This is a genomic window from Pseudonocardia sp. 73-21, assembly GCF_001899645.1.
GTDB lineage: Bacteria > Actinomycetota > Actinomycetes > Mycobacteriales > Pseudonocardiaceae > Pseudonocardia.
Genome location: NZ_MKVV01000090.1, coordinates 1 through 42265, shown reverse-complemented (window position 1 = coordinate 42265; position 42265 = coordinate 1). Strand labels below are relative to the sequence as shown.

General features: G+C 73.3%; 44 protein-coding genes and 2 pseudogenes. 22 read left to right on the top strand and 24 right to left on the bottom strand.

Annotated elements, in window-relative coordinates:
- A pseudogene (locus BGP03_RS27795) lies at positions 1–286 on the top strand (hypothetical protein); the annotation flags it as partial.
- 4 nt (positions 287–290) lie between these two features.
- Here the strand turns inward: BGP03_RS27795 and BGP03_RS27790 are convergent.
- From BGP03_RS27790 to BGP03_RS27775, 4 genes are read right to left on the bottom strand one after another with little or no spacing between them, the layout of a single operon-like run.
- A complete protein-coding gene (locus tag BGP03_RS27790; protein WP_298799153.1) occupies positions 291–1517 on the bottom strand; it encodes a formate hydrogenase in 1227 nt (408 codons plus the stop codon).
- Entirely contained in the window at positions 1514–1999 is a 486-nt protein-coding gene (nuoB, locus tag BGP03_RS27785) for an NADH-quinone oxidoreductase subunit NuoB (protein ID WP_298799152.1), read from the bottom strand. The genes BGP03_RS27790 and nuoB overlap by 4 nt, the downstream gene beginning before the upstream one ends.
- A complete protein-coding gene (locus tag BGP03_RS27780; RefSeq protein WP_298799151.1) occupies positions 1996–2493 on the bottom strand; it encodes a flavodoxin domain-containing protein in 498 nt (165 codons plus the stop codon). Before BGP03_RS27780 ends, nuoB begins: the two co-directional genes overlap by 4 nt.
- Positions 2490–3377: a universal stress protein gene (locus tag BGP03_RS27775; protein ID WP_296377406.1), complete on the bottom strand. Its 888-nt coding sequence runs from the start codon at positions 3375–3377 to the stop codon at positions 2490–2492. The genes BGP03_RS27780 and BGP03_RS27775 overlap by 4 nt, the downstream gene beginning before the upstream one ends.
- A gap of 183 nt (positions 3378–3560) precedes the next feature.
- Here BGP03_RS27775 and BGP03_RS27770 point away from each other — a divergent pair, with 183 nt between their 5' ends.
- Both BGP03_RS27770 and BGP03_RS27765 read left to right on the top strand, forming a co-directional pair.
- Positions 3561–4448, top strand: coding sequence for a universal stress protein (locus BGP03_RS27770; RefSeq protein ID WP_298799150.1), 888 nt, complete (start codon positions 3561–3563; stop codon positions 4446–4448).
- A gap of 27 nt (positions 4449–4475) precedes the next feature.
- A complete protein-coding gene (locus BGP03_RS27765; protein WP_298799149.1) occupies positions 4476–4931 on the top strand; it encodes a hypothetical protein in 456 nt (151 codons plus the stop codon).
- Here the strand turns inward: BGP03_RS27765 and BGP03_RS27760 are convergent.
- The gene (locus BGP03_RS27760; RefSeq protein ID WP_296377410.1) at positions 4888–5613 is read right to left on the bottom strand and encodes a DUF1990 family protein; all 726 of its coding nucleotides are present in this window, start codon (positions 5611–5613) and stop codon (positions 4888–4890) included. The genes BGP03_RS27765 and BGP03_RS27760 overlap by 44 nt on opposite strands.
- 21 nt (positions 5614–5634) lie before the next feature.
- Between BGP03_RS27760 and BGP03_RS27755 the strand changes: the two genes are divergently transcribed.
- The 3 genes from BGP03_RS27755 to BGP03_RS27745 are packed head-to-tail and all read left to right on the top strand — an operon-like array spanning position 5635 to position 8097.
- Positions 5635–6351: a DUF1990 family protein gene (locus BGP03_RS27755; RefSeq protein WP_296377411.1), complete on the top strand. Its 717-nt coding sequence runs from the start codon at positions 5635–5637 to the stop codon at positions 6349–6351.
- A 46-nt stretch (positions 6352–6397) separates the two neighbouring features.
- Complete coding sequence (locus BGP03_RS27750; RefSeq protein WP_296377412.1) at positions 6398–6967, top strand: type 1 glutamine amidotransferase domain-containing protein; 570 nt, start codon at positions 6398–6400, stop codon at positions 6965–6967.
- Positions 6964–8097 (top strand): glutathione-independent formaldehyde dehydrogenase, encoded by a 1134-nt coding sequence (locus BGP03_RS27745; protein WP_296377413.1) that lies wholly within the window; start codon positions 6964–6966, stop codon positions 8095–8097. The genes BGP03_RS27750 and BGP03_RS27745 overlap by 4 nt, the downstream gene beginning before the upstream one ends.
- A 33-nt stretch (positions 8098–8130) precedes the next feature.
- Here the strand turns inward: BGP03_RS27745 and BGP03_RS27740 are convergent, their stop codons facing one another.
- Both BGP03_RS27740 and glnA read right to left on the bottom strand, forming a co-directional pair.
- The gene (locus tag BGP03_RS27740) at positions 8131–8979 is read right to left on the bottom strand and encodes an LLM class F420-dependent oxidoreductase (protein WP_298799148.1); all 849 of its coding nucleotides are present in this window, start codon (positions 8977–8979) and stop codon (positions 8131–8133) included.
- A gap of 151 nt (positions 8980–9130) precedes the next feature.
- Entirely contained in the window at positions 9131–10552 is a 1422-nt protein-coding gene (gene glnA, locus BGP03_RS27735; protein ID WP_296377415.1) for a type I glutamate--ammonia ligase, read from the bottom strand.
- 139 nt (positions 10553–10691) lie between these two features.
- Here glnA and BGP03_RS27730 point away from each other — a divergent pair, with 139 nt between their 5' ends.
- Positions 10692–11165 (top strand): RDD family protein, encoded by a 474-nt coding sequence (locus tag BGP03_RS27730; RefSeq protein WP_296377416.1) that lies wholly within the window; start codon positions 10692–10694, stop codon positions 11163–11165.
- Between the two features lie 24 nt (positions 11166–11189).
- Here BGP03_RS27730 and BGP03_RS27725 read toward each other — a convergent pair whose 3' ends face one another.
- The 3 genes and pseudogenes from BGP03_RS27725 to BGP03_RS27715 form a co-directional block, all read right to left on the bottom strand.
- Positions 11190–11921 (bottom strand): DUF4191 domain-containing protein, encoded by a 732-nt coding sequence (locus BGP03_RS27725; RefSeq protein WP_296377417.1) that lies wholly within the window; start codon positions 11919–11921, stop codon positions 11190–11192.
- Between the two features lie 17 nt (positions 11922–11938).
- Complete coding sequence (gene lipA / locus BGP03_RS27720; protein ID WP_298799147.1) at positions 11939–12949, bottom strand: lipoyl synthase; 1011 nt, start codon at positions 12947–12949, stop codon at positions 11939–11941.
- Between the two features lie 46 nt (positions 12950–12995).
- Positions 12996–13903 (bottom strand): annotated as a pseudogene (locus BGP03_RS27715) (oxidoreductase).
- Positions 13904–13920: 17 nt separating this feature from the next.
- On the opposite strand from BGP03_RS27715, the gene BGP03_RS27710 reads away from it, so the two are divergent.
- Entirely contained in the window at positions 13921–14859 is a 939-nt protein-coding gene (locus BGP03_RS27710; RefSeq protein ID WP_296377420.1) for an LLM class F420-dependent oxidoreductase, read from the top strand.
- A 263-nt stretch (positions 14860–15122) separates the two neighbouring features.
- Positions 15123–15857, top strand: coding sequence for a lipoyl(octanoyl) transferase LipB (lipB, locus tag BGP03_RS27705; protein ID WP_296377421.1), 735 nt, complete (start codon positions 15123–15125; stop codon positions 15855–15857).
- Between the two features lie 46 nt (positions 15858–15903).
- Here lipB and BGP03_RS27700 read toward each other — a convergent pair whose 3' ends face one another.
- The 5 genes from BGP03_RS27700 to lpdA form a co-directional block, all read right to left on the bottom strand.
- Entirely contained in the window at positions 15904–16089 is a 186-nt protein-coding gene (locus tag BGP03_RS27700; RefSeq protein ID WP_296377422.1) for a hypothetical protein, read from the bottom strand.
- A gap of 30 nt (positions 16090–16119) precedes the next feature.
- A complete protein-coding gene (locus BGP03_RS27695) occupies positions 16120–17352 on the bottom strand; it encodes an NAD(P)/FAD-dependent oxidoreductase (RefSeq protein WP_298799146.1) in 1233 nt (410 codons plus the stop codon).
- A 1-nt stretch (position 17353) separates the two neighbouring features.
- A complete protein-coding gene (locus BGP03_RS27690) occupies positions 17354–18244 on the bottom strand; it encodes a TIGR01777 family oxidoreductase (RefSeq protein WP_296377424.1) in 891 nt (296 codons plus the stop codon).
- Between the two features lie 65 nt (positions 18245–18309).
- Positions 18310–20118: a 2-oxoglutarate dehydrogenase, E2 component, dihydrolipoamide succinyltransferase gene (sucB, locus tag BGP03_RS27685; protein ID WP_296377425.1), complete on the bottom strand. Its 1809-nt coding sequence runs from the start codon at positions 20116–20118 to the stop codon at positions 18310–18312.
- Between the two features lie 47 nt (positions 20119–20165).
- A complete protein-coding gene (gene lpdA, locus BGP03_RS27680) occupies positions 20166–21548 on the bottom strand; it encodes a dihydrolipoyl dehydrogenase (RefSeq protein WP_296377426.1) in 1383 nt (460 codons plus the stop codon).
- A gap of 116 nt (positions 21549–21664) precedes the next feature.
- On the opposite strand from lpdA, the gene BGP03_RS27675 reads away from it, so the two are divergent.
- Positions 21665–22009 (top strand): oxidoreductase, encoded by a 345-nt coding sequence (locus BGP03_RS27675; RefSeq protein WP_296377427.1) that lies wholly within the window; start codon positions 21665–21667, stop codon positions 22007–22009.
- 487 nt (positions 22010–22496) lie between these two features.
- On the opposite strand, the gene BGP03_RS27670 is transcribed toward BGP03_RS27675, so the two are convergent.
- The gene (locus tag BGP03_RS27670) at positions 22497–23969 is read right to left on the bottom strand and encodes a leucyl aminopeptidase (RefSeq protein WP_296377428.1); all 1473 of its coding nucleotides are present in this window, start codon (positions 23967–23969) and stop codon (positions 22497–22499) included.
- A gap of 104 nt (positions 23970–24073) precedes the next feature.
- On the opposite strand from BGP03_RS27670, the gene BGP03_RS27665 reads away from it, so the two are divergent.
- On the top strand, positions 24074–25315 hold the full coding sequence (locus BGP03_RS27665) for an APC family permease (protein WP_296377429.1): 1242 nt from the start codon (positions 24074–24076) through the stop codon (positions 25313–25315).
- Position 25316: 1 nt separating this feature from the next.
- Here the strand turns inward: BGP03_RS27665 and BGP03_RS27660 are convergent, their stop codons facing one another.
- Positions 25317–25595 carry a hypothetical protein gene (locus BGP03_RS27660; RefSeq protein ID WP_298799145.1) on the bottom strand — a complete coding sequence of 93 codons (279 nt, stop codon included), beginning with the start codon at positions 25593–25595 and terminating at the stop codon, positions 25317–25319.
- Complete coding sequence (locus BGP03_RS27655; RefSeq protein WP_296377431.1) at positions 25592–26137, bottom strand: TetR/AcrR family transcriptional regulator; 546 nt, start codon at positions 26135–26137, stop codon at positions 25592–25594. The genes BGP03_RS27660 and BGP03_RS27655 overlap by 4 nt, the downstream gene beginning before the upstream one ends.
- 24 nt (positions 26138–26161) lie before the next feature.
- On the opposite strand from BGP03_RS27655, the gene BGP03_RS27650 reads away from it, so the two are divergent.
- From BGP03_RS27650 to BGP03_RS27640, 3 genes are read left to right on the top strand one after another with little or no spacing between them, the layout of a single operon-like run.
- The gene (locus tag BGP03_RS27650) at positions 26162–26578 is read left to right on the top strand and encodes an SRPBCC family protein (RefSeq protein WP_296377432.1); all 417 of its coding nucleotides are present in this window, start codon (positions 26162–26164) and stop codon (positions 26576–26578) included.
- An 11-nt stretch (positions 26579–26589) separates the two neighbouring features.
- A complete protein-coding gene (gene gcvT / locus BGP03_RS27645) occupies positions 26590–27687 on the top strand; it encodes a glycine cleavage system aminomethyltransferase GcvT (RefSeq protein WP_296377433.1) in 1098 nt (365 codons plus the stop codon).
- 9 nt (positions 27688–27696) lie between these two features.
- Positions 27697–28800, top strand: a complete 1104-nt coding sequence (locus tag BGP03_RS27640) for a branched-chain amino acid aminotransferase (RefSeq protein WP_296377434.1) — start codon at positions 27697–27699, stop codon at positions 28798–28800.
- Positions 28801–28826: 26 nt separating this feature from the next.
- Here BGP03_RS27640 and BGP03_RS27635 read toward each other — a convergent pair whose 3' ends face one another.
- The 3 genes from BGP03_RS27635 to BGP03_RS27625 form a co-directional block, all read right to left on the bottom strand.
- Positions 28827–29576: an adenosylcobinamide-GDP ribazoletransferase gene (locus BGP03_RS27635; RefSeq protein ID WP_296377435.1), complete on the bottom strand. Its 750-nt coding sequence runs from the start codon at positions 29574–29576 to the stop codon at positions 28827–28829.
- Positions 29573–30643 (bottom strand): nicotinate-nucleotide--dimethylbenzimidazole phosphoribosyltransferase, encoded by a 1071-nt coding sequence (gene cobT / locus BGP03_RS27630; RefSeq protein ID WP_296377436.1) that lies wholly within the window; start codon positions 30641–30643, stop codon positions 29573–29575. The genes BGP03_RS27635 and cobT overlap by 4 nt, the downstream gene beginning before the upstream one ends.
- Before the next feature lie 68 nt (positions 30644–30711).
- Entirely contained in the window at positions 30712–31227 is a 516-nt protein-coding gene (locus tag BGP03_RS27625; RefSeq protein ID WP_298799144.1) for a bifunctional adenosylcobinamide kinase/adenosylcobinamide-phosphate guanylyltransferase, read from the bottom strand.
- A gap of 23 nt (positions 31228–31250) precedes the next feature.
- Here BGP03_RS27625 and BGP03_RS27620 point away from each other — a divergent pair, with 23 nt between their 5' ends.
- Entirely contained in the window at positions 31251–31448 is a 198-nt protein-coding gene (locus BGP03_RS27620) for a hypothetical protein (RefSeq protein ID WP_296377438.1), read from the top strand.
- Between the two features lie 57 nt (positions 31449–31505).
- Here the strand turns inward: BGP03_RS27620 and BGP03_RS27615 are convergent, their stop codons facing one another.
- Positions 31506–32129 (bottom strand): DUF3043 domain-containing protein, encoded by a 624-nt coding sequence (locus BGP03_RS27615; protein ID WP_296377439.1) that lies wholly within the window; start codon positions 32127–32129, stop codon positions 31506–31508.
- A gap of 38 nt (positions 32130–32167) precedes the next feature.
- Here BGP03_RS27615 and BGP03_RS27610 point away from each other — a divergent pair, with 38 nt between their 5' ends.
- The 3 genes from BGP03_RS27610 (at position 32168) to BGP03_RS27600 (ending at position 34784) form a co-directional block, all read left to right on the top strand.
- Positions 32168–33277: a glycerate kinase gene (locus BGP03_RS27610; protein WP_296377440.1), complete on the top strand. Its 1110-nt coding sequence runs from the start codon at positions 32168–32170 to the stop codon at positions 33275–33277.
- A 97-nt stretch (positions 33278–33374) separates the two neighbouring features.
- A complete protein-coding gene (locus BGP03_RS27605) occupies positions 33375–33737 on the top strand; it encodes an iron-sulfur cluster assembly accessory protein (RefSeq protein ID WP_296377441.1) in 363 nt (120 codons plus the stop codon).
- 120 nt (positions 33738–33857) lie between these two features.
- Positions 33858–34784 (top strand): carbohydrate kinase family protein, encoded by a 927-nt coding sequence (locus tag BGP03_RS27600; RefSeq protein ID WP_296377448.1) that lies wholly within the window; start codon positions 33858–33860, stop codon positions 34782–34784.
- Between the two features lie 253 nt (positions 34785–35037).
- Here BGP03_RS27600 and asnB read toward each other — a convergent pair whose 3' ends face one another.
- Positions 35038–36939, bottom strand: a complete 1902-nt coding sequence (asnB, locus tag BGP03_RS27595) for an asparagine synthase (glutamine-hydrolyzing) (protein ID WP_298799143.1) — start codon at positions 36937–36939, stop codon at positions 35038–35040.
- 87 nt (positions 36940–37026) lie between these two features.
- Between asnB and BGP03_RS27590 the strand changes: the two genes are divergently transcribed.
- The 4 genes from BGP03_RS27590 to BGP03_RS27575 are packed head-to-tail and all read left to right on the top strand — an operon-like array spanning position 37027 to position 40419.
- Positions 37027–37992, top strand: coding sequence for a cytochrome c oxidase subunit II (locus BGP03_RS27590; RefSeq protein WP_296377443.1), 966 nt, complete (start codon positions 37027–37029; stop codon positions 37990–37992).
- Positions 37993–38001: 9 nt separating this feature from the next.
- Positions 38002–38400 (top strand): cytochrome c oxidase subunit 4, encoded by a 399-nt coding sequence (locus BGP03_RS27585; protein WP_296377444.1) that lies wholly within the window; start codon positions 38002–38004, stop codon positions 38398–38400.
- Positions 38401–38458: 58 nt separating this feature from the next.
- Positions 38459–39904: a cytosine permease gene (locus tag BGP03_RS27580; protein WP_296377445.1), complete on the top strand. Its 1446-nt coding sequence runs from the start codon at positions 38459–38461 to the stop codon at positions 39902–39904.
- The gene (locus BGP03_RS27575) at positions 39901–40419 is read left to right on the top strand and encodes a cysteine hydrolase (RefSeq protein ID WP_298799142.1); all 519 of its coding nucleotides are present in this window, start codon (positions 39901–39903) and stop codon (positions 40417–40419) included. The genes BGP03_RS27580 and BGP03_RS27575 overlap by 4 nt, the downstream gene beginning before the upstream one ends.
- Before the next feature lie 178 nt (positions 40420–40597).
- On the opposite strand, the gene BGP03_RS27570 is transcribed toward BGP03_RS27575, so the two are convergent.
- The gene (locus BGP03_RS27570) at positions 40598–41755 is read right to left on the bottom strand and encodes an acyl-CoA dehydrogenase family protein (RefSeq protein WP_296377447.1); all 1158 of its coding nucleotides are present in this window, start codon (positions 41753–41755) and stop codon (positions 40598–40600) included.
- Between the last annotated feature and the right edge of the window lie 510 nt (positions 41756–42265).

Here is a 42265-nt window from a genome sequence, read left to right as displayed (position 1 = left end):
CCGAGCGTGGACGCCGCCGTCACCGGCTCCCGCACCCGCCGCCCCGCCGGTGATCGAGTCCGTGGCTCCCGAGACGACCACCGCCGAGCTGTGCCTCACCTGGCGCCGCAGCTACCTCGCGCTGCTCGACACCCCGTCCGGTCCGGACCGGGACCGCGTCGTCGACCAGCGCCGCGAGCTGCTCGACGAGCTCCACCGACGCGACCCCGACGGGTTCGCGCGCTGGCTCGACACCGGCGCCCGGGCGAACGGCGACCCCGGTCGCTACCTCGGCACCGGCCGGTGAGCCGTCACAGGTCGTTGCCCGCGTAGGAGAGGCCGAAGCTCTTGTTGGCCAGCGGGAAGTCGGGAACGATCGTGTCGGCCAGCGCCACCGGCAGCGCCGGCCAGTTGTGGAAGCTCGGGTCCACCACCTTCACCCTGGTCAGAGTCCCGTCGGGGCCGAGCTCGACGCGGTGCACGATGCTGCCGCGCCACCCCTCGACGATGCCCGACCCGGGCCCGCCCGTCGGCGCGGACGGCGCAGCCGCGGGACGACCGTCGAGCTCCGCCACCGTCGCGACGATGATCGCCACGGACCGCGCGAACTCCGCAGCCCGCACGCAGAACCGGGCCAGCACGTCACCGCCGGTGGGCTCGTGGACGAGGCGGGGGAGCGGCGCGACCGTCGGATGGTCGTGGCGGGCGTCGACCAGCAGGCCGCTGGCGCGGGCGACGTAGCCCAGTGCCCCGATGTCGGACGCCTGGGCCGCGGTGAGCACGGCGGTGCCGGTGAAGCGGTCGCGCACCACGCTGTGGCCGAGCGCGAGCCCGACGGTCTCCGCCACGTCGGCGGCGATCCGCTCCAGCTCCGCGACGTCGGGCAGCTCGCGCAGGTCGGCCGCGCCGGGCGACAGCGCGCCGCGCAGCAGCCGGTGCCCGGTGACCCGGTCGTTGACGCGCAGTAGCTGCTCCTTGACGCGCAGCGCGTGGGCGTTGAGCACGCCGTGGCCGACGTCGTTGCACAGCGCCCCGATGTCGGTGACGTGGTTGTAGAGGCGTTCGAGCTCCAGCACCACCGACCGGCGACGCCGGGTGTCCACGTCGACGGCGGTGCCGATGGCGTCCTCGACGGCCTGGCTGAAGGCCAGCGTGTGCCCGACGGAGGTGTCGCTGCTGATCCGCTCGACCAGCTCGACACCGTCGCCCGGGCGCCGGCCCTGGAACAGCTTCTCGACGCCGCGGTGCACGAACCACAGCCGCGCCTTGAACTTCAGGATCGTCTCGCCGACCACGGAGAACCGGAAGTGCCCGGGCTCGATCATCCCCGCGTGCACGGGGCCGACCGGGATCTCGAACACCCCCGGCCCCTCCACTCCGCCCAGCAGCGCCACGGTCCCGGCCGCGGCGCCGAGTGCCCCCGAGACACCGGTGAGGGCCCCGACGGCCGCCGGCCGCCCCCGGCGGGGGACCACGAGCGCCGCGAGGACCGCGGCCGATCCCGTCCCGAGTGCCGCGAGCAGGAGCGGGGCCGTCATCGGCCGGTCAGCGTGCGCAGTGCCGCGACGATCGCGTCCGGGCGCGGCGGGCAACCGGGCACCTCCAGAGCGACGGGCACGACGTCGCCCACCGCTCCGGTGACGCCGTAGGCCCCGGCGAACACGCCGCAGTTGCGGGCACAGTCACCCACGGCCACGACGAGCCCCGGCTCCGGCACGGCCTCGTAGGTGCGTCGCAGCGGCTCGGCCATGTTGCGCGTGACCACGCCCGTGACCACCAGGACGTCCGCGTGCCGCGGCGACGCGACCAGCCGGGCGCCGTAGCGCTCGGCGTCGTACACGGGCCCGAACGCCGAGCCGATCTCCACCTCGCAGCCGTTGCACGACCCGGCGTCGACGTGGCGGACGTTGACCGAACCGCCCAGCTCCACCGCGGCGGCCGGGCGCGGCGCGACCGGTGCCGCAGGCGCGGGCTCGGCCGTGCGGCCGATCCGCCGGATCGCCCGCCACAGACCCGTCACGTGGCCAGAGCCGCGGCCACCTCGCGCGCCCACGTGCGGATGGCGTCGTGGTCGCGGAAGTCGCCGGCGGGGGCGTGCACGGCGCGCACGGCGAGCCGTTCGGTCCACCGCAGGTCGGAGGGGTCGAGGCGGCCGGAGAAGACGGTGTGGTCGCGCGCCCCGACGCTCGTTCCCAGTGCCGTCACCTCGGTCAGGTCGTCGACGGGGCGGGGCGGGTCACCCAGCGGGCCGCTGGAGAACATCCACAGCGGCACCGCCGCGAGCTGCGCGCGGTGGGTTTCGACGAGGTGCCGGGCCACGGGCAGCCAGCGCCCCATGTAGATGGCGCTGCCGACCACCACCGCGTCGAAGCGCTGCAGCTCGCCCGGGTCCGCGGCGTCGCGCACCTCGACGTCGGCGCCGGGCAGCTCGCGGCGCAGCACGCCGGCGATCTCCTCGCCGATCTCGGTGGTGGCCCCGTGCCGGCCGGCCACGGCGATGAGGACGCTCGTCACGACGAGAACCCGGTGGTCGCGACGGCAGGCCGGTCCGTCGCGACGTCGTTCCCGTGCCCGGCCACCACGACCGGGCAGGGCACGAACTCGACGAGAGCCCGGCTGGTCGACCCGAGCCTGCCGCCCGTCCCGGTCCCGCGGTGGCCGACGACCACCATCCGGGCCCCGGACGCGGCCGCGAGCAGGGCCCGCAGCGGGGTGTCGGCGACGACGGAGCGGTTCACGACCAGGCTGGGATGATCCCGTGCCGGTCCGGCGAGCTCGGCGTCGAGCAGGTCGGACGCGCGTCCCGCGAGGACCGATCCGTCCTCGGGGCGGCGGTGGGCGGCCCCGTCCACGCCGTAGGCGATGTCCGACCAGGCGTGCACGGCGAGGAGCCGGGCCCCCAGCGACGCGGCGAGGTCGGCGGCGAGCGCCAGCGCGGCGCGACCGGCCGTCGAGCCGTCCACCCCGACGACGACGGGGCCGCCGCGGGGCGGCGGGATCTGCCGCGTGGTCCCGCGCACGACCGCGACGGGGCAGCTCACGCGGTCGAGCATCGTGATCGCCACCTCGCCGGCGATCATGCCCGACCAGGCCCCGTCGCCGTAGCTGCCGAGCACCAGCATCCGGGCCGCACGGGCCTGGTCCGCCAGGACGTCCACGACCTCGCCCACCACCGTCTCGACGAGCACCGGGTGGGCGCCGTCGCGCTCGGCCGCGTCACGCAGCTCGGCGATGCGGCCGTCCCCGGGCCCCGCGCCGACGGTGAGCAGGTGCAGGGGTGCGCCCCAGATCGCGGCCAGGTCGGCGGCCCAGGCCGCGGCGTCCCGCGCGGACTCGGAACCGTCGACCCCGACCACGACCGGTCGGTCGTCGACGGTGGTTCCGGCGCTGTCGATCATCAAGTGAGTCCTCCCAGACGGGGCGCTGGCGCGACCCGCCGCCAGCGTCGTCGCATTCCGCCGGACGGGTCAGGGCAGGCGGGCCCCTGACCGCGGGCGGTTGGTCCCGTCCGGGCGGGACCTTCGCCCGCTGTTGCGAGTGGCCACCCGTCCTACCGTCGGAACCGTCACGAGGAGGATGTTGTGGACGCACAGCTGCACCGGGCGACCGTGGTCGTCGGCATCGACGGCTCGGAGGACGCACTGCGCGCGGTGCGCTGGGGTGCGTCGGAGGCGGAGCGGTCGAGGATCCCCCTGCGGCTGGTGATCGCGTTCGGCCTGCTGGTGGGGGACCCGCACAGCGGGCTGCACACCGAGGACCGCTACCGCCGCGCCATGCTCGGCCGGGCCCACCGGTACCTGGCCGAGGCCGCCGTCGTCGCGGCGCAGCAGGAGCGGCGCATCGAGGTGGAGCAGCAGGTCCTCACGGGCCACCCGGTCCCGGTCCTCTGCGACGAGTCCCGGCACGCGCGGGTCGTGGTGATCGGCGACCGCGGCCTGGGGCGGGTCGAGGGACTGCTGGCCGGTTCCGTCGCGGTCGGGCTGGCGGCGCACGCGCACTGCCCCGTCGTCGTCGTGCGCGGTGAGCAGCCCGCCACGGGGAGCGGCCCGGTGGTGGTCGGGGTGGCGGGCGCCGCGTCCGACGAGGTCGCGCTCGCGTTCGCGTTCGACGCGGCCGCCGCCCGGCACCTGCCGCTGGTGGCGGTCCACGCCTGGTCGGACCCGATGGCCGACCCCGTGACCCGCACGCCGTCCGCGATGCAGGAGATCGAGACCATCGAGGGCGGACGGCTGGCCGAGCGCCTGTCCGGGTGGATCCTGAAGTATCCGGACGTGGCGGTGGAGCAGGTGGTGATCGAGGGCCCCGCGGCGCAGGTCCTGCTCGCCCGGGCGGAGCACGCGCAGCTGCTCGTGGTCGGGTGCCGCGGGCGGGGGCAGTTCGCCGGGCTGCTCCTGGGCTCGGTCAGCCACGCGGTGCTGCACCGGGCGCCGTGCCCGGTGGCGGTGGTCCGGCCCGACCGCGACGGTTGAGATCGCCCCGGCCGGGCACCCCGTCCCGTGTCAGAAACCGCAGATCGACCCCGCTCCGGGCCGGACCACTTCCCGCTCGCCTCGACCGACCACCTCAACCCGGTGCTCGTCGGCGCCCTGCGGGTGCTCGGCGTGCGACCGGGCTCCGACGGGGTGCGCGTGGAGGGCGACGTCCTGGTGGCGAGGTTCGGGCCCTGGATGCTCTCCACCCCGCTCGCGAACGTCACCGGGGCCGAGACCGGTGGCCCCTACGCCGTGTGGAAGGTGATCGGGCCGCGCCTGTCGCTGGCCGACCGCGGCCTGACGTTCGGCACCAGCCCGCGGGCCGGGGTCTGCATCAGCTTCCGGGAGCCGGTGGCGGGCATCGAGCCGACCGGCCTGCTGAAGCACCCGAACCTGACCGTCACCGTGGCCGAGCCGGAGCTGCTCGTGGCGCGGCTCAACCGCCCGTCAGGACCGCCGACGGCACCCGGCGCGTCGTGATCCGCACCGCGCCGCTGACCGACCCGCCGCTGCGCCGCGCCAGCTGCAACAGGGTCTCGACCCACAGGTTGAGCTGCACCTCCTTCGCCACCCCGACCAGGTTGTAGAGCACGTGGGACAGGGCGTCGCCGGGCCGGGCGTGCGACTCGATCTCCACCACCAGCGCGCCGCCCTCGTCGTAGGCACGGAACTCGATCTGCCCCGCCTCCAGGTGCCCGTCGAGGGTGGCCAGGCGGAACGACGTGGGTGAGACGTCGACGACCCGGACGGGGCCGTCCCACGGGCCGGGCATGCGGACGACGAACTCGTCGCCGGGGGTCAGGACGTCCTCCGGGCCGCGCGTCTTGACGAAGGTCGCGGTGTAGGCGGGCGTCGCCCGGTTGGGCCGCTGCCCGAACGCGGTGATCAGCTCGGCGGGACCGGTCGTCGCCCCGTCGACCGTCACGGCGTAGAGCCGGTGCAGCAGCGGACCGACGCCGGCCCCGGCCGCCTGGATCCGCCCGTCGTCCACGGCGGGGTCCAGCGGACCGGGGAGGTCACTGCGGTCGCCTTCGGTCTCGGTGCGGTGCACCGGGGTCGAACGGGTCGCGTAGTCCCAGGCGGAGCGCACGATCCCGCCGGGCCAGCGGAGGACGATCAGTGCGCGGTGGGGGAGGGAGGCCGGGCCGGTGAGTGGGGACACCGAGGGCGGGTACCCACAACCATGCCCCTCCACGCCCTGGCCGGCCCACTCGACGGGCTCCGTGCCCTGCCGGTCAACTACGACGAGTCCGCCGCACCCCCGCACGTGACGAGCGGGTGGCACCACGACCACGTCACGGTGGAGCTCGGACGCGAGGCGCCGGGGCCGGCGCAGCCCGGCGGCCTCGCCGAGACCGCTCACGCCCTCGTCGACCGCTACGAGTTCAGCAACCCGCACCAGCTGCGGGCAGTCTACCGGCCGACCTCGGATCTCCTCGGGCGCGACATGCTCCTGGAGGGGCGCTTCCTGCGCCTGCGCTTCCTGTTCGGGGTGCGGATCACCGAGCAGCACGACGAGGTGCGCGACGGCCCGCACGGGCCGGAACGGGCCGTGGGCTGGGCCTACCAGACCCTGGCGGGGCACCTGGAGCAGGGCCGGCTGACCTACGAGGTGGTGAAGGAGCTCGACACCGGGCTCGTCACGTTCTCGATCATCGCCTACTCGCGGCGGGCGCCGGTGCCGAACCCGCTGCTGCGCTGGGGGTTCCATCTGTTCGGCCGCGCGAACCAGCGCCACTTCTACCGGCACGCCCTGCGCCGGCTGCGCGCGCTCGTCCACCAGCCGCTGCCCCCGGCGCGCTCGCAGCCGGACGCCGACGGCCTGCAGCACGCGCCGTCGGGCTCGGCCCCCGGCCGCGCCGAGTCGCTGACGCTCACGTTCCACAACCCGGGCCGATGAACCGGGGACCGTGTGTGGACCGCCGCCGACGGGGTAGCCGACAGCCATGAGCGACGAACAGAACACGCTGACCGGACGCCGGGTCGCGATCCTCGCGGCCGACGGTGTCGAGCAGGTCGAGCTGGAGAAGCCCCGCGACGCCGTGCAGGACGCCGGCGCCACCACCGAGCTGCTGTCGCTGTCCGACGGCGAGATCCAGGCCGTCACCGGCGACATCCACCCGTCCGACACGTTCCCGGTGGACCGCACGGTCGCCGGGGCGTCCGTCGAGGACTACGACGCCCTGATCCTGCCCGGGGGAGTGTTCAACCCCGACAACCTGCGCCAGGACGACGCCGCGGTGGCGTTCGTGCGCGACTTCGTCGGGTCGGGCAAGCCCGTCGGCGTCATCTGCCACGGCGCGTGGACGCTCGTCGAGGCCGACGTCGTCAGGGGCCGCACGCTGACCTCCTACCCGAGCATCCGCACCGACATCCGCAACGCCGGCGGTACCGCGGTGGACGAGGAGGTCGTCGTCGACGGCACCCTCGTCTCCAGCCGCACCCCCGACGACCTGCCCGCGTTCACCGCCGCCATCGTGCGCGTGTTCGCGGAGAACACGAAGGGCAACGCATGAAGGCACTCGTCTACCAGGGCCCCTACGACGTCGCCGTGACCGACGTGCCCGACGCGCGCGTCGAGGCACCCACCGACGCCGTCGTGCAGATCACCACCACGAACATCTGCGGCTCCGACCTGCACATGTACGAGGGCCGCACCGACGTCGAGCAGGGCAAGGTGCTCGGCCACGAGAACATGGGCGTGGTCGTGGCCGTCGGCGAGGCGGTCGGTCGCATCCGGGTCGGCGACCGCGTCTCGCTGCCGTTCAACATCGCCTGCGGTACCTGCGGCAACTGCTTCAAGGGCCTGACCGGCTTCTGCCTGCGCGCCAACCCGGGCAGCGCGGGCGCGGCCTACGGCTACGCCAGCATGGGCCCCTACGACGGCGGCCAGGCCGAGTTCCTGCGCGTGCCGTGGGCCGACTTCAACGCCTTGCGGCTGCCCGAGGGCACCGAGCACGAGAACGACTTCACGATGCTCTCGGACATCTTCCCCACCGGTTGGCACGGCGTGGAGCTGTCGAAGATGCAGCCCGGTGAGTCGATCGTGATCTACGGGGCGGGCCCGGTCGGGCTCATGGCCGCGCACGCCGCGCAGATCAAGGGCGCCGCCCAGGTGATCGTCGTCGACCAGCAGGCCGACCGGCTCAAGCTGGCCGAGGGCCTCGGGGCCGTCACACTCGACCGCAGCGCGGGCGACGTCGTCGAGAAGATCTCGGACCTCACCGGCGGCGGGGCCGACCGCGGTGTCGACGCCGTGGGCTACCAGGCCCACGAGATCGACGGCGTCGAGCACCCGGAGATCGTGCTCAACGAGCTCATCCAGGTCGTCAAGCCGACCGGCGGCATCGGGGTGGTCGGGGTCTACGTGCCCGAGGACCCGGGCGCGTCGAGTGACCTGGCCAAGGAGGGCAAGCTCGCGTTCGACTTCGGCACGTTCTTCTTCAAGGGCCAGTCGATGGGCACCGGGCAGTGCAACACGAAGCAGTACAACGCGATCCTGCGGGACCTGATCGTCGCCGGGAAGGCGACACCCGGGTTCCTGGTCTCGCACGAGCTGCCGCTGGCCGAGGCGCCCGCGGGCTACGAGCACTTCGACAAGCGTGAGGACGGCTGGACGAAGGTGCTGCTGCACCCCGGCGCCTGACAGGCATGCCCCGCCGCGGCTGCCGCCCGCCCGTCAGGGGCGGGCGGTGTCGCGCGGCTGCGGAAGCACCGCCGCCACCCGCTCGGCCTCGGCGACGGGATCCGCGGAGACGATCAGGATGAACTCCGTGACGCCGACGGCGACGAAGCCGCGTACCTGGTCCGCGAGGTCGTCGAGCACGTCCGGGACGCGGATCTGCACCGACCGGCGGATCTCGGACGGGTCGCGGCCGATGTCGGCGCAGTGCCGGTCCAGGACGGCGGACAGCTCGCTGACCTGCCCGGGGGTGCCACCGAATGAGTTCCAGACCGCCGCGTGCTCGGCCGCCATCCGCAGGGTGCGCCTGCGGCCGGTGCCACCGATCCAGATGGGCGGGTGGGGGGACTGGACCGGCTTGGGTTCGGCGACGGCGTCGATCAGCCGGTAGTGCCTGCCCGTGAACGTCGTGCGCGGCGCGGTCCAGAGGGACCGGATGACGGGCAGGGCCTCCTCGAGACGGTCGGCGCGGTCGCCGGCCGTCCCGAACGGCAGGCCGAGCATCGTGTGCTCGTTCTCGGCCCAGCCCGCTCCGATGCCGAACTCGAGCCGACCCCCGGACAGCTGGTCGACGGTCACGGCCGCCTTCGCGAGCACGGCCGGGTGCCGGTAGGTGTTGCCGGTGACCGAGCAGCCGATCCGGGTACGGCTGGTCAGCGCGGCCATCCCGGCCAGCAGCGTCCATGCGTCGAAGATGTCCAGGCCGTCGTCGGGGCCGAGGCTGGCGAAGTGGTCCATGTTCCAGCAGTGGTCGAAGCCGGAGTCGTCGGCGACATGCCAGACCGACCGCAGGGTGTCGAGGGTGGCGGCCTGGCTCAGCTTGAGCCCGAAGCGCAGTGGGTGCATGCCCTCCGTCCTAGCAGCCCGTCCACCGGGTCGGGCCCGCCGAGACCCCCTGACGGAGAAACGGCGGTCGACACCGGCCGGTGTCCGAAGACGTCCTGCCTGGTCGACCGCCGTTCTCAGCCCGACCCGCAGGTCGGGCGAACGCCTCGCTCTACACGTCGTAGTACAGCGCGAACTCGTACGGGTGCGGGCGCAGGCGCAGCGGGTCGATCTCGTTGGTGCGCTTGAGGTCGATCCACGTCTCGATCAGGTCGGGGGTGAAGACGCCACCCTCGAGCAGGTAGTCGTGGTCCACCTCGAGCCGGTCGAGCACGGCGGGCAGGCTACTGGGGACCTGGGCGATCTCCTTGGCCTCCTCGGGCGGGAGCTCGTAGAGGTCCTTGTCGACCGGGGCGGCCGGCTCGATCTTGTTCTTGATGCCGTCCATGCCGGCCATCATCATCGCGGAGAACGCCAGGTACGGGTTGCCGGACGAGTCGGGGCAGCGGAACTCGAGGCGCTTGGCCTTCGGGTTGTTGCCGGTCAGCGGGATGCGGATGCACGCCGAGCGGTTGCGCGCCGAGTAGACCAGGTTCACCGGGGCCTCGAAGCCCGGGACCAGGCGGTGGTAGGAGTTCACCGTCGGGTTGGTGAACGCCAGCAGCGACGGCGCGTGGTGCAGGATGCCGCCGATGTAGTAGCGCGCGAGATCCGAGAGCCCGCCGTAGCCGGACTCGTCGTGGAACAGCGGCGACCCGTCCTTCCACAGCGACTGGTGGGCGTGCATGCCCGAGCCGTTGTCACCGAAGAGCGGCTTCGGCATGAACGTGGCGGTCTTGCCCTGGGCCCACGCGGTGTTCTTGATGATGTACTTGAACAGCATCAGGTCGTCGGCCGCGTGCAGCAGCGTGTTGAACTTGTAGTTGATCTCGGCCTGGCCGCCGGTGCCGACCTCGTGGTGGCCGCGCTCGATCTCGAACCCGCTGTTGGTGAGGTTCGTCGTCATGTCGTCGCGCAGGTCGGCGTAGTGGTCCACCGGCGGGACGGGGAAGTAGCCGCCCTTGTAGTTGACCTTGTAACCCAGGTTGCCGCCGGCCTCCTCGCGACCGGTGTTCCACCAGCCCTCGGCCGAGTCGATGTGGTGGTACTGCTGGTGCGGGTCGGACCCGAACCGGATGGAGTCGAAGATGTAGAACTCCGCCTCGGCCCCGAAGAAGCAGGTGTCGGCCACGCCGGACGCCGCGAGGTACTGCTCGGCCTTGCGGGCCACGTTGCGGGGGTCGCGGCTGTAGGGCTCGCCCGTGATCGGGTCGTGCACGAAGAAGTTCATGTTGAGCGTCTTGTGCTTGCGGAACGGGTCGAGCCGGGCGGTGGCGGGGTCCGGGAACAGCGCCATGTCGGACTCGTTGATGGCCTGGAACCCGCGGACCGAAGAGCCGTCGAACGCAACGCCGTCTTCGAGGATGTCCGCGGCGGTGGACGCGGGCACGGTCAGGTGCTGCATCACGCCGGGGAGGTCGCAGAACCGGATGTCGAGGTACTCGACGTTTTCGTCACTGATGTAACTCAGGACCTCTTCGGAGTTGCTGAACACCCTCACTGTCTCCTTCGATCGGGGTACGTGCGCGCGACGGTATGACCGCGGTGTTGCCTGGTCGTCACTCGCCCGTTTCACAGAGGTTAACGGGGCCGCACTCGGGCGACCCCGCCGCAACGAACCTAAGCTAGTGGTCATGGCCCGCTGGATCGAGTCCTGGATGCCAGGATCAGCCCCCCTCCCGGGTGCCGGGAACGCCGGCGCGTACCCGGGGGAGAAGTTCGGGCTGCCCGCCGAGGGCGTCAGCTCGGCCGCCGGCTTCGGCCGCCGGTTCGGGGCGCTGGCCGTCGACTGGATCCTCGGCTACCTCATCGCGCTGCTCGTCTCGGGACCCGATCCGCTCGCCACCCCGGACTTCAACTGGTACGTCCTGGGCATCTGGTACCTGCTGACGGCGGTGCCGGTGGCGATCTTCGGCGCCAGTGCCGGCATGACCGCGCTGGGCATCCGGGTCGCCTCCATCGACAACTCGGTCGTGGTCGGGGTGCCCCGGGCCCTGCTGCGCACGGCGCTGATCGCGGTGGTGGTCCCGCCGCTCGTCCGCGACTCCGACGGGCGCGGCTGGCACGACAAGGCCACCCGCACGATCGTCGTCCGCACCCGCGCCTGACTCCTCCCGGCGGGCCGTGGCCTTCTAGCGGCGGCGGGCCGTGCGCTGCACGCTGCGCATCTTGGCGCCGGCGGGCATGGGGCCCTTCGGCATCGCCTGGGCGCGGGAGCCCAGCGCGTCGAGGCGCTTCTCGATGTTGTCCATCTGGTCGCCGCTGATGTTGCGGGGCAGCTTCATCATGTGGCGCTGCAGCTTGTCGAGGGGGATCTGGCCCTCCTCGTTGCCGACGATGATGTCGTAGATCGGGGTGGTGCCCGCGACCCTCGCGATGCGCTTCTTCTCCTGTGCGAGCAGGCCCTTGACCCGGTGCGGGGCACCTTCGGCGACGAGGATGACGCCGGGGCGGCCGATCACCCGGTGCACCGCGTCGAGGTGGGTGGTGCCGGCCACGCCCTGCGCCACGCGCCACTGGCCACGCATGTTGTCCAGGGCCCAGCCCGCGGCACCCGGCTGACCGTCGGCCTTGCCGTACACGTTCTTCTGGACGCGCCGGCCGAAGATGCTGACGGCGGCGAGCAGGCCCAGCGCGATGCCGACGGGCAGCGTGATCCACTCGAGCCCGAAGAACAGCGTGACGACGAAGACGACCACGATCGGGACCAGGAACGCGCCGAGCATCCAGGGGATGAGCGCCTTGTCCTCCCGGCGCTGCATCTTGAACGCTTCCCAGATCTGCTTGTAGCGCGCACGGGAAGCGGCGCGCTTCGCAAGCTTCGCCTCTTTTTTCGCTGCCTTGTCGGGCTTACCACCGGCCATACGGCCAGGATAGGCCGTCACGGCACCTGACGGGCGAGCAGGCTGCTCGCCTCCTGCGCGGCCGCGCCGCCGTCGGCGAGGTGCTCCATGCCGGCGGGCAGCTCCTCGCCGCGGTGGGCCTTGGTCTGGGCGTAGAGCCGGCCGGCGCGGTACGACGAGCGCACGAGCGGCCCGGCCATCACCCCGGCGAACCCGATGGCCTCGGCGGCCTTCGCGTGCTCCACGAACTCCTCGGGCTTCACCCACCGCTCGACGGGGTGGTGGCGCGCGGAGGGCCGCAGGTACTGGGTGATCGTGATGATCTCGCAGCCGGCGTCGTGCAGGTCGCGCAGCGCGGACACGACCTCCTCGGGGGTCTCCCCCATGCCCAGGATGAGGTTGGACTTGGTGACCAGCCCGGCCTCGCGGGCCTTCGTGATCACCTCCAGCGAGCGCTCGTAGCGGAACGCGGGGCGGATGCGCTTGAAGATCCGCGGCACCGTCTCGAGGTTGTGCGCGAGCACCTCGGGGCGCGCGTCGAACACCTCGTTCAGCTGCTCGTCGATGGAGTTGAAGTCGGGGATCAGCAGCTCGACGCCGGTGCCCGGGTTCAGCTCGTGGATCAGCCGGACGGTCTCGGCGTAGAGCCACGCGCCGCCGTCGGGCTGGTCGTCGCGGGCCACGCCGGTGACGGTGGAGTAGCGCAGACCCATCTGGGCCACGGACTCGGCGACGCGGCGGGGCTCGTCGCGGTCGAGGTCGGCCGGCCTGCCGGTGTCGATCTGGCAGAAGTCGCAGCGCCGCGTGCACTGCTCGCCGCCGATGAGGAAGGTGGCCTCGCGGTCCTCCCAGCACTCGTAGATGTTGGGGCAACCGGCCTCTTCGCAGACGGTGTGCAGGCCGCCGGAGCGGACCAGCGACTTGAGCTCGGTGTACTTCGGGCCGGTCCTGGCCCTGGTCCGGATCCAGGCGGGCTTGCGCTCGATCGGGGTCTCGCTGTTGCGGACCTCGAGGCGCAGGAGCTTGCGACCTTCGGGTGCGATCGTCACGTTCCCCAGGCTACGCCCGGGGCTGCCGCGCGGCCCGGGTGCTCCGTCAGGTGGGATCGGGCGTGACGCCCGTGGCCCCGGCGGTGACCTCCCACAGCCGACGGGCCAGGTCGGGGTCCTGCGCGGTGGCGCTGCGCCGCGCGGTGGTGGGCCTGCCGCGCATCCCGCCGAGGCCGCGCGGCCCGATGTAGTCACCGCCCCTGACCTGTGGTGCCGTGGCCGCGTAGAGCTGCGGCAGCACCCCGGTGCGCAACGGCTGGGTGGTGAGGAGGTTGATGACCCGCGCCAGCGGGGCCCGGCCCGGGGCGCCCCCGCGCATCGACTTGTCGAGCAGCTCGGTGTTCGTCAGGCCCGGGTGGGCAGCAACGGAGATCACGTCCTCGCCGGCCGCACGGAGCCGGCGGTCCAGCTCGGCGGCGAAGAGCAGGTTGGCGAGCTTGGACTGGTTGTACGCGCGCATCGGCGTGTACGGGCGACGGAGGAAGTGCAGGTCGTCGAGGTCGACGGTCCCGCCGCGGTGGCCGAGGCTGGAGAGCGTCACGACCCGGGACCCGCCTGCTGCGCGCAGGGCCGGCATCAGCAGCCAGGTCAGTGCCGCGTGACCCAGGTGGTTGGTGCCGATCTGGGTCTCGAAACCCTCGACGGTCAGCCCGGGCGGCGTGCCGAAGACCCCGGCGTTGTTCATCAGCACGTGCAGGGTGTCGCCCGTGCGCTCGCGGCGTCGGCGGCGGCGCGGCGGACCGAGTCGAGATCGGCCAGGTCGAGCTCCACCAGCTCGGCGTCCGCTCTCGCACAGGCCTGCCTGCCCCGTGCGGGATCGCGGGCCGTCAGCAGCACCCGCGCCCCCGCGGTCGACAGCGCCGTGGCGGAGGCGAGCCCGAGACCGGACGTGCCGCCGGTGACGAGCACCGTCCGCCCGGTCTGGTCGGGCATGTCGGCGGTCGTCCAGCTCATGAACCTATCCTCGGTGGGTGGACCTCAGGATCTTCACCGAGCCCCAGCAGGGCGCAGGTTACGACGACCTGCTCCGTGTGGCGCGGGCGGCCGAGGCGGCCGGCTACGACGCCTTCTTCCGCTCCGACCACTACCTCAAGATGGGCGACGTCTCCGGCGAGCCCGGCCCCACCGACGCGTGGATCACCCTCGCGGGCCTCGCGCGCGAGACGTCCACGATCCGGCTCGGCACGCTCGTCAACTCGGCCACGTTCCGGCTGCCCGGCCCGCTCGCCGTCGCGGTGGCGCAGGTGGACGCGATGTCCGGCGGCCGCGTCGAGCTCGGCCTGGGCGCCGGCTGGTTCGAGAGCGAGCACGCCGCGTACGGCATCCCGTTCCCCGGCCTGGGGGAGCGGTTCGACCGGCTCACCGAGCAGCTGGAGATCCTCACCGGGCTCTGGGGCACGCCGGCGGGCGGGCGCTACTGCTTCGACGGCGCGCACTACACGCTCACCGACTCGCCCGCGCTGCCGAAGCCGGTGCAGAGCCCGCTGCCGGTGATCGTCGGCGGGCACGGGAAGAAGCGCACCCCCGAGCTGGCCGCCCGGTTCGCCGCCGAGATCAACATCGCGTTCTCGCCGGCGGACGTCGTGGCCGCGCAGTTCGAGCGCGTCGACGCCGCGTGCCAGGCGATCGGGCGCGACCCGAAGGAGCTGGTGCGCTCCGCCGCCCACACGATCGCCGTGGGCCGCAACGACGCCGAGGTGGCCCGGCGCGCGGAGGCAGCCGGTCGTTCGCCCGAGGACCTGTCCGGCAGCCCGGTCGCCGGCACGGTCGCGCAGGTCGTGGACGCGCTCGGGACGTGGCGCGAGCAGACCGGCATCACGCGGATCTACCTGCAGCTGCTCGACCTCACCGACCTCGACCAGCTGGAGCTCATCGCGTCCGAGGTGGCTCCCCAGCTCCGGCGCCCGTGATCGGCCCGCGCCGCACCTCACCGCCCCACCGAGAGCGCTCCGGTGCGACTCGCGACGATCATGGGTCACCGCAGCTGCCCGGCCACGTCCGCCGCGGCGCCCGAGTAGCGGACGACGCCGGCGCCCGGTTCGGTGGCCCGGGCTCGGCGGGGCGGCGGCGCCGGGGGACGGCCGGCGGGTGACGGTCATCGGTCACTCCTCCGTGACTCCGGAACTACGAAGGGGAACTACGAAGGAGCCGGCCCGCGGCGTAGCGTGGGCGCATGGGTTCCTGCCGTCGCGCGTCCGAGCCGATGCGGGTCGACCGCCTCGGCACCGTCGAGTATCTCGCGGCCTGGGACGTCCAGCGCGGCCACGCTCTGGCCCGCCGCGACGGCGGTCCCGACGTGCTGATGCTGCTGGAGCACCCGTCGGTCTACACCGCGGGCCGGCGCACCCAGCCCGAGGACCGGCCCGTCGACGGCACGCCCGTCGTCGACGTCGACCGCGGTGGCCGCATCACCTGGCACGGCCCCGGCCAGCTCGTCGGCTACCCGATCGTGGGCCTGGCCGAGCCGCTGGACGTCGTCGACTACGTGCGGCGCCTGGAGGAGGCCCTCATCCACGTCGCCCACGGCCTCGGCGTCACCGCGGCCGGGCGCATCGACGGGCGCAGCGGGGTGTGGCTGCCCGCCGGGGCGGGGCGGCCGGAGCGCAAGATCGCGGCCATCGGGGTGCGCGTGCAGGGCGGCGTGACGCTGCACGGGTTCTCGCTCAACTGCGACCCCGACCTCGCCGCGTTCGACCGCATCGTGCCGTGCGGCATCGCCGACGCCGGCGTCAGCTCCCTGTCGATCGAGCTGGGGCGCGACGTCGACACCGCCGACGTGATCGACGCGGTGCAGGCCGCGGTGCTCGACGCTCTCGACGGCGTGCTGCCGGTGGCGGTCCACGAGGTGCGGCGGGCGGGGACGACGCCCGCGAGCCTGGATCTGCAGCTCCACCCGTCGCTGCGCTGAGCGCCGGACCCACCGGGGAGGCCCGCCGGCGCCCGGGACCGGTCGGCTACTTCCCGGGGCCGCGGCGGCGCACGCCGAAGGCCGCGCCCAGCGAAGCGCCGATCGCGATCCCGATCCCGATGCCGAGACCCACGTTCCCGATCGCGGCCCCGATCCCCGACCCGAGCGCCACCCCGATGGCGATGCCGAGGGCCATGCCCTGGCCGGCTTTCGCCTTCTCGTCGTCTGTCATCGATGCCTCCGACGCCCGTTTCGTGGCGGATCAGCCGCCGAGCGCGGCCAGCACAGCCTCCGCGGCCCGGCGCCCGCTGACCAGCGCCCCCTGCTGCGACGGGGTGTCGCGGTGGTCGCCGGCCACGAACAGGCCGTCGCCCAGTGCCACGTCGCTGCGCAGCGGGCGCCCGGCCGGGAACGCGGGCAGCGCCTCGCGGATCTCCGACGTGCGCAGATGCGCCCAGTCGTCGGTGGGCACGCCGTAGATCCGGGCGAGCTCGCGGCGCACCACCGTCTCGTCGATCGCCGGCCCGAGCAGCGTCGACGACACGAGCGCCTGCCCGGCCGGGGCGTACTCGGTGGCCGCCGCGGTGAGGACGACGGTGTTGGCGACCGGCCCGCCCGCGGCGTCGAGGTGCAGCAGCGGCGAGCGGGTCGGGGCCACGGGCGGCACGTGGTAGTAGGTGGTGAGGGCCAGCATGTCCGGGGTCGCGAGGCCGGGCAGCAGACGGCCCGCCGTCACCGGGTCGGTGGCGACCACCACCGCACGGGCCGTCAGCTCCTCGTCGGAGGTGTGCACGACGCCGGCGCGGACGCCGGTGACGCTGCGCCCGAGCCGCAGCGTGCCGGCCGGCAGGGCCGCGGCCAGCCGCGCGGGCAGCGCGCCCATCCCGCCCCCGGGCACCGCGACGGTGCCGAGCGCGAAGCTGCGCCACACCAGCCGCACGTACGCCGACGACGTGGTGAGCGCCGACTCGCCGAGCACCCCCGACAGGAACGGCCGCAGGAACCGCTCGACCACCGGCCCGTCCAGGCCGGCGGCGGCGAACTCCTGGGCGGCGGACCGGTCGATGAGCTGGGCCGTCCGGGCGGGTGGTGACGCGAGCACGCGCGCGGTCCACGCCACGAGCTTCGCCTTGTCCCACACCGGGAGCAGGCTGTCGGTGGCCGTTGCCCACGCCTGCGACGGGCGGCGCGCCGGGTTGGAGAACGTGTGCAGCCGGCCGTCGCCGCCGCGGATGGCCGCACCGGACTCGAACGTGCGCAGCCGCAGCGGCCCCAGGCGCCCGCCGAACGCCGCGCGCAGCGCCGGGTAGGAGGTGTTGAGCACCTGGAAGCCGCGGTCGAGCCGGAACCCGTCGACGACGTCGGTGGCGATGCGGCCCCCGGCCCGGTCGGCACCGTCGAGGACGACCACGTCGACGCCGCGCCGGGTGAGGACCTGCGCCGCGCGGAGGCCGGCGAGGCCCGCCCCGACCACGATCACATCGTGCGCGGCCACGTCAGGAACCGATGGCCGCCGCGAGGGCCTCGCTGACGGCGTGGTGGCGGAACTGGTAGCCCGCGGCCTGCAGCTTCGCCGGGATGGCCCGCTGGCCCGACAGCAGCATCTCCTCGCCCATCGCGCCGAGCACACCCTTGATCGCGAACGCCGGCACGGGGATCGACGTGGGCCGCCCGACCGCGCTGGCCAGCGCCTTGGTGAACTGGGCGTTGGTGACCGGGGTGGGGCCCGTCAGGTTGATCGGGCCGCTGATCGTGTCGTGCTCCAGCGCGAAGCGGATGCCGCCCACCTCGTCGTCGAGGGAGATCCAGGGCTGGTACTGCGTGCCGGAGCCCAGCCGGCCGCCCAGGAACGCCTTGAACAGCGGCTTCAACGTGCCGAGCAGGCCACCCGCGGGGGACAGGACGAGCCCGGTGCGCAGCAGCACCACCCGCGCGCCTGCCTCCTGGGCCTTCTGCGTGGCGGCCTCCCACTCGCGGCAGACCTCGGCGAGGAACCCGGTGCCCGACGGCGCGGTCTCGTCGATGGCCTTGCCGCCGGCGTCGCCGTAGTAGCCCACCGCGGATCCCGAGAGGAACGCCGGCACGCCGTGGTCGGCGACGGCCGCGGCCAGCACCTCGGTGGGGACGGTGCGGCTGTCGCGGATGAGCTGCTTGCGCGACCCGCTCCACGGCCGGTCGGCGATGCCCACCCCGTTGAGGTTGATCACCGCGTCGACGCCGTCGAACGTGCCGTCGTCGATGCGGCCCGCCGGTGGGTCCCACCTCCGCTCGTCGGGGGCGGCCGGCGCCCTGCGGACCAGCCGCAGGACGTCGTGGCCCGCCGACCGCAGGTCGGAGACGAGGGCAGTACCGATCAGACCGGACGAACCGGCGATGACGACGCGCACGTCGTGATCCTCTCGGACATGAGAGGGACGCGCGACCTCAGGCCGCGCGTCCCTGGTGGAAGCGGCTACAGACCGAGGTCGGCCTCGAACGCACCTTCCTCGAGCCGGGCCTTGATCGCGCCGACGAACCGGCCCGCGTCGGCGCCGTCGACCAGGCGGTGGTCGTAGGTCAGCGGCAGGAAGCACATCGAGCGGATGGCGATGACGTCGTCGCCGTCCGCACCGGTGATCACCGCGGCCTGCTTGGTGATCGCGCCCGTGCCGAGGATGCCGACCTGCGGCTGGTTGATGATCGGCGTGTCGAACAGCGCACCGGCGGAGCCGATGTTCGTGATCGTGAACGTGCCGCCCGACAGCTCGTCGGGGCCGATCTTGTTGTCGCGCGTGCGGGCCGCGACGTCGGCGATCTTGCGCGCGAGGCCCGCGATGTTGAGGTCCTCCGCGTTCTTGATCACTGGTACGAGCAGGCCGCGGGGGGTGTCCACCGCGATCGCGATGTGGACGTGCTCGTGGTAGGTCACCTCCCTGGTCTCGTCGTTGATCGACGCGTTGACCTGCGGGAACTGCTTGAGTGCCTCGACCGTGGCCTTCACGAAGAACGGCAGGTAGGTGAGCTTGACGCCCTCGCGGCGCTCGAACTCCGCCTTGGCCCGCGCACGCAGCTTCGCGATGCGCGTGACGTCGACCTCCTGCACGGTGGTGAGCTGCGCGGACACCGCGAGCGACTCCGACATCCGCTGGGCGATGACCTGGCGCAGGCGCGGCATCTTCACCGTGGTGCCCGGCGTCGGGGCGCCCGCGGCGGGCTTGGCCGGAGCCTTCGGAGCGGACGGTGCGGCGGCCGGGGCCGCGGCGGCCGCGGGTGCCGCGGCGGGCTCGGGCTCGGGCGCCGGCTTGTTCGCCTCGGCGGCGGCGAGCACGTCCTGCTTGCGGATGCGGCCGCCGACCCCGGAGCCGGTGAGCGTGGAGAGATCGACGTCGTTCTCCGCGGCGAGCTTGCGCACCAGCGGCGTGACGTACGGCGCGCCGGCGGGGGCGGAGTCGGCCGGGCGGTCGTCGTTGACGCGGTCGTCGTTGGGGCCGGCGGGCCGCTCCGAGACCAGCTCCTGCTTCTCGGCCTTCTCCTCGGCGGCGGCCGTGGCGGTGGCGCCGTTCGTGGCGGGGGCCGCGGCGGGCTTCTCCGGGGCCTTCTCCGGCTCGGGTGCCTTCTCCGGCTCCTTCTCGGCCGCGGGGGCCGCGTTCGCGTCCCCGATGACGGCCAGCTGGCCGCCCACGTCGACGGTCTCGTCCTCCTGCGCGGTGATCTCCAGCAGCGTGCCGGCGACCGGCGAGGGGATCTCGGTGTCGACCTTGTCGGTGGAGACCTCGAGCAGCGGCTCGTCGACCTCGACGCTGTCGCCGACGGCCTTGAGCCAGCGGGTGACGGTGCCCTCGGTGACGCTCTCGCCCAGCTCGGGCATGGTGATGGCCTGGCCGGAGCCGGTGGGCCCTGAACTCGTCGGCTGGGCGTCCGCGACGGGCCGGGGCGTCGGCTCCGCCTGCTCCTTCTCGGCGGCCTCGGGCGCCGGCTCGGCGGCCTTCTCCTCCGCGGGCGCGGCGGGCGCGGGCGTCTCGGCGGCCCGACCATCGGACTCGGCGCCGTCCCCGATCACGGCCAGCTCGCCGCCGACCTCCACGGTCTCGTCCTCGCCCGCGACGATGCGCTGCAGCACACCGGCCGCGGGGGAGGGGATCTCGGTGTCGACCTTGTCGGTGGAGACCTCGAGCAGGGGCTCGTCGACCTCGACGCGGTCACCCTCCTGCTTGAGCCACCGCGTGACGGTGCCCTCGGTGACACTCTCACCGAGGGCGGGCATCTGGACGGAGAAGGCCATAACGGGTCGGAGCTCCTCTAACTTCGCGGTTCGGGGGACTGGTCCGGTCAGGAGTGGCTGTGCAGCGGCTTGCCGGCCAGCGCCAGGTGGGCCTCGCCGAACGCCTCGTTCTGGGTGGGGTGGGCGTGGATCAGGGCCGCGACGTCCTCCGCCTGGGCGTCCCAGTTGTAGACGAGTTGGGCCTCGCCGATGAGCTCGCCGACGCGGGCGCCGACCATGTGCAGCCCGACCACCGGGCCGGGGGTGCCCTCGGCGCCGGTCTTGATGAGCTTGATGGCGCCCTGCGTCTGCAGGATCTGCGACTTGCCGTTGCCGGCCAGGTCGTAGGTGAGGGTCTGGATCTCCCCGTACTTCTCCTTGGCCTGCGCCTCGGTGAGGCCGACGGAGGCCACCTCGGGCTCACAGTAGGTGACGCGCGGGATACCGGCCTCGTCGATGACCGGCGGGTTGAGGCCCGCGATGTCCTCGGCGATGAAGATGCCCTGCGCGAAGCCGCGGTGGGCGAGCTGCAGGCCGGGGACGATGTCGCCGACCGCGTAGACGTTCGGGAGGTTGGTGCGCAGGCGCTCGTCGGTGAGGACGAAGCCGCGCTCCATGGTGACACCGGCCTCCTCGAAGCCCGAGTTGGCGGTGTTGGGGCCGCGGCCGACGGCGACGAGCAGGTAGTCGGCCTCGATCTCCTCGCCCGACTCCAGCGACACCGTGACGGCGTCGTCGGTCTGCTTGGCCCCGGTGAACTTCACGCCGGTCTTGAACGCGATCTTGCGACGGCGGAACGCCCGCTCCAGCAGCTTGGACGCGAACTCGTCCTCGTTGGGGACCAGCCGGGGGAGCGCCTCGACGATGGTGACCTCCGCGCCGAAGCTCTTGAACACCGACGCGAACTCGACGCCGATGACGCCGCCGCCCAGGACGACCACGCGCTGCGGGACCTCGTCGAGGCGGATGGCCTCGCTGCTGGTGATGACGCGGCCGCCGATGTCGAGGCCCGGGATGGACTTCGAGTAGCTGCCGGTGGCCAGCACGACCTTCTCGCCCACGTAGGTGTCGTCGCCCACGACCACGGTGTTCGGGCCGACGAACTTGCCGGTGCCCTCCACCAGGGTGATCTTGCGGGACTTCACGAGCCCCTGCAGCCCCTTGTAGAGCTTGGCGATCACGCCGTCCTTGTAGGAGTTGACCCCGGCCATGTCGATGCCCGACAGCGAGCTCTTGACGCCGACCTTGTCGCCCTCGCGGGCGCTGTCGGCCACCTCGGCGGCGTGCAGCAGCGCCTTGGTGGGGATGCAGCCGTAGTGCAGGCAGGTGCCGCCGAGCTTGTCGCGCTCGATCAGCACGACCGACTTCCCCAGCTCCGCTGCGCGCAGGGCGCAGGCGTAGCCGCCCGATCCACCGCCCAGAATGACCAGGTCCGCGTTGTGCTCGGGCACGTCTGTAACTCCCTACCGGATAGCCGACTCGCGGCATGTCACGCCGCAGACGTCATCTTGTCACCCGCACCCCCCCGATGCCGGAACTGGTCACCTTCGAGAGACGTTCATCGCCCATGGGCTTGTTCGAGAAGCTGCGCGGAGGCCGCCCGGGGGTGCTGCGGGGCGGTGACAGCGGCGACGAGGCGCACCTGCGCGAGTGGACCGCCACGCACCGGGGCGTCGAGGCGTTCGTGGAGCCGCGCACGGCCGTCACCGAGACCACGATGCTGCTGGTCGACTCCGGCGGGGAGTGGACGCGGCGGCGCATCTCCGGCCCGGACGCCGCCCGCAAGCTGGCCCGCAGCCTGAAGATCCCGGTCTACGACGCGCAGATCCTGGGCTACCCCCAGCGCATGCGCGACCACGACGCCCGCCAGCGCATCCTCCGCGACCGCGAACGTCGCGGCCGCGACCTCTGACTCCGGCCGACCGTCGGCGAGTCGACGGTTCCGGCACGCGAGGTCGCCGTCCCGCCACGCGGGTTCCGGCTCGACGCGGGGAGACGGCGATCCGGCCGGAGGCGGGTGGGACCCGGGTGACCTGGCCGGTACCACCGGGCGCGGACGACCCGCGGATCCGACGTCGGGACCCGTGGCTGATCTCGGGGGCGCGGCGGCGATGACGCGACGCGGTTGGTCCTGATCACCGGTGGGGGACGCGGAGCTGTCGACGCTGCGGTCCGTCGTCCCGAAACGGTGATCATGGGGGCTCGGCCGGGGAGTGCGGACCGGCCCAGCCGCGTCGCGGACGACCCGGCGAACTCGCGGCGTGAGACGGCGAACTCGCGTGTCGAGATCGCCGGCGCGTGGCCGGACGGCGAACTCGCCGGGGTGCACGGCGAACTCGCGTGGCGAGACGGCGAACCGCCGGGGTCGTCTCGTCAGCTCGCCGGGCGGCGCGGCCGGGTCAGCCGTTCGCCGCGATGTCCTGCAGCACCGCGAGCAGGGTGCGGACCGGGACGCCCGTGCCGCCCTTCACCGTGTAGCCGTAGGGGCCGCCGGTGTGGAAGCTCGGGCCCGCGATGTCGAGGTGGGCCCAGGGCAGGCCCGCGGGCACGAACTCGCGCAGGAACACCCCGGCCACCAGCATGCCGCCGAAACGGGCCCCGGTGACGTTGGCGATGTCGGCGACGCGGGAGTCGAGCTCGGGGCGCATGTGGTCGAGCAGCGGCATGGCCCAGCCGTCCTCGCCGCAGGCGCGGGCCTGGGCGGCGACGCGGTCGCGGAACTCGTCGGACCCCATGACCCCCATCGTCCGCTGCCCCAGCGCCACGAGCTGGGCGCCGGTGAGGGTGGAGGTCTCGATGAGGTAGTCGGGGTCGTCCTCGGCCGCGCGCACGATGGCATCGGCCAGGATCAGCCGGCCCTCGGCGTCGGTGTTGAGCACCTCGACGGTCTTGCCGCCGTACATGCGCAGCACGTCACCGGGCCGGTAGGCGGTGTCGGACGGCATGTTCTCGGCCATCGGCACCGTGGCGGTGACGGCCACGGGCAGCTCGAGCGTGGCGGCCAGCACCGTCGTCGCGATGACGGCCGCGGCGCCGCCCATGTCGGAGGTCATCTGGTCCATGCCGGCGGCGGGCTTGATCGAGATGCCGCCGGTGTCGAACGTGATGCCCTTGCCGACCAGCGCCACCTTCGCGCGCGGCGACGGGCCGCCCGCGTAGCTCAGCCGGACCAGCCGCGGCTTGCGCGAGCTGCCCTGGCCCACGCCGGTCACACCGCCGAAGCCGCCCTCGGCCAGCTGCGCGTCGTCGAGGATCTCGACGGTGATGCCGACGGCCTCGGCCAGGGCCTTCGCCCTGTCGGCGAACACGGCCGGGTAGAGGTCGTTCGGCGGGGTGTTGACGAGGTCACGCGCGGTGCGGACGGCGGCACCGACGGCGGCGGCGGTGCGCACGACCGTCTCGGCGTCCGCGGCGTCGCTCAGCAGGGAGACCTTCCCGACCGGGGCCTTGCCGTTGCCGTTCGTGCGGTACTCGGTGAACGTGTACGCGCCGAGCAGCGAGCCCTCGGCCGCCGCGGCCAGGTCGATCCGGCCCAGCGTGCTCACGGCGTGCCCGGTGCCGGCCAGCGCCCGCGCGGCCGCGCCCGAGGCCCGGCGGACCTGCTCGGGGGTGACCTCACCCGTGCCCAGCCCGACGGCCACCAGCAGCGGCGCGGTGATCGTGCCGCGGGTCGGGATCTTCACGACCTCGTCGGCCTTGCCCGTGGCCCCGGCGACGGCGAGCAGGGCCGCCAGACCGCCGTCGAACGCCTCGTCGACCTCCGCGGAGCCGGGCGCCAGCCGCGGGCCGTCGGCGGCGAGCACCCCGATCACGACCGCATCGGCCTCGACGGTGGCGGGCGACCCGCTGGCTGTGTGCAGATCGGGGGACACGATGCTCCGTTCAGTTCGTTGATCTCGGATTGCGAGACCGCTTCGAGATGCTAATGACACCCGCGGTTGGCCGGATCCGGCAGGGCGGGTGCTTGGGTGGGTCGGTGTCCTCGAGCGTGCAACGCCGACTCGGCACGGCCGACGCGGTCGTCCTGGGTCTCGCCGCGATGCTGGGCACCGGTGTCTTCGCCGTCTGGGGGCCCGCCGCGGCCGCCGCCGGGCCGTGGCTGCTGCTCGCCGTGCTGCTCGCGGGCGTCGTCGCGGCCTGCAACGCGGCCTCCACCTCCGACCTGGCCGTCGCCCACCCGGAGAGCGGCGGCGGCTACGTCTACGGCCGCGAACGCCTCTCGCCCGGCGCGGGGCGGCTGGCCGGCGTCGCGTTCCTCGTCGGGAAGTCGGCGTCGGCCGCGGCAGCGGCGGGGGTGTTCGGCAGCTACGTGCTGCCCTCGGCGCCGCACTACGCGTCGCTCGTCGCGATCCTGGCCGCCACCGCGCTCAACGTCACCGGTGTGCGCTGGACCTCCCGCGGCGCGTACGCGCTGGTGGGCGGCACGCTCGCCGTGCTGGTCGTCGTCATCGTGGTCGGGATCTCCGGCGCGGGTGGGTCCGACCCGGCCGCGGCGCCGTCCGCTCCCGTCCCCGTCACCGGGGGTCTGCTCGGCACGCTGACCGCCACGGGGCTGCTGTTCTTCGCCTTCGCCGGCTACGCGCGGATCGCGACGCTGGGCGAGGAGGTCCGGGACCCCGGCCGGACGCTGCGCCGGGCCGTCGCCGTGGCGCTGGGCGTCTCGCTGGTCGTCTACCTGCTGGTCGGGATCGCGCTGCTGGTCGGGATGGGGGCCGACCAGCTGGCCCAGGAGACCTCGCCGCTCGTGGCGCTCGTCGACTCCGGGAACGCCCCCGGCCTCGGCGTGCTCGTGCGCGTGGGGGCCGCGGTGGCCGCGGGGTCGGCGCTGCTGTCGGTGCTCGTCGGGATCAGCCGCACCGGGCTCGCGATGGCCCGCCGGGGTGAGCTGCCGCGCTGCCTCGAGGTGATCGGCCCGAAGGGCACGCCGTGGCGCGCCGATCTCGTCGGCGGCGTCGTGACCGTCCTGCTGACGGTGGTGGCCGGGCCCGCCGCGGCGATCGCGCTGTCGGCGTGCTCGGTGCTCGTCTACTACGCCGTGATCAACCTCGCCGCGCTGCGGCTGCCGATCTCGGCGCGGAGCTGGCCCGCGTGGACCGCGGGGCTGGGTTTCGTGATGTGCGTGGGGCTGGCGGTGCTGTTGCCGCTGGCCCAGGTGCTGATCACCGCCGCCGCACTGGCCGTCGGCTGGACGGCGTGCACGGTGCTACCGCGTCGTTAGATCAGCTCACGGAGGCTCCCGGTCCGGATGTCGCCGTCGAGCCCGCGCAGCGCCGCCGTCGTCGCGCCCGCCCGGCCGCCCGGGCTGCGTCGGCACCGGTGACGACGGCCCGGGGGCTCGTGAGCGAGGCGAGCAGGTCCGACGCGCCGGGCGTCGGGACCACGTCGCTCAGGTCGTCGTACTGGAGGGCGAGCCGGCGGGGCCGACGCCGCGCCCACCTGCGCGGCGTCGGAGTCGACGAGGTGCCGTCCATGTCGAACAGCACGGGGTCCCATCTCATGGCGTGTATCCCGGCAGGTGCACCTCGGCGGCCGCCCGCACGCCCTCGACGTCGCCGGTGGCGAGCAGGTCCAGCAGCAGCCCGCGGGCCACGGCCAGCCGCAGCCGGGCGTGGGCCCGGGCCTGGTCGCGGGGGATCCCGCTGCGCACCGTGAGCTCGGTGAGGGGACCGAGCCAGTCGTCGACCACCCCGTCGAGCAGCCCGACGGCGTGCGGCCTGCCCTGCAGCGCCTGGCCGTAGAGCTCGAAGAACAGCCGCTCGGACGGCCAGCTTGCGGGGTCGGCGAGCGGTTCCCAGAACCGGCGGGCGAGCTCGCCGGGGGAGAGGTCGGCGTCCATCAGCTCGGCCAGCCGGTCGCGCTGCCGCCGTTCGACGGCCCGCACGATCTCCACGAGCAGGCCCTGTAGCGAGCCGAAGTGGTAGATGACCATCCGGTGGCTGGTGCCCAGCGCCGCCGCGAGTCCGCGCAGGCTGGGCTCGCCGACGCCGTGCGCCGTCACGTACGCCAGGGCGGCGTCAAGGAGATCGTCCCGGGCGGTCATGTACCAGACGGTACATTCGGCGCCATGAGGTTCGAGTACGCCGTGTCGGTCGACGCGGACCCCGGGCGGGTCTGGTCGGTGCTCGCCGACGTCGAGCGCTGGCCGGAGTGGAGCGACTCCACCGACGAGGTACGCCGGCTTGACGACGGCCCGCTCGCGGTGGGGAGCCGGGCGCTGGTCCGCCAGCCCCGGCTGCGGCCCGCGGAGTGGCGGGTCACCGAGCTCGACCCGGCGCGCGGCTTCACCTGGGAGTCCCGCGCGCCCGGCGTCCGCACGGTCGGCGGGCACCACGTCGAGCCGGATGACGGTGGCACGGTCGTGCGGCTGGTGCTGGAACAGTCCGGCCCGGTGGGCGCCGTGGCCGGGCTGCTGATGGGCGGGCTCGTGCGGCGCTACGTCCGGATGGAGGGTGACGGGCTGAAGCGGCGCTGCGAGCAGTAGCGTCCCGGTCCGTGGACGATCTCCTCACCAGCCCCCTGCACGACCGTCATGTGGCCCTCGGCGCCACCCTCGGCGCGTTCGGGGGGTGGTCGATGCCCATCTCCTACCCGGACGGGACCGTCGCCGAGCACACCGCCGTGCGCGAGGCCGTCGGCGTGTTCGACGTCAGCCACCTCGGCAAGCTCGCCATCACCGGTCCGGGCGCCGCGGAGTTCGTCAACCGCTGCTTCACCGCCGACCTCGCCAAGATCGGCCCCGGCCACGCGCAGTACACGCTGTGCTGCACCGACACCGGCGGCGTCGTCGACGACATCATCGTCTACCTGGTGGGTCCCGACGAGGTGCTCGCCGTGCCGAACGCGGCCAACGCCGCGCAGGTGGCGCAGATGCTGCGGGCCGCCGCACCCGAGGGCGTCGCGATCACCGACCGGCACCGGGAACTGGCCGTCGTCGCCGTGCAGGGGCCGCTCGCCGGCGCGCTGCACGCCACGATGTTCACGGGCTTCGAGGCCGTCTCCGATCTCGACTACATGGCCTTCGGCGACGCCGGTGCCGTGCGCGTGTGCCGCACCGGCTACACCGGCGAGCGCGGCTACGAGCTGCTCGTGCCGTGGGACTCCGCGCCGGGGATCTGGGACGCGCTGATGGCCGGCGCCGAGTCGCTCGGCGGCCGCGCGTGCGGCCTCGCCGCCCGCGACACCCTGCGCACCGAGATGGGCTACCCGCTGCACGGCCAGGACCTCTCGGTGGACATCTCGCCCGTGCAGGCCGGCAGTGGCTGGGCCGTCGGCTGGTCGAAGCCGGAGTTCTGGGGCCGCGAGGCGCTGGTCGCCGAGAAGGAGATCGGGCCGGCCCGGCGCCTTCGCGGGCTCAAGGCCACCGGGCGCGGCATCCCGCGTCCCGGCATGGACGTGCTGGCCGACGGCACGCGCGTCGGCGTCACCACGTCGGGCACCTTCTCGCCCACGCTGAAGGCGGGCATCGCGCTCGCGTTGATCGAGACCTCGTCGGGGATCGGGCTCGACGACACCGTCACCGTCGACGTCCGGGGCCGCGGGCTCGAGGCCACCGTGGTCAAGCCGCCGTTCGTCGCGTCGCACGTGCGTTAACGTGAACCCATGAGCGCGTTCACCCGCACCCCGAACCCCACCCCGACCTCGCCGGAGCGGCGTGCGGAGATCCTGGCCGCGCCCGGCTTCGGCCGGTACTTCACCGACCACATGGTGACGATCCGCTGGTCGGAGGGGCAGGGCTGGCACGACCCCGCCGTGGTGCCGTACGGGCCGCTGCAGCTCGACCCCGCGTCGATGGTGCTGCACTACGGCCAGGAGATCTTCGAGGGGCTCAAGGCCTACCGCCAGCCCGACGGCTCCATCGCCTCGTTCCGCCCCGACGCCAACGCGGCGCGCTTCCGCGGCTCGGCGGCCCGGCTGGCGATGGCGGAGCTGCCGGAGGAGCTGTTCATCGGCTCGATCTCGGAGCTGCTCGCCGTCGACCACGAGTGGGTGCCCGCCGCCGGTGGCGAGGACTCGCTCTACCTGCGCCCGTTCATGCTGGCCACCGAGGTGGGGCTGGGCGTGCGGCCGTCGGCGGAGTACCTCTACGCGCTGATCGCCTCGCCAGCGGGGCCGTACTTCTCGGGTGACCTCAAGCCCGTCGACGTGTGGCTGTCCACCGAGTACACCCGCTCCGCCGCGGGTGGCACCGGCACCGCGAAGTGCGGCGGCAACTACGCCGCGTCGCTGCTGCCGCAGGCCCAGGGCGCGGCCCACGGCTGCGCGCAGGTGGCCTACCTCGACGCCGAGGAGCGCACGTGGATCGACGAGATGGGGTCCAACAACCTCTTCTTCGTCTACGGCTCGGGTGACCAGACGGAGATCGTCACGCCGTCGCTCACTGGCAGCATCCTCGCCGGCATCACCCGCGACTCGCTGCTCGTGCTGGCCAAGGAGCTCGGTTGCCAGGTCACCGAGCGGCGCATCTCGGGCCAGGAGTGGCTCGACGGCGCGGCCGACGGCACCATCACCGAGGTCTTCGGCTGCGGCACGGCCGCGGTGATCACCCCCATCGGCGGTGTGAAGCACACCGGCGGCGAGGTCGTGGTGGCCGACGGCAGGCCGGGGCCGATCACGACGCAGCTCCGCGAGCTGCTGACGAACATCCAGCGGGGGACGTCGCAGGACACGCACAGCTGGATGCACACCCTGCACCCCGCCCCCTGACCCGACGTGCGGCACTGTCGTCGGACCTAGGCGACGAGTGTGCCGCTCGTCGTGAGGGCGACCAGCACCGCGAGCACCGAGAGCTCGCTCGCTGCCCCCAGCACGTCGCCGGTCATACCGCCGAAGCGGCGGTTCGTGTGCCAGGACAGGGCGATCACCAGCACGGCACCCAGGGCCACCCCGACCACACCGCGGACGCCGGTCAGCGCGTAGCCCGCGCCGGCCAGCACCACCCACCACCCGATGGCCACCCACCACGGCTGCGAGCCGGCGACGGTGGCGCCCAGCCCGCCCGGTCGGGCCGCCGCCACCCCGCGCCGCGCGACCCACGCGAACCCGGCCCGGCCCGCGGCTGCGGCGAGCGCCAGGGACCAGGGCGCCGACCACGGGGGCAGGGACGCCAGCGCCGCCGCCTGCGCCCCGACCGCGACGAGCAGCGTCACCACTGCGAACGGGCCCGCACCGCCGTCGCGCATGACGGCCAGTGCGCGCTCGGGCGGGCCGTAGCAACCGAGGCCGTCGGCGGTGTCGGCGAGGCCGTCGAGGTGCATGCCGCGGGTGGCCAGACCCAGGAACCCGACGACGAGCAACCCCGTCACCAGGGCCGGGACGCCGAGCAGGCGTAGCCCCAGCAGCAGCGCTCCGCCGACCACACCGAGCAGCGCCCCCACCAGCGGGGCCCAGCGCAGCGCCGCGGCGGCCGTGCGGGCATCGGGGGCGCCGGTGCGGACCGGCAGGACCGTGAGCCAGCTCAGGGCGAGAGCGAGGCTCGTCACTCGACGGGCGCGCCAGCCGGCGTCCCGGCCGCCGACGGCACGGCAGCCGGTGGTTCGGCGACCGCCGTCTCGGCCACCAGCCGCGCCGCCATCTGCACGAGCGGGACGACCGCGGCCGCACCCGTGCCGTCACCGAGCCGGATGCCGAGGTCGACGAGCGGCGGCAGCCCGAGCCGGTCGATGACCAGCGACATGGCGGGCTCGGGGGAGCGCCCCGCGGCCAGCCACCACTCCTTGGCGCCGGGGGCGATCTCGTCGGCCAGGAGGGCCGCTGCGCCCACCACCAGCCCGTCGAGCAGGACCGGGGTCTTCCGCAGCGCGGCCTGCACGAGGAACCCGGCGAGCACGGCGAGGTCGGCGCCGCCGGCGGTGGCCAGCACCGTCATGGGGTCGCGCAGGTACGGCTTGCCCCGGCGCATCGCGTCGCGGACGGCGGCGGCCTTGCGCATCCAGCCGTTGTCGTCGATACCGCTGCCCCGACCGATCACGGCCACCGGCTCGACGCCGCACAGCAGCGCGACCAGGACGGAGGCCGGAGTGGTCGCCCCGACGCCCAGCGAGGAGGGGACGAGCAGGTCGGCGCCCGCGTCCACCTCCTCGTCGACGAGTGCGCGCCCGATCGCGACCGCCCGCTCGGCCTCGTCGGCGGTGAGGGCGTCCTCGCGGTCGATGCGCCCGCTGCCGCGCCGCACCCGGTAGCGCTCGAGCGCTCCGTCCTGCGGCTCGTGGTCCACGCCGACGTCCACGACGCGCACCGACGCCCCGGCGACGGTCGCGACGACGGTGACGGGCGCGTTCTGCTCGCGGATCGACTCGACCTGGCGCGCGGTCGCGCCCGGGGGATCGGCCGAGACACCGGCGGCGGCGATCCCGTGGTCGGCGGCGATCACGACGACACGGGGCCGGCCGGGCGGCCGCGGCGGGCACTGCCCCTGCACGGCGGCGAGCCACACGCCCAGGTCGGCGAGGCGACCCAGGGCCCCGGTGGGCACGGCGAGCAGGGAGTACTGCGCCACGGCGGTGCGCCGGGCGTCGGCGTCCGGGGCGGTGACGGCGGGGAGATCCACGGGCTCTTCCTACAGGCACCCTCGTGCGCGGATATCAGTGCCCCGGCACTGATATCCGCGCACAGGGGCTATTTGAGACGAACCGGCAACCCGGCCACCAGCAGCAGCACCTCGTCGCACACGGCGGCCAGCGCCGCGTTGAGCGCGCCGAGCTCGTCGCGGAACAGCCGCCCGGACCGCGTGGCGGGCACGACCCCCAGCCCCACCTCGGCGGAGACCAGCACGACCTCTCCCGGTGCGGACGCCACGGCGTCGACCAGTGCGGTGGTCGAGGGACCGATGTCGGCCCCGCCCTCCCACGCGCCGGCGTCGTCGAGGACGTTGGTGAGCCAGGTGGCCAGGTCGTCGACCAGCAGCGGCCCGCCACCGGCCGTCACGATCGCGGACACGTCGGGCTCCTCGACGGTGACCCAGCCGGCCGGGCGGCGCACCCGGTGGGCCTCCAGCCGGGCCGTCCACTCGGCGTCGTCCGCCCGGCGCCGCGCGGTGGCGAGGTAGCGGACGGGGACGTCGGCGGGCATCAGGTCCTCGGCGTAGCGGGACTTGCCGGACCGGGTTCCGCCGAGGACGAGCGTGCGGGTCACCGCTGCACGTTAACGTGGGGAACGTGGCTTTCTACTGGCGGTACCAGACCCCCCACGGCATCCCCGACGGCCCGCCCCAGGAGGAGTTCGACGACCAGGCCGAGGCCGAGGCGTGGTTCTCCACCACCTGGGAGGAACTGCGCGCGCAGGGCGTCCAGGCCGTCGTGCTGATGGACGGCGACGACGAGGTCTACGGCCCCATGAGCCTCGACGAGGGCTAGGAGGGTGCTGAAGAGCTCCGGCCGTAGCGCAGTAGGCCCGAGTTCTTCAGCGCGCTCCTAGGGGTTCGCGCCCCGCTGCACCCGCGGCTTCGGGATGCGCAGCTTGCGGAGCTGGCTGGCGCGGGTGAACGTGTACCAGCCTGTGGCCAGCCCGCCGATCTGCGCGTCGGGGAACTTGGCGCGCGCCTTCCGCGTGGTGGTCAGGCCGAGCAGGATGCCCTCACCGATCATCGTGACGAGCGCGATGAGGCTGAACAGGCTCAGGTACTGCTGCAGGCCCGGGAACGGCAGCACCACCGACAGCACGACGATCACCGCGAGCGGCATGAACAGGCCCATGAGGTGCGGGCGCGAGTCGACGACGTCGCGGATGTAGGCCTTGACCGGCCCGCGGTCGCGCGGCATCAGGTACTTGTCATCGCCCGCCGCCATGCGCTCGCGCCGCTCGGCCGACTGACGGCGCTGCTCGGCCTTGTCGGGCCGGTTGGCGCGCGCGAGGCGCGCGGCCTCGCGCTGGGTGCGCGGCGGGGGCGGGGCGGGGCCGCGCCGCTTGGCCTCGGCCTCGCGCCGCTTCGGCGTGGGGCGACCCTTGCCCCCGACGCGGACGGTGTCGGCCGGGCCCTGCGCAGGCGCGGGCTCGTCGACCTTGGCGGTGTCGCTGGACCGGCGCAGTAACCTCACGGCTCCCACCATACGGGCTCGTCATTAAGGTCACGCAGATGCGCGTGGTGGTGGCTCCTGATTCCTTCGGCGGCACGCTCAGTGCCACTGCGGCCGCCGAGGCCATCGCGGAGGGCTGGCGCCGCACCGCCCCCGACGACGAGCTGCACCTGCTGCCGCTGGCCGACGGCGGCACCGGATTCGTCGACGTCCTGCACGCGGCGCTGGGCGGCACCTGGCACGAGCGGGAGGTCACCGGCCCGTCCGGGGAGCCCGTCGCGGCCCGGTGGCTGCGGATCGGCGACACCGCCTACCTGGAGTCCGCCGCCGCGGCCGGGCTGCACCTCGTGCCGCGGGAGCGCCGCACCCCCGAGGTCGCGCGGGGCGTCACCACCCGCGGGGTGGGGGAGCTGATGGCCGACGCCCGACGGGCCGGCGTCACGGAGATCGTCGTCGGGCTCGGCGGCACCGCCACCAGCGACGGCGGTGCCGGGATGCTCGCCGCGCTGGGGGCCGTGCCCGTCGACGCCGCCGGAACACCGGTGCCCGACGGCTCGCCCGCCACCGCGGTCCGGCTCGACGGCGCCCCCGGGCTGGACGGCGTGCGGCTCGTCGCCGCGGCCGACGTCGACAACCCGCTGCTCGGTCCGCACGGCGCCGCCGCGGTGTTCGGGCCGCAGAAGGGCGCCGACGCGGCCACCGTCGCGGCGCTGGACGCGGCCCTCGCGCGGTTCGCCGACGTGCTGGCGGGCCTCGGCCGCGACGTCCGCGACGAGTCCGGTGCGGGAGCCGCCGGCGGGCTCGGCGCCGCGCTGCTGGCCCTCGGGGCCACCCGCGTCTCGGGCGCCGGGCTGGTGCGCGAGCTCGTCGGCCTCGACGCCCAGCTGGACCACGCCGACCTGGCGATCACCGGCGAGGGCAGCTTCGACTGGCAGTCGCTGCGCGGGAAGCTCATCACCGCCGTGGCCCGCGGCGCCGCCGACCGGGGCGTGCCGTGCGTGGTGCTGGCGGGGCAGGTCAGTGTGGGGCGGCGCGAGGCGGGGGCCGTGGGCGTCGACTCCGCCTACTCCGTGGCCGACGACGCGGGCGGTGTCGAGGCGTCGATGGCCGACCCCGCCGGGACCCTGGCTGCCCTCGCGGCCAGGGTGGCGACGCGCTGGAGTCGCTGATCGGTGGCGCGGATCACCGCACGCGTGCACCACCGGGGCGTTCGGGGCCTACTATGGGGCGGGAACACGAACTGCCCCGCTCGTTGTTGGGAGAGCCATGACCGTCGAGAACCAGACCGCTCCGGAGACCGAGACCCACGGAGTCGAGCTCACCGACACCGCTGCTCTCAAGGCCCGCACCCTTCTCGAGCAGGAGGGCCGCGATGACATGCACCTGCGCATCGCCGTGCAGCCCGGTGGCTGTGCCGGCCTGCGCTACCAGCTGTTCTTCGACGACCGCTCCCTCGATGGCGATCTCTTCCGGGAGTACAACGGCCTCAAGGTCGGCGTCGACCGGATGAGCGCGCCGTACCTGCAGGGTGCCGTCATCGACTTCGTCGACACCATCGAGAAGCAGGGTTTCACGATCGACAACCCGAACGCGGGCGGCTCCTGCGCCTGCGGCGACTCGTTCAACTGAGCCGTTCGTCACCCGAACCCCGGTCGTGATCCTCACGGCCGGGGTTCGCGCGTTCCGCACCCGGTAAGGTGACCCGACGTGCCCATCGCCGTGACCGGTTCCATCGCCACCGACCACCTCATGCACTTCCCGGGGAAGTTCGCCGACCAGATCGTCGCCGAGCAGCTCGACCGGATCTCGCTGAGCTTCCTGGTCGACGACCTCGCCATCCGCAAGGGTGGGTCGGGCGCCAACATCGCCTTCGGGCTCGGTGTGCTGGGGCAGCGGCCGCTGCTCGTCGGTGCGGTGGGCGGTGACTTCGCCGAGTACCAGCAGTGGCTGGAGTCCCACGGCGTCGACTGCTCGGCCATCCTCGTGTGCCCCGACGTGCACACCGCGCGCTTCGTCTGCACCACCGACGACGACATGCGCCAGATCGGCTCGTTCTACACCGGCGCGATGGCCCGCTCGGGCGAGGTCAGGCTGGCCCCGCTGGTGGACCGCAACCTGGACCTCGTGCTGATCGGCGCGAGCGACCCGGGCTCGATGGTGGCGCTCACGCAGGAGTGCCGGGACCTGGGCCTGCCGTTCGCCGCGGACGTCTCCCAGCAGGTCACCCGCATGGAGGGCCCGGAGATCCGGCAGCTCGTCGAGGGTGCGCGCTACCTCATGACCAACGACTACGAGTGGGACCTGCTGCTGCAGAAGACCGGGTGGACCGCCTCCCAGGTGGCCGGCGTCATCGACACCCGCATCACCACCCTCGGCGAGCACGGCGTGCACATCGTGGGCAAGGACGGCGAGCTCAAGGTCGGGGTCGTGCCCGAGACCGGCAAGGTCGACCCCACCGGCGTCGGCGACGCCTTCCGCGCCGGCTTCCTCGCGGCCATCGCCGGCGGGTTGTCGATGGAGCGCGGCGCCCAGCTCGGCGCGCTCGTGGCCGTCCAGGTGCTGGAGACCGACGGCGGCCAGGAGTGGGTCTGGGACCGCGCCCACGGCGTCGAGCGCCTGCGCGACGCGTACGGCCCCGACGCGGCCGCCGAGATCGAGGCCGTCCTCCCCACCTGACGGCCACCGGCGAGCGCGCCGTCCCGGGTTCCGGTCGCCCGCCCACGCGAGGATCGTGATCGTCCGCACGTCGACTCCCCGCGCACGGCGGCGTGGTGCGACCGGCTCCGGTCATGCTCGGCCACCCGTCACCGTGATCGCCGTGCACGGCACGTCACGGCCGTGACGGGGCCGGAACGTGCGGTCGGCGACGATCACGGCCGGGAGGGGCGCGACGCCATTCCGGCAGCGGCCGCCGCCGGTTCACGGCGGGTCAGAGGCGCACGGGGTAGGCCGGCTCCGGGATCTCGGGACGGATGCGCTGCTCCACGAAGATGCCGTGCCAGATCAGGAACACCAGCAGCGTCCAGATGCGGCGGCTGTGGTCGATCGGGCCGACGCGGTGCGCGTCGAGCATGCGCTGGACGGCGACGAGGTCGACGAGGTGGTCGGCCTGGGAGTCGCGGATGATGTCGCGCGCCCAGGTGTACATCTCGTCGCGCAGCCAGTGCCGGATCGGCACGGGGAAGCCGAGCTTGCGCCGGTGCAGCACGTGGGCGGGCACGATCCCGGCCAGCGCCTTGCGCAGCGCCAGCTTCGTCGTGTTCTCCCCGAGCTTCTCCGACTGCGGCAGCCCGGACGCCACGGCGAACACCTCGGGATCGAGGAACGGCACGCGCAGCTCGAGCGAGTTGGCCATCGTCATCTTGTCGGCCTTGACGAGGATGTCGCCGCGCAGCCACGTGAACAGGTCGACGTGCTGCATCCGCGACACCGGGTCCCACGCCGCCGAGTCGCGGTAGTGCGGTGCCGTGACGTCGGTGTGGCTGCGACGGGGGTCGTACTGGCGCATCACGCCGCCGAGCTGGTCGTCGTGGAAGATCCGCGCGTTGCCGTAGTAGCGCTCCTCCAGCGGGAGCGCGCCGCGGCGCAGCAGGTCCTTGCCGCGCATGCCCTCCGGCAGTCGCGTGGAGGCCTTGCCGATCAGGCCGCGCAGCGAGCCGGGCACCTTCTCGAACGGCGCCAGCGACAGCGGCTCGTGGTAGATCGTGTAGCCGCCGAACAGCTCGTCGGCGCCCTCGCCCGAGAGCACCACCTTGACGTGCTGGCGCGCCTCGCGGGCCACGAACCACAGCGGCACCAGCGCGGGGTCGGCCACGGGGTCGTCGAGGTACCAGACGATGCTCGGCAGCGCGTCCATCATCTCGTCGGGCTTGACGGTGCGCACGACGTGCCGCACACCGATGGACGCGGCCGACTCCGCGGCCACGTCGACCTCGGAGTAGCCCTCCCGCTCGAAGCCGGTGGTGAACGTGATCAGGTCGGGGTTGTGCTCCTTGGCCAGCGCCGCGATGGCCGTGGAGTCGATGCCGCCGGAGAGGAACGCGCCCACCGTGACGTCGGCGCGCATGTGCTTGGCCACCGAGTCGCGCAGGGCGTCGGCGATCTTGGCGTGCAGCGTGGGTCCGGTGCCGCCGCCGGTGTGGAAGACGGGGGTGAAGTAGCGCTCGTGATCGGGTTCGCGGCCCGGCCGGGCGGTGACGTAGGTGCCCGACTCCACCCGGCGGATCGCGCGATGCATCGACGCCGGCTCGGGCACGTACTGGAGCAGGAGGTAGTGCTGCAGCGCGACCGGGTCCAGGTCACCGGCGAGCCCCAGCGACGGCAACAGCTCCAGCAGGCTCTTCTTCTCGCTGGCGAACGCGATGCCCGCGGGGCCCTGCGCCACGAACAGCGGCTTGATGCCGAACGGGTCGCGCGCGCAGAACAGGACGCGCTCCTGGGCGTCCCAGATGAGGAACGCGAACATCCCGCGCAGCCGGCTCACCGCGGCCGGGCCCCAGTGGTGGAACGCCGCGACGACGGCCTCCGTGTCGCCCTCGGTGGCGAACGTGGCCCCGTGCTTGCGCGCCAGCTCCTCGCGCAGCTCCAGGTAGTTGTAGATCTCGCCGTTGAAGACGATGGAGTAGCGGCCGTCGAGGTAGTGCAGCGGCTGGTGGCTGTGCTCCACGTCGATGATGGACAGCCGGTTGAACCCGAACACGACGTCGGGGTCGTGCCAGGTGCCCGTCTCGTCCGGTCCGCGGTGGCGTTGACAGCGCATGGCCGCAGCGACCGCGTCGGTTCGGGCGGCGGCGTCGCCGCCGGTGGTCAGCAGTCCCAGCAGTCCACACACAGCGAGTCAGTATGCCGACCCCGCCACGACGCCCCGGGGCCCGCACCCGACAAGCGATTCCGGTACCCCCTCGGCTAGTCTCTACGCGTGGTCGAAAGAGAAGAACGACGCGGGGGCTCGACGAGGGCCCGGGCGGCCAAGCTGGGCGCACTGGCGCTGCTGGTCATCCCGCTCACCACCGGGTGTTCCGTCCAGGACGTCATCCGCTTCGGGTGGCCGGTAGGGGTCACGCCGCAGGCCGAGTCGATGCGACACCTGTGGACCTACGCCGCCCTCGCCGCCCTCGCGGTCGGGGCCATCACCTGGGGCGCGATGTTCTGGGCGATGGCGTTTCACCGCAAGAAGAAGGGCAGCGACGACACGCCGCCCCGCCAGACGCAGTACAACCTGCCCGTCGAGATCGTCTTCACGGTCATCCCGACGATCATCGTGGCGGTGCTGTTCGCCTTCACGATCAACGTGCAGAACTACGTCGAGAAGGACACGGCCACCGACGTGACCGTGAACGTCACGGGCTTCCAGTGGAACTGGCGCTTCGACTACCCCGACACCAAGGCGCCCACGGGTGGAATGGTCAGCACGCTGGGCACCAGCGAGACCATCCCGATCCTGGTGCTGCCCACGGGCAAGAGCATCAAGTTCGTCCAGCGCTCGAACGACGTCATCCACAGCTTCTTCGTTCCGGAGTTCCTCTTCAAGCGCGACGTGTTCCCGATGCCCGAGGTCAACGACCAGGACAACACCTGGCAGATCGACAGCATTGACAAGGAAGGCGCCTTCGTCGGACGCTGCGCGGAGCTGTGCGGCAGCTACCACTCGCAGATGAACTTCGAGGTCCGGGCCGTCTCGCCCGCCCTCTACGACCGCTGGATCGCGCTGCGCGAGCAGAACAACCCGGCCACGGGTGCGCCCTACACCGCCGGTGAGGCGCTCGGAGCCCTCAACTGCGGCCAGCTGTGCACGCCGCGGGCCTACACCACCTACCCGTTCACGACGGACCGCACGCAGCGCTCGGCGTCCGAGCCCGCCGCGCTGCAGGTCACGGGAAACTGAGGCGCAGCGATGAAGGTCGAATCCCGCATCTTCGAGATCGTCACCGCGTTCTTCTTCCTGTGCGCCATCGTCTACAGCGTGCTGGCGCACGAGCCGGTGGGGATGGCGGCGCTGTTCCTCACCGGTGGCCTCGCGCTCATCGTCGGCACCTACTTCCGGTTCGTCTCGCGGCGGCTGGAGGAGCGCCCGGAGGACAACCCGGAGGCCGAGGTCTCCGACGGTGCCGGTGACCTGGGCTTCTTCTCCCCGGGCAGCTACTGGCCCGTCACGCTGGCCGCCTCGGCGGCGCTGGTGGCCATCTCGCTGGCGTTCTTCTACATCTGGGCGCTCGTCATCGCCGGGGTGCTGCTGATCATCTCGGTGGGTGGGCTCGTGTTCGAGTACCACCTGCGTCCGTCCGACCACTGACGTCTAGATCGTCCTGCGTCTACCCTTCGCCCGTCAGCACCGGCGAAGGGAGACCGTCGTGGTCGATGTTCAGAAGTCCGGCGGCCTGAGCGTCGAGGCCAACGGCATCAACGTGATCACCGACGCCGAGCGCAAGGGCCGGCCGGCGCAGCTGTTCTGGCCCTGGTTCGGCGCCAACGTCTCGGTCTTCGGCCTGACGTACGCGGCGTTCGCGCTGCAGTTCGGCATCTCGTTCGTCCAGGCGCTGATCGCGGGCCTCGTCGGGATCGTGTTCTCGTTCCTGCTCTGCGGGTACATCGCGCTGGCGGGCAAGCGCGGCTCCGCGCCCACGATGGTGCTCTCGCGGGCCGCGTTCGGCGTCAACGGCAACAAGCTGCCCACCGCGATCTCCTGGCTGTTGACGGTCGGGTGGGAGACGGCGCTGACGATCCTGGCGGTGCTGGCCACGTCCACCGTGTTCACCCAGCTCGGGCTGGGTGGCGGCACCGAGGTCAAGCTCGTGGCGCTGCTGGTGGTCGCCGGGCTGACGGTCGGCGCGGGCGTGCTCGGCTTCGACGTCATCATGCGGCTGCAGACGATCATCACCGTCATCACGGGGGTGCTGACGGTCGTCTACTTCGTGCTGATCGGACCCACCATCGACGTCTCGGCCGTCATGGCGCTGCCGTCCGGCTCCTTCGAGGCCGCGATCGGCGCCTTCGTGTTCCTGCTCACGGGGTTCGGACTGGGCTGGGTCAACGCGGCGGCCGACTACTCCCGCTACCTGCCGCGCTCGGCCTCCTCGCGCGGTGTCGTGGGCTGGACGACGTTCGGCTCGTCGGTGGCGCCGGTGGTCCTGCTGCTTCTGGGTCTGCTGCTCGCCGGCTCGTCGCCCGACCTGCTGAGCAAGGTCGGCGCCGACCCCGTCGGCTCCCTTGCCGCACTGCTGCCCACGTGGTTCCTCGTCCCGTTCGCGCTCGTGGCGGTGCTCGGGCTCGTCGGTGGAGCGGTGCTGGACATCTACTCGTCGGGTCTGGCGCTGCTGACCCTCGGCCTGCGCACCCCGCGCTGGACGGCCGCGCTCATCGACGGCGTGCTGCTCGTGATCGGCACCGTCGCGGTCGTGTTCTTCGCCGGCGACTTCATCGGCCCGTTCCAGGGGTTCCTCTACACGCTCGGCGTGCCCGTCGCGGCGTGGGCGGGGATCATGCTGGCCGACATCGCGCTGCGCAGCCGCGACTACGCCGAGCCCGAGCTGTTCGACGCGGGCGGCCGCTACGGCAGCGTGCAGTGGACGGCCGTGGGGCTGCTCGTGGTCGGCACGGTGCTGGGCTGGGGGCTGGTGACCAACACCACCACGGCGATCCTGACGTGGCAGGGCTACCTGCTCGACCCGTTCGGCCTCGGCGGTCGCGAGGGCGCCTGGGCGTTCGCCAACCTGGGGGTCCTCGTGGCGCTGGTCGTCGGCTTCGTCGGCACGCTGCTGCTGAGCCGGGCGCGGGTGCGCGCCCAGGAGGCCCGGTGACGGCGTACCTGGCGGTGATCGACATGCAGCGGGTGTTCGGGGAGCCGTCGAGCCCGTGGGCGACGCCCGGCTACGCCGCGATCGTGCCGGCCGTGCAGGCCCTCGTGGCGGCGTTCGGCGACGCCGTGACGTTCACGCGGTTCGTCGCCCCCGCGCAGCCGCAGGGGGCGTGGGCGGAGTACTACGCGCAGTGGCCGTTCGCGCTGCAGCCGCCCGATGCCGCGCTGTGGGATCTGACCAGCGGTCTCGCCGGTCCGACCGTGGACGCCACGACGTTCGGCAAGTGGGAGGTCCTCACCGACCGGGTCGGGGACGCGACGCTCGTGCTGTGCGGGGTGTCCACCGACTGCTGCGTGCTCTCCACCGCGCTGGCCGCCGCGGACGCCGGGGTGCGCGTGCAGGTGGTGGCCGACGCGTGCGCGGGCGTCGACGAGGCGAGCCACCGCAAGACCCTCGACGTGCTCGCGCTCTACGGGCCGCTCGTGGAGGTCGTCAGCAGCGAGGACGTGCTCTGACCGCGACTCGCGCACGCGAAAGCGCCGACTCGCGCACGCGAAAGCGCCGACTCGCGGGCGGGAAAGCGCCGATCGGCGACCTGTTCGAGCAGACGGGAGAGCTGGGTCCTGGCTTCGTGGATGGTGACCTTCACCGTCACGGCGCCCTCCTCAGCGTCCTTGGCTCAGTCCAGTCCGGTCACGCGCGGGCGGCCTTGCCCAGGGCGCCGCGGGCGATGATCACCTGCTGGATCTGGCTCGTGCCCTCGTAGATGCGGAACAGCCGCGCGTCGCGGTAGAAGCGCTCCACCGCCACCCCGCGGATGTAGCCCGCGCCGCCGTGGATCTGCACGGCGCGGTCGGCCACCCGGCCCACCATCTCGCTCGCGAAGTACTTGGCCGCCGACGGGCCCTGCACCGTGTCGGTGCCGGCGTCGTAGGCCCGGGCGACGTCGAGCACGAGGGCGCGGCCGGCGTAGTGGTCGGTGACCGAGTCGGCGATCAGGCCCTGGATCAGCTGGAACGCCGCGATGGGCTTGCCGCCCTGCTCGCGGGTCTGGGCGAACTCGACCGACTCGTGCACGAGCCGCCCGGCCATCCCGACGCACAGCGCGGCGATGTGGGCGCGGCCGTGGGCGAGGCACTTGGCGGCGATCTGGAAGCCCACGTCGAGGCCCTCCTCGCCGCCGACAAGGGCCTCGGCGGGAACGCGCACGTCGTCGAGGTAGACGTCCGAGGTCCAGGTGCCCATCTGGCCCATCTTGTGGTCGCGGGCGCCGAACGTGAGGCCCGGCGTGCCGGCCGGAACCAGGAACGTGGAGATGCCCTTGTTGCCGACCGCGTCGGGGTTGGTGCGGGCGAACACCATGACGACGTCGGCGACGAGCGCGTTGGTGATGTAGCGCTTGGAGCCGTTGAGCACCCAGTCGGTGCCGTCGCGCTTCGCGGTGGTGGACAGGCCGGACGGGTCGGAGCCGGCATCGGCCTCGGTGAGCCCGAACGAGGCCGTGACCTCGCCGGAGGCCAGTCGGGGCAGCCAGGACGCCTTCTGCTCCTCGGTGCCGCCCTTGATCAGCACCTGGCCCGCGATGCCGTTGTTGGTGCCGAACAGCGAGCGCAGCGCGGGGGTGGTCCAGCCCAGCTCGAAGGCGAGCTTGGCCTCCTCCTCCAGCGTGAGACCCAGCCCGCCGTAGGACTCGGGGATGGCGAAGCCGTAGAGGCCCATGTCCTTGCAGGCCGCGATGATCGCGTCGGGGACCTGGTCCTCGGCGTCGATCTGTTCCTCGAGCGGCACGACCTCGGTGCGTACGAAGTCGCGTACCGAGGACAGGATGGCGGTGAGGTCGGCGTCGTCCACGGGCAGAACGTTACCTCCCGGTAGGCACCCCCGCCCCGACCGATCGCATCCCTCCGACAGGCGCCACTCGAAAGGCCGTAGCCACACACGCATCTCAGAGCCTGGCGCCGTTCACGTCGCCGTCGCAGATCGAGCCGACCGCGGTGAGGAACCGGAACGTCAAGCCGGTCGGCATCCGCCCCGGCACGGTGCCGGTGGTGGAGCAGTTCGCGTCCGACCGCCGCTGCGGCCCGCGACGCGGGTGGTGGGATCGTCGCCCACGACGATCCCACCGAGCAGGTGACGCCGTCCGCGCCGCACGCGCTGACCGTGGACAGCACGCCGCAGCCGGGCGGGAGACGCTGCCGGCGCAGCCCGAGATGACTGATGCCCAGGTCGATGGTCGTGGGCCTGAGAGTGATCGTTGGACGGGTTGGCCGGGGTGGTGGTTGTGCCCGATCGCGGCGGTCGGGGCGGGTGGTCGGTGGTAGGCCCGGGCGGCGGCACCGGTGATGGTGTGTCCGCCGTGTT

Bases quoted from the DNA above. Each gene is read 5' to 3' on its own strand.
- BGP03_RS27745 (WP_296377413.1), top strand. From the start codon at position 6,964: ATGAAGGCACTCGTCTACCAGGGCCCCTACGACGTCGCCGTGACCGAC.
- BGP03_RS27675 (WP_296377427.1), top strand. From the start codon at position 21,665: ATGGGCTTGTTCGAGAAGCTGCGCGGAGGCCGCCCGGGGGTGCTGCGG.
- BGP03_RS27775 (WP_296377406.1), bottom strand. From the start codon at position 3,377: ATGATCGACAGCGCCGGAACCACCGTCGACGACCGACCGGTCGTGGTC.
- BGP03_RS27600 (WP_296377448.1), top strand. From the start codon at position 33,858: ATGCACTTCCCGGGGAAGTTCGCCGACCAGATCGTCGCCGAGCAGCTC.
- BGP03_RS27610 (WP_296377440.1), top strand. From the start codon at position 32,168: ATGCGCGTGGTGGTGGCTCCTGATTCCTTCGGCGGCACGCTCAGTGCC.
- BGP03_RS27750 (WP_296377412.1), top strand. From the start codon at position 6,398: ATGAGCGACGAACAGAACACGCTGACCGGACGCCGGGTCGCGATCCTC.
- BGP03_RS27585 (WP_296377444.1), top strand. From the start codon at position 38,002: ATGAAGGTCGAATCCCGCATCTTCGAGATCGTCACCGCGTTCTTCTTC.
- BGP03_RS27790 (WP_298799153.1), bottom strand. From the start codon at position 1,517: ATGACGGCCCCGCTCCTGCTCGCGGCACTCGGGACGGGATCGGCCGCG.
- BGP03_RS27725 (WP_296377417.1), bottom strand. From the start codon at position 11,921: ATGGCCGGTGGTAAGCCCGACAAGGCAGCGAAAAAAGAGGCGAAGCTT.
- BGP03_RS27730 (WP_296377416.1), top strand. From the start codon at position 10,692: ATGGCCCGCTGGATCGAGTCCTGGATGCCAGGATCAGCCCCCCTCCCG.
- BGP03_RS27660 (WP_298799145.1), bottom strand. From the start codon at position 25,595: ATGAGATGGGACCCCGTGCTGTTCGACATGGACGGCACCTCGTCGACT.
- BGP03_RS27605 (WP_296377441.1), top strand. From the start codon at position 33,375: ATGACCGTCGAGAACCAGACCGCTCCGGAGACCGAGACCCACGGAGTC.
- BGP03_RS27640 (WP_296377434.1), top strand. From the start codon at position 27,697: ATGAGCGCGTTCACCCGCACCCCGAACCCCACCCCGACCTCGCCGGAG.
- lipB (WP_296377421.1), top strand. From the start codon at position 15,123: ATGGGTTCCTGCCGTCGCGCGTCCGAGCCGATGCGGGTCGACCGCCTC.
- BGP03_RS27755 (WP_296377411.1), top strand. From the start codon at position 5,635: ATGCCCCTCCACGCCCTGGCCGGCCCACTCGACGGGCTCCGTGCCCTG.
- BGP03_RS27740 (WP_298799148.1), bottom strand. From the start codon at position 8,979: ATGCACCCACTGCGCTTCGGGCTCAAGCTGAGCCAGGCCGCCACCCTC.
- BGP03_RS27700 (WP_296377422.1), bottom strand. From the start codon at position 16,089: ATGACAGACGACGAGAAGGCGAAAGCCGGCCAGGGCATGGCCCTCGGC.
- sucB (WP_296377425.1), bottom strand. From the start codon at position 20,118: ATGGCCTTCTCCGTCCAGATGCCCGCCCTCGGTGAGAGTGTCACCGAG.
- BGP03_RS27650 (WP_296377432.1), top strand. From the start codon at position 26,162: ATGAGGTTCGAGTACGCCGTGTCGGTCGACGCGGACCCCGGGCGGGTC.
- BGP03_RS27655 (WP_296377431.1), bottom strand. From the start codon at position 26,137: ATGACCGCCCGGGACGATCTCCTTGACGCCGCCCTGGCGTACGTGACG.